Raw genomic sequence first — 56,318 nt, forward strand, 5'->3', positions numbered from 1 at the left:
GCCGGGGTCGATGACGGTCCAGCCGAGGCGCAGGCCCGTGCCCGCGGCGACGAAGACAGCGGTCAGTTCGAGGAGGCCGTGCGGGAGGACCAGGCCGAGGAAGGTGTCGAGGCGGCCGGCGGAGGACATGAGGCCGAAGCCGATGCCCAGGTTGAGCATGTTCTGGAAGAGGATCCAGAGGACCGGCAGTCCCAGGAAGATGCCCAGGACCAGGCACATCGCGGCGGCCTGGGCGTTGTTCGTCCACACCTGGGCGGCGAAGGAGGCCGCCGGGTGGCTGGAGTAGTAGGTCTCGTACTCGCCGCCGGGGCGGGTGAGTTCGCGCAGCTGGCTGGGGGCGGCGATGCTCGACCGCACCTCCGGGTGGGTGCCGATCCACCAGCCGAGGAGGGCTCCCACTGCCGTCGACAGGAGTGCCGTCGGGACCCACCAGTGGCGCGCGCGGTAGACGGCGGCCGGGAACCCCTGGGTGAGGAAGCGGGTGACGTCCCTCCAGGAGGCGCGGCGGGTACCTGTCACGGCACTGCGCGCGCGGGCGACGAGTTGGCTGAGCCGTCCGGTGAGTTGCGGGTCGGGGGCGGTCGACTGGATCAGGGAGAGGTGGGTGGCCGTGCGCTGGTAGAGGGCGACGAGTTCGTCGGCCTCCGCTCCGGTGAGGCGGCGTCGGCTGAGAAGGGCGTCGAGGCGGTCCCACTCCGCGCGGTGGGCGGAGACGAAGACGTCGAGGTCCATCGGTGTGCGTGCTCCTCGGCTGTTCGTCGGCGACCGGTCGGTGCGGTCGGCTTGTCGTACTGGGGCGCGAAGTACCTTCAGCTTGGCAGACTTGCTGTTCACCGGGCAGACCAGGGAAGGGGCGCGAGCGTGAGCGAGCTGGTGACGGGCGAGGCTGTGGCGTTGGAGCTACGGCCCGCGAGGCTGCCCAGCAGGGCGCTGGCCGTCCTCCTGGACCTCGTCGTGGCCTTTGTGCTCTACATCGTCGTGTCCGTCGTCCTGATCGCGACCACGGCCTCCCTGGACGAGGCCGCGCAGACGGCGCTGTCGATCGCGTCGTTCCTGCTGGTGCTGGTAGGGGGGCCGATCGCGGTCGAGACGCTGAGCCATGGGCGGTCGCTGGGGAAGCTGGCGTTCGGGCTGCGGGTGGTGCGGGACGACGGGGGGCCGATCCGGTTCCGGCACGCGCTCGTGCGCGGGGCGATCGGGGTGGTCGAGATTCTCGCGACGGGTGGGACGGTGGCCGTCATCGCCTCGCTGGTGTCCGCGCGCGGGCGGCGGCTCGGGGACGTGTTCGCGGGAACCCTGGTGGTACGGGAGCGGATACCCGTCGCGCGGGGCGGCTTCCTCGCGCCTCCCTCGCCCGCGCTGGCGGGCCGTTTCGCCGAGCTGGACCTGTCCGCCGTACCCGACGCGCTATGGCTGGCGATACGGCAGTACCTCGGGCGCGCGCACCAGTTGGACCCCCGGGTCGGCTGGGAGATGGCGGAGCGCCTCGCGAACGATCTGGTCGCGCGTACGGGCGCGCCCGCGCCGGAGGGGATGACGCCGGGGGCGTACCTGGCGGCGGTGGCACAGGAGCGCCAGGCACGGGAGGCCCGGCGGGCGTTCCCGGGGGGTGCGGCGGGTTCGCCGTACGACGTGTACGGGGGTGCTGGAGGGGTTTCTTACGGGGGGCAGGTGCCTCGGGCGTACCAGGAGCCGCGTGGGGCTCAGCCGGCTCAGCTGCCGCAGGTTTCTCAGGAACAGCAGGCGTCCGGCGAGCGGCCGTCGACCGGGTTCGTGCCGCCTGCCTGAGTGCTGTCTGCCTGAGTGCTGTCCACCTGGCGGTTCAGGTGAACGTCGACGGGGGTGAGGCGAGGTCCTCCAGTTCGATGCCGGGGGCCGCGAGGACGACGTCGCCGGCGATGTGGACGGTGTGGCGTTCGCCGGTGTCCAGGGCTGTGACCTGGTATTCGTCCACGGTCAGGGGGGCGTTGTCAGTGGCGTGTGCTTCGCTGTTCACCAAGGCCCAGGACTGGTCGGTCGTGCGGGGGGCGAGGACCGGGTCGGTGAAGGAGACGAGGCGGACGCGGGTCGCGGAAGGGGAGGGCGTGAGGCGCAGGAGGCGGGCGGTGGCGACGAGGAAGGCCGGGGAGGTACCGGTGAAGGCGTGGGCGGGGGCGTTGCCTTCGGTGGCCTCGGCGCCGGTGGGGTCGGTGCGGACCCAGGTGACGCCGTCCAGGGCGGCGGCGCGGACCTGCCAGCCGGCCGCGTGGAGTTCGAGGCGGATGGGACGGCCGAGGTCGTCGAGGGCGAGGTCGACGGAGCCGCTGTGGTCGCCGGCGGGGGTGGTCCGCTGGGCGACGTACCGCCAGCCGGAGGGGCCGGGGGCGCATTGGAAGTGCTCCTCGCCGAGGGGGGTGTGGTCGTGCGGGTCGTGGAGCGAGTAGCGGCCTCGGGGCATGGGGGTCCTGGGTCGTGACAGAGCTGGTCGGGTCGTCGGGGGGCGGTCCCGGCCGGACGAAAGGGGCAGGCCCCCGGCACGGGGGTGCGGGGGCCTGCCTCTGAAGTACCGCCGGTTCAGCGCGGGTCGGGGACCCGGTGCTGACGGGTCAGTAGCGGTAGTGGTCCGGCTTGTACGGGCCCTCGACCTCTACGCCGATGTACGAGGCCTGCTCGGGGCGCAGGGTCGTCAGCTTGACGCCGAGGGCGTCGAGGTGGAGGCGGGCGACCTTCTCGTCGAGGTGCTTGGGCAGCGTGTAGACGCCGACCGGGTACTGCTCCTGCTTGGCGAACAGCTCGATCTGGGCCAGGGTCTGGTCCGCGAAGGAGTTGGACATCACGAAGGACGGGTGGCCGGTGGCGTTGCCGAGGTTCAGCAGGCGGCCCTCGGAGAGGACGATGAGGACCTTGCCGTCCTCGAAGGTCCAGGTGTGGACCTGCGGCTTGACCTCGTCCTTGACGATGCCGGGGATCTTCGCGAGGCCGGCCATGTCGATCTCGTTGTCGAAGTGGCCGATGTTCCCGATGATGGCCTGGTGCTTCATCTTGGCCATGTCGGCGGCCATGATGATGTCCTTGTTGCCGGTCGTGGTGATGAAGATGTCGGCCTTGTCGACGACCTCGTCGAGGGTCGTGACCTGGTAGCCGTCCATCGCGGCCTGGAGCGCGCAGATGGGGTCGATCTCGGTGACGATGACGCGGGCGCCCTGGCCGCGCAGGGACTCGGCACAGCCCTTGCCGACGTCGCCGTAGCCGCAGACGACGGCGGTCTTGCCGCCGATGAGGACGTCGGTGGCGCGGTTGATGCCGTCGATCAGGGAGTGGCGGCAGCCGTACTTGTTGTCGAACTTCGACTTGGTGACGGCGTCGTTGACGTTGATCGCCGGGAAGAGGAGGACGCCGTCGCGCTGCATCTCGTACAGGCGGTGGACGCCGGTGGTGGTCTCCTCGGTGACGCCGCGGATCTCCGAGGCGAGCTGGGTCCACTTCTGGGAGCCGTCGGAGATCGTGCGGTGCAGGAGTTCGAGGATGACGCGGTGCTCGTCGGACTCGGCGGTGTCGACGGCAGGGACCTTGCCGTCCTTCTCGTACTCGACGCCCTTGTGGACGAGGAGGGTGGCGTCACCGCCGTCGTCGAGGATCATGTTCGGGCCGCCGGTGGGGCTGTCCGACCAGGTCAGGGCCTGCTCGGTGCACCACCAGTACTCCTCCAGCGTCTCGCCCTTCCAGGCGAAGACGGGGACGCCCTGGGGGTTGTCGACCGTGCCGTTCGGGCCGACGGCGATGGCCGCGGCGGCGTGGTCCTGGGTGGAGAAGATGTTGCAGGAGGCCCAGCGGACGCGGGCGCCGAGGGCGACCAGCGTCTCGATCAGGACGGCGGTCTGCACGGTCATGTGCAGGGAGCCGGTGACGCGGGCGCCGGCGAGGGGCTGGGACTCGGCGTACTCCTTGCGGATCGCCATCAGGCCCGGCATCTCGTGCTCGGCGAGGGTGATCTCCTTGCGGCCGAAGACGGCCAGGGAGAGGTCGGCGACCTTGAAGTCCTGGGTCATGGAACTGCTGCTCCTCGATGTCGGGGTCGAGAGGTGGACACGGCTGGTCTGCGCGGCGGCGGACACAGGGGTGCGCCCGCGGGACACGTGGTCCTACGGGGGCACGGGCGAGCCCGCGTACGCGTAGCACAGTCCGTCGGAGGCCCTCTCTCCCTCGGCCGGTCCGCAGGGGACCGCCCGACCGCCATCAGCAGCGACGTCTGACTCCGCCCCAAGCTACACCGGCCATCCCGGACGGCCCAGCCCGCGTCCGGCTGGTTCGAGCCGCTCTCGAGGGGCGCACGGGGGTGAAGGCGGGGGCGGGTTCGCGGCTTCACCTGGGGTGATGCGGGCGGGGGCGGGCTGTTGCGGTGTGCCGGAAAAGGTCGTCCCGGAGGTCGGACCGGATGGCATCGCGCCAGGGGCTGCGCTGTGAATCGCCGTGCGGCGGGCCGGGGTGGGGGGTGCCGCCCGTCGGGGCGCTGTAGGGCGCATCTCTACGTCTCTACGGCGGAGGCGAGACCGGGCACAGGTCCGCACGCCGGGCCGAGCGGAGGACGGCAGGACCGCTCGGCCGGGCCCGTCGCCCTGTCCGCCGCGCGAGCCTGCCGGGCTTCTGGGCGCGAGCCCCGTCAGTGGTCCGTCGGTGTAAGCGTCGGGCCTCCGGGAGCCGCCTCCGGGTCCGGGCCCTTGGCTGCCTCCTTCTCGCTGTAGACGTCCGGCTCCAGGTAGATGACGCGGGCGATCGGGACGGCCTCTCGGATGCGGGACTCGGCGGCGTTGATGGCTGTCGCGACCTCGGTGGCGGTGTCGTCGTGCTGGACGGCGATCTTGGCTGCGACGAGGAGTTCTTCGGGGCCGAGGTGGAGGGTGCGCATGTGGATGACGCGGGTCACCGTGTCGCCGTCGACGATCGCGGCCTCGATCTTCTTGACCTCGTCCAGGCCCGCGGACTCGCCGAGGAGGAGGGACTTGGTCTCGGCGGCGAGGACGAGGGCGATGAGGACGAGGAGGATACCGATGCAGAGCGTGCCGATGCCGTCCCAGACGCCGTCGCCCGTGGCGAGCGCGAGGCCGACGCCGCCGAGGGCGAGGACCAGGCCGACGAGGGCGCCGAGGTCCTCCAGGAGGACGACGGGCAGCTCGGGCGCCTTGGCGCGGCGGACGAACTCCTTCCAGGAGAGCCGGCCGCGCAGTTCGTTGGACTCCTTGATGGCCGTCCGGAAGGAGAAGCCCTCGGCGATGATCGCGAACACGAGGACGCCCACCGGCCAGTACCAGTGCTCCAGTTCGTGCGGGTGCCTGATCTTCTCGTAGCCCTCGTAGATCGCGAACATGCCACCGACGGAGAAGAGCACGATGGAGACGAGGAAGGCGTAGATGTACCGCTCGCGGCCGTACCCGAAGGGGTGCTGCGGGGTCGCCTCGCGCTGTGCCTTCTTGCCGCCGACGAGGAGCAGCGCCTGGTTCCCGGAGTCGGCGAGGGAGTGCACGCCTTCGGCGAGCATGGACGAGGAGCCGCTGAAGGCGAACGCCACGAACTTCGATACCGCGATCGCGAGGTTGGCGCCGAGTGCCGCCACGATCGCCTTGGTGCCGCCTGACGCGCTCATGTGCTCGTCCGATCCCTTCGTCTCCGTACAGCGCTTTGCCGGACCTTTGCCGGTGGGCCATTTTTACAGCATCCCGGGGCCGTGGTGCGGGAGTTGTCCACAGGCCCGGTACGACGATCGGATCAGACGACGACCGTGGCCCTGAACAGCGTTCCCACGCCGCTCACCTCGGTCTTTTCGCCGGCCGCGACGAACACGGACTGCCCCGGCGCGAGGTCGTGCTCCCCGGCGCGGACCGTTCCGGCCGTGCACAGCAGGATCTGCGGGGCCTCCAGGGTGAGGTCGTGGACGGACGTGCCCTCGGGCAGGACGTACCGGGAGAGGCGGAACTCGTCGATCGGGGTGTCGTAGACCTCCTCGCCGTCCGGTGCCGCCTCGGGGCGCAGGACGCCGGGGCCGGTCGCCTCGAAGCGGACGACGCGCAGGAGTTCGGGGACGTCGACGTGCTTGGGGGTGAGGCCGCAGCGCAGGACGTTGTCCGAGTTGGCCATGATCTCGACGCCCAGGCCGCTGAGGTACGCGTGCGGGATGCCCGCGCCGAGGAACAGGGCCTCGCCGGGCTGGAGCCGTACGTGGTTGAGGAGCATCGCGGCGATGACGCCGGGGTCGCCGGGGTAGTGGCGGGCGATCTGCGCGTACGGCGTGTAGGCGCCGCCGAGGCGTTCGCAGGCGGCGGTCGCCTCGGTGACCGTGCGGGCCATCTCCGCGCGGTCGGCTCTCAGGACGGCCGTGAGGACCTCGCGCAGGGCCGCGTCCTCGGGGTGCGCGCGCAGGAGGTCGGCGTACGGCTTGAGGGAGTCGACGCCGAGGCCCTCCAGGAGGGCGGCGGACTCCTCGGGGGCGCGGAAGCCGCACAGGCCGTCGAACTCGGTGAGCGCGCAGATGAGTTCGGGCTTGTGGTTGGCGTCCTTGTAGTTGCGGTGCGGGGCGTCGACGGGGACGCCGCGGGTCTCCTCTTCGTCGTAACCCTCCTTCGCCTGCTGGAGGTTCGGGTGCACCTGGAGGGAGAGGGGGGCGCCCGCCGCGAGGAGTTTGAGGAGGAACGGCAGGCGGGGGCCGAACTTGGTGACGGCCGCCTCGCCGAGTTCCTCGCGCGGGTGCGCGTCGATGACCTCGACGAGGGTCCCGCGCGCGGTGCGCGAGGGGGCGCCGGGGTGGGCGCCCAGCCACATCTCCGCCTGGGGTTCGCCGGTCGGCTCCACGCCGAGGAGGTGCGGGATCGCGGTGGTGGAGCCCCAGGCGTAGGGGCGGACGGTGTTGTCGAGGCGGTCCATACGGTTCTCTCTTGCGTGAGGTTCAGGCGGGGGCCGGGAACAGGATCAGGCCCCGGAGGCGAGCGAGAGGTAAACGGCGGCGAAATCCGTGACGGCGATCAACTCGGCCAGGGTCTCCAGCTCGGTGCCCTCTTCCGGGTCGAGTTCGCTGATCGGCGTGTCGTGGCCGAGGGCCAGGTCACGGGCTGCGGGGGCGGCGCTGAGGCCGCCGCTGGGGCGGTCCCGCAGGAGCACCACGCGCGCGTGCAACGCGGGCGGGTCGTCGATGCGGTCGCGGAAGAAGTCGTCCGGGTCGGCGCCGGCGGCCAGCGGGCCCGCGAGGAGGGCGCTGTGGGAGGCGAGGGCCTCCGGGAGTTCCGCGACCAGGGCGGGGCGGCCGGCGAGTTCGGCCAGGGCCGCGGCGAAGCGGCGGCCCGCCGGGCCCGCGGAGACGCCCTCCGTCCAGATCACCGGGAGCGCGTCCGCGAGTTCGCCCGCGAGGGTCTTCGCCGGGTTGCTGTACGTCGCGACCGCCGGGCCGCAGCGTTCCGCGACGTGGTCCAGGCGGTCGGCGATCTGCTCCAGGGTCTCCGGCGGGGCCGTGACCAGGCCGATGCGGTCCAGGAGGGCCAGGAGAGGGGTCAGGAGCGCCCACAGGACGCCGGGGGCCGACGCCGTGAGCGGCCTCGCCTCCGCGTCGTACGGGGCCGTCGCCAGGGGCAGGAACAGGCTGTGCGAGGCGCCCGCCGCCTCCGCGAGGGGGGTGCGGGCGGGGGCGACCGCGACGACCGTGCAGCCGCGCCGGTACGCCTGTTCCGCGAGGAGCGCCAGGCCCGGTTCCGTGCCGTCCGGGGTCGCGATCAGGAGGAGGTCCACCGAGCCCGCCCAGCCCGGGAGGTCCCAGCGGAGGGCTCCGGCGGCGGAGGCCACGCCGGTGGGGGCGAGGCGGGTGACCGGGCAGGCCGCGCCCGCGAGGGTGGCGAGGAGGTCGGCCACGCAGGTCGCCGCGGCGCCCGGGCCGGCGATCAGGATGCCTCGGGGGCGGCCGTCCGGTTTCAGTTCCTGTACGCCGGCTTCTGTCGCGATCCTCGCGGCCGTGCGGACTCGCGCGCCTGCCTCCGCCGCGCCGCGCAGGAGGGCTCGGCGGTCGGCCTCGGCGAGGGCCTCCGGCGTGTCGAGGAGTGATTCGTCGAGCATGGCGGGGTCTCCGATCGCCGGGGTTGTCGACGCGTGCGGGTGGGTTCGGGCCGGGGGTGCGGTGCGGGTGGGGGGTGGCTGGGGTAGGGGCGTTGGCACTTGCCCGCGTTGGCGGGGTGCCGCTGCGCCCACCCGTGCCGCCCCTAGCGGCACGACTGCCCGCAGTTGGGTGAAGGGCGGAGAAATCGTCGTCCCGCGCGGGAGCGTGATCACGACACCCCGCTCCCGGTTACTCCGGCTTCCGTGCCTCGTCCACCAGCAGGACCGGGATGCCGTCGCGGACCGGGTACGCCAGGCCGCAGTCGGGGCTCGTGCAGACCAGGTCCGTGTCCTGTTCCTGGAGGGGCGCGTGGCAGGACGGGCAGGCGAGGATGTCCAGGAGGCCGGGGTCGACGAGGGGCATGGGGTGTCCTTCACAGGTCAGGCGGCGTAGAAAGACCAGCCTATCGCCGGGGGACTGTCAGGGTTCCGGCGAGCGCAGGACGCGGAGGTGGCCCCGGCGGGCGACCTCCATGGGGTCGGCGGCGCGGCCTGAAGCGCCTCCCGCGGCGCGTTCCTGGGGGCGCGCGGCTTCGCGGACCGCGTTGGCGAGGGCTTCGAGGTCGTCACCGCTGGGGCGCGCGGGCGCGGACGCGTCGAGGAGGCGTACGACTTCCCAGCCGCGCGGGGCGGTGAGGCGCTCGGAGTGCTCGGCGCACAGGTCGTAGCAGTGGGGTTCGGCGTAGGTCGCGAGCGGTCCGAGGACGGCCGTCGAGTCGGCGTAGACGTACGTCAGCGTCGCGACGGCGGGTCGGCCGCAGGCGGTGCGCGAACAGCGACGTACAGGGCTCACGACGTTGGACGGTACCGCACTCTTGAGCGGGCCGCGACGACTCTCCACCAGGTCACTCCACCGTGTCGTGCTGTGAAACCCCCCACAGACACCTCCTGTCATACCCCGCTGACCTGCGTGAACACCAGTTTTCGGCCGGTGGTCGAGGAAGCGAACCGGTCAACAGCCGGTACAAAGCAGAGCAATTGCCATGAGATCGGCGGTCTCGGAGAGATGCCGAATCGAGCCCAACCTTGGCCGGAATGGTCATCCTGCGACATGACGGCGGGCGCGGTACGGCGGCCTGAGCGGGGACTACGCTTCAGTAGTGATGGAGAGCTCCGTACCGCCCCGTGCCGCAGGCCCCGGGCCCCGCCGCCGCGACCGCCACGGCCGGGGCATGCGCGGCCCGATCGCGCCGCCCCAGGTGCCGCTCGCCGCGAGCCGGGCCGAGGTGTTCGCCGACCTCGTGCAGGACTCGGTGGAGCGGCTGGAGCGGCGCTGGCCGCAGCTCGCGGACGTCGACTTCATGGTCCTGGAGGTCCCCCGGCTCGACGGCCCCGGCGGCCCCTGGAACGACGAGGCGGTCCCGCTCGGCGGCATCGTCCCCGCGGCCGGCGACCGCCAGGCGCGGGTCGTCGTCTACCGGCGCCCGGTGGAGATCCGTACGAAGGGCCGCGACGAGCGTGCGGCCCTGGTCCACGAGATCGTCGTCGAACAGGTGGCGGAGCTGCTGGGGTTGACGCCGGAGACGGTGGACCCCCGGTACGGCGAGGACTGAGCCGTCACCGTACGTCGAGCGGTGCCAGCAGCGAGGGGGCCGGGCGGTCGAGGTCGTCGCCCAGGATCGTGCCGATGACGTCGACGGTCTGCTCCCAGCCGGTGACAGCGACGCAGGGGACGCCCATCGCGCGTACGGGGTAGTCGTTGCCGCCCTCGTCGAGGCGGTCGCCGACGAACAGGACGTCCTCCTTGACGAGGCCGAGGTGGTCGAGGAGGCGCTGCATGCCGTACGCCTTGTCGATGCCCTTCTTGGTGACGTCGATGGACGTCGAGCCGCCGCTGCGGACCTCCAGGCCGGGGAGGCGCTCGGAGGCGTACTCCCACAGGGCGCGGCGGCGGGCGCCGGTCGGGTCCCAGGCGGCCTTCTCCTGGTGCGGGGCCTGCTGGCCGAGCGCGGAGAAGGTGATCTGGCTGTCGCGGTCCTCGATGATGTCGCCCCAGGTGTTCTCGGCCCACAGGCCGAGGGACTTGGCGCCTTCGGTGAGGACGCGCACGATGAGCGCCTTCTCGTCCTCGGTCAGGTTCTCGGCGTAGACGTTGCGCCACTGGCCCGACTCCCAGCGCAGGTAGCGCGTGCCGCAGGTCGGCATGAGGTGGAGGCGCTCGGCGAGTTCCGGGGTGAGCGGCAGTTCGTCCAGGACCTGGGTGCGGAACTGCTCGTACCGGCCGCCGGAGATGATGCAGACGGGCTTCTCGGCGAGCAGCCGGGTCAGGCACCGCGCCATCGTCGGCGTGATCTTCGCCTTGGAGAGGGCGAGCGTGTCGTCCAGGTCGAACACCACGATGCGAGTCGACGGTACCAATGCGGTTCCTTTTCCTTGTGCTCTCGTCGGCCGGAGGCCGGGCACCCCCCGGGGGCACGGAGCCCTCATCCTCTGTAAATCTGAACAATGCGTCAAGACAGGTCAGACACACCCTTCAGGGGTGATCAACACCCGAATCGCCATGCGGAGTTCAGCCCCCGTTCAAGATCGACAGGTCCTGCGTGCTGTCCGGGACGGCGACCGTGCCCCGGTCGTCGGGGAGGGTCTGCGTGGTGAAGCCGGGGGCGTCGTCGTCGGTGGAGACCAGCGTGCGGGAGGCGTACACGGGCCCGCCGGAGACGGTCTCGACGGTCAGCGCGTACGTCCCCTTCAGCCCGGCGGGCACGGGCAGGGCGACGTCCTGGGTGGTGCCCGCCTTGACGGTGTACGTCTTCGAGGCGGCCGTCCCCGCTTCGGTGCCGGCGGACGCGGTGACCTTGACCTGGGCGGTCGCCGTGGGCGCGGTGATCGACAGGGTGGTGCCCTTGGCGGTGTTGCCGAGGACGGACGCGCGCGTGCCGACGGGCGCGGTGGCCGGGATGAACGAGGTCTCCTGGTCGTTGCCCTTGCCCCGGGTGACGCGGACCGCCGCGACGAACGGCGTGGTGACGTCGCCCGGGGACAGGACCAGAGAACCGGCCTCCCCGCGCGTGATGTCGCCGAGGTCGACGGAGGTGGTGCTGCCCGCCTTGATGTGGAGGGTCTCGTGGCCGGCCGGGGTGATGAGGCCGTTGGCGGAGGCGAGCTGGATCTTCAGGTCGGCGTCGGTGTCGTCGGGGGTGAAGGCGACCAGGCGCACGGCGGTGGCGTCCTTGGGGATGCCGGGGATGACCAGGGTGTTCGCCGGGTCCGTGGAGGCGGTCAGCCAGTCGCCGCCGAGCTTGTCGTCGAGGGCCTGGACGGCGGCGCCGACGCGCCCGCTGCGGACGTTCACGTGGACGGTGACGTCGTCGAGCTTGTCGGTGCTGAGGGTGGACAGCAGGATCGGCTCGCTGGAGTGCGCGGGGACGGTGATGCCGTCGCCCACGGAGGAGTCGAGGGCGCCCTCGGGGCCGTACAGCTCGACGTCGACGACGGCCGCCGAGTCGTCCGGGTTGGTGAGGTGGAGGTAGTCGGTGCGGTCGGCCGCCGTGCTCGCGCCGGGGAACCAGAACTCGGTGTCGGGGGCGCCGCAGGCGAGGCCGAGCAGGCCCCGGCCGGTGCCGGCGGCGACGCCGGTGGTGGCCTGGAGGGTCCAGCCGGGCGCGTACCTGCCCTCGGCGGTGCCGACCAGCGCGGGCGCACTGCCGCCGCTGACGTCGCCGGTGACGGGCTTGCCGGGGGCGCCGGGGATGACGGCGGACTTGCCCGCGGGCTTCGTCCTCCCGCCCTGCGCGCTCTCCGCGACCCCGGTGAGGGTCGCCCTGCCCTTGTCGCCGGTGCCCTCGGTGACCGGCGTGAAGGACGTGTACTGGGTGTCGGCGAGGTCGGAGGTGCTGGGCGCCGGGCAGACCAGGCCGGTGCGCTCGACGGGCAGCCGGGAGGCCGCCCCGGGCGTGGCGGTGCCGGCCTGCGCCGGTTCCTGGACGACGGCGAAGGCGGTGACGGCGGCGAGCGCGGCCGTCCCGGCGATCAGGGACACGGTGGTGCGGTTCACTGCTGGCTCCCGTCGGGGCGCTGGTACGGCTGCGCCGGGTCGTAGCCCTGCTGGTACGAGGGGTCGTAGGGCTGCTGGTCGCCGTAGCCCTGCTGGTCGTACGGCGGCTGCTGCGGCTGCTGGGGCTGTCCGTCGTAGCCGTACGGGTCGTACTGGCCCGCCTGGTACGGGTCGTACTGGGCGCCGTTCTGGTCGTAGCCGCCGGGCTGGTACGGGTACTGCTCGGCGCCCGCGTACTCGGCGGCGTCCCACTCGCCGTAGGGCTGCTGCTGCGGGACGGCGGCCGGGGGGTCCTCGGCGGGGTGCTCGGCCGGTACGGCGGTCTCCTCGGCCTCCGCGCGGTCGCGCAGGCGGCGGGCGCGGCGGCCCTCGCCGGCGGCCTGGACGGGGATGAGCTGTTCCTCGGCCTCGGGGAGGTCGTCGTCGACGTCCCGGCGGCGGCCGGGCAGGGCGAGGACGACGAGCACGAGGGCGAGGGCGCCCTGGGTCCACAGCCACAGGGTGTGGGTGAAGGGGTCCTCGTAGGTGACGTCGAGTGTCCCGCCCGTGGACGGGAGCTCGAAGCCCTGCGCCCAGCCGTCGACGGTGACGGCCTTGAGGGGCTTGCCGTCGAGGGTGGCGGACCAGCCGTCGGCGACGGCGTCGGCGAGGCGCAGGACGCGTCCCTCGGGGCCGTCCTCGACGGTGGTGTGGATCTCGACGGGCCCGGCGCCGACCGCGACGGGCGTGCCGGAGCCGTCCGCGGCGACGATCGACGCGCGCGAGACCTCGCGGCCCACGCGCCACAGGGCGCTGCCGTTCTGCTGGCTGAGGCGGCTGAGTCCGGGCGTGGCGTCCAGGACGCGGGCGACCTCGCGCGGGGCGCCCTTGTGGACGAGGACGTAGCGCACCGCGAACTTGCCGAGCTCGCTGGTCTGGTCGGCGCCGGAGCCCGCGACCAGGTTGGCGACGACCTTGTCGAGCTGCTTGTTCTCGCCGTCGGCCGAGGCGGTCTCGGCGTCCCCCATGCGGGTGCCGGAGCCCCGGACCAGCATGTACGAGACGTGGGCGGCGGAGTCGCTGTCCAGGACCAGCGTGCGGGCCTGGTCGCGGGTGCCGGCCTCCTCGGCGACGAACGCGGGCACCTGCACGGGGTCGCGGCGCTCCAGGGGGCCGTCGGCGCCCCGGATCATCCAGCCGGCCGCGATGAGCAGCGGGCCCGCGGCGGCGGCGAAGGCGATGAGGGCGGCGACGGGCTGGCGCCAGCCGAAGCTCTGCTCGGCGACCCGGGAGCGGGCGCCGTCGGCGCCGATCATCGCGGCGCACAGCAGGGCGAGGCCGTAGACGAGGGTGGCGGGGCCCGCCCACGCGTCGCCGTTGGACAGGACGGCGAAGACCAGGCCGACCAGGGCGACCGCCCAGGCCGCCCACACGCCGGTGTGCCGCTCGGAGCGCAGCAGGGCGGCGAGCGCGGCGAGGACGACGCCGGCGAGCATCAGGCCGCTGACCGTGCCGGGGCCGCCGGGGCTCGCGCCGAGCAGGTCGAGGGCGGTCGCGGCGGAGGCGCCGAAGTCGAGGCCGGCCTCCTGGAAGAAGCCGGTCGGCAGGAGGGACAGCGACCAGGGGGCCAGGATCAGCAGGGGGGTGCCGAGCTGGGCGAGGAAGCGCGGCCCGTAGGCGACGAGTTCGGTGCGGCGCACGGCGAGGACGGCGAGGCCGAGGACCAGCGCGATGGGCCACACGATCGGCGTGAACGCGGTGGTGACGGTCAGCAGCAGGGCGTACGCCCAGGTGGCCCGCCAGCTGCCGCGCGCGCCCGAGGAGTGCGCGAGGCCGCTGGCGGCGATGCCCGCGCGGGCGATCAGCGGGAGCAGGATCGCGAGGACGGCGGTGCCGAGGCGGCCTCCCGCGAGCGCGCCGGTGACGGCGGGCAGGAAGGCGTAGACGACGGCCGCCCACGCGCGCAGGAGGCGTGAGGTGACCAGCGGCCGGGAGGCGAAGTAGGCGGTGAACCCGGCGAGCGGGACCGAGCAGACCAGCAGGAGCGTGACGGCGAGGCCGGTCGAGCCGAACAGGACGGCGGCGAGCGCGGCGACGATCGCCAGGTAGGGCGGCGCGGCGGGGGTGCCGCCCGCGCCGACGGGGTGCCAGGCGTCGGTGTAGCGGTTCCACAGCTCGGAGGCGTCACCGGGGGCGGGCAGCAGGGCGCCGCCCGCGAGCGCGCCGGTGCCGAGCAGGGCGCGGCAGGCGGCGAGGGAGATCAGCAGCAGGGCGACGAAGAGCACCGGGCCGGGTTTGCGGGCGATGCGCTTGAGGCGGGCGAACTGCTCGATCTCCAGGAAGTCCGCGTCGTCCCCGCCGGGTCCCGACTCGATGCCGCCGCCGTGCCGCCCGGGGGCGGTGTCGGCGTCGGAGGAGTCCAGGAAGCTCCCGGCGGCCTGTTCGACGGTGGCCCGCAGGGTCGCGCCGGGCGGCGGGAACAGGGCGCGCAGTTCGCCCTTGTCGATGACGGACTTCCCGCGCGCGCGGCGGCCGGCGATGATCCGCTCGGGCCGCAGCAGGGTGCCGAACAGGCCCCGGATCTCGTCGACGGCCTGTCCGGGGACCTTGCCCACGAGGTAGGCGAACGTCCTGAGGACCGTCCCGATGACGATCCGGAAGAGCACCCAGGGGAGCGCCGCCGTACGGCTGTTGACGAGGAGGGTGTGGACGGCGCCGGCCTTGTCGACCTTGTGCGGGGAGGCGGTGGTACGGCCCGCGCAGTCGACGGTGCGGCGCTCGCGGGAGGCCGCCTCGGCGTGCCGGACGACGGCCTCGGGGGCGACCAGGACGCGGTGGCCCAGGGAGGTCGCGCGCCAGCAGAGGTCGACGTCGTCGCGCATGAGGGGCAGGCGGCGGTCGAAGCCGCCGAGGTCCTCGAAGACGTCCCTGCGCACGAGCATGCCGGCGGTGGAGACGGCGAGGACCGGGCGGACGTGGTCGTGCTGGCCCTGGTCCTGTTCGCGGCGGTCCAGCCCCGTCCAGCGGCGGCCGGAGGGGGCGATGGTGACGCCGACTTCGAGGAGCTGGCGCCTGTCGTACCAGCCGCGGAGTTTGGGGCCGACGACCGCCACGTCGTCGCGGCCCAGCTCCAGTTCGTTGTCCACGACGCGGAGCAGCTCGGCGAGCGCGTCGGGTTCGGGGGCGCTGTCGTCGTGCAGCAGCCACAGCCACTGGACCGGTTCGCCGTACGGGAGTTCGGGCATGTCGTACGCGTCGTCGCGCCAGGTGCGCGTGACGGGGTCCCAGCCGCTCGGGCGCTTGAGGTAGGGCAGTTCCTCCGGGGTGAGGCGCGGTGCGGTGCGGGTGGCCTCCTCGACGGCCTGGCCGAAGCCGGTGCGCCGGGCGAGGTGCAGGACGCGGCCTTCGCCGAGGGCCTCGGTGAGCAGCTGGGCGGAGTCGTCCGCGCTGCCGGTGTCGGCGGCCACGACGGACTGGACCGGGCGCTCCTGGCCGAGCAGTCCGGCGAGCGCGTCGGGCAGCCAGCGGGCGCCGTCGTGGGCGACGAGGACCGCGGTCACCACGTGACGCGGGAACTCTGGCGTGGCAGCGTCGCGGGCTGCCGTATGGCTGTGCACGGACATCGAGGTACGGGCCCCGGTTCGATGGACTGCGGTGAACGCCCCTGCCGCATGAGGACGGTGGGGTGTCTCGGACGAGCGACCACACTATCGGCTGGGCAAGACCACGGCCCGCCGCCTGTGGATAACCCACCGGCGACGGGCCGTCGTCCTCGTTCCGTGCCAGGCCAGAGGCCCTTCCTACAGTCGTACCGGGTCAGACCGCCGCCTTCTTCAGGCGGCGGCGCTCCCGTTCGGAGAGGCCGCCCCAGATGCCGAAGCGCTCGTCGTTGGCGAGGGCGTATTCGAGGCATTCGGAGCGGACCTCGCAGGCGAGGCAGACCTTCTTGGCCTCGCGCGTGGAGCCGCCCTTCTCGGGGAAGAAGGACTCGGGATCGGTCTGGGCGCACAGCGCGCGCTCCTGCCAGCCGAGTTCCTCGTCCGCGTCGTCGACCAGCAGTTGCTGCACCAGCTCGGTCATGTGCGCCCCTCGTCTGTCTTTCGCGTCCCCGTGCCGGGCCGTCAACCGTCAAGCGGTGACGGCCGAACGACACGAGTGAAATTACAAGTGTGCTGCTCCGGGCGAGTCAAGCCGAGATCTGCTATTGGGCCCCTTATTCACTCTGCGGAACCAAGGAGGCGCGGAAAGTGTTCAAATCGCCATAAACCTTGACATGCAGACGAGGCCTGACGGCCTGTACGGGAAAGGACGCCATCAACTGCGTTCTCGTTCCGACACGCGGGTCACGCGCCCGGTTGTGCGCCATGTGTCCCGGTGAGCGCGTGAACAAACCTTTCGTCTCACAGACGTACCGGATGGGGTGAATCGCGTCCCACCCTTCGGGGGTCGAGTTGACACCGGGAGTGTGAGCCGCTGTCCTAGTGGGCATGCTCGCGAACTTGGCCACCACCTCGACCCGCACCGCCGGGTCCCTCGGTGCTGCCCGTGCTCGCCGTGGCTGTTGTTGCTGTCCCAGCTGTTGAGCCCCACCGCGCTCCGGCTGTCCCCCTGAGTCCACCGCGACTCGGCTGTCTGTTCCCCCGCCCGCACCAGGGCACCTGCGCCACCCGTGACCCGGGCGGCCGGTACGCGACACCCAGCCCCCCGCACCGCAACTCCCGCCGAGGAACCACCGCACCCATGAACAGCGACAACGACCTCCAGATCGCCGGCGACATCCTCGAAGTCCCGCATCTGCTCCAGCCCCCGCGCGAGCACCCCGCCACCGTCGCCGAGTTCGTCGGCCTCGCGCGGGGCATCGCCCAAGGCCGCTCCGAGTGGGAGCACCTCGTCCGGTACGACGCCACCAGCCGCTGGTACCACCGGCTGCGCACGGGCCCGGGGTACGAGGTGTGGCTGCTGTCCTGGCTCCCCGGGCAGGGCACCGGGCTGCACGACCACGGGCCTTCGTCCGGGGTGATGACGGTGCTCGACGGGACACTCACCGAACACACAGCGCGCACCGAGCGGGGGGCGCGGAAGCTTTCCGGGGGCGCGCAGCGGGTGTTCGCGCCGGGGTACGCGCACGACGTGGTGAACGACACTCTGGAGCCCGCGATCAGCCTGCACATCTATTACCCGGGTCTCACCGAGATGCCGATGCACACCCCCGCGCAGGCGTGCGCCGGGCGCGAGGAGAGCCGCGCGGCGGGCGTCTGAGACGGCGGGGGCCACCGCGTTGTCGGAGGGGCCTGCGAGACTTCTCCCATGCGCATTGTGGTTCTGGCAGGCGGTATCGGCGGGGCACGCTTCCTGCGCGGTCTGAAGAAGGCCGTGCCGGACGCGGACATCACCGTGATCGGCAACACGGGGGACGACATTCACCTGTTCGGGCTGAAGATCTGTCCGGACCTCGACACGGTGATGTACACGCTCGGCGAGGGCATCGACGAGGAGCGGGGCTGGGGGCGGGCCGACGAGTCCTTCCGGGTCAAGGAGGAGCTCGCCGCGTACGGCGTCGGGCCGGAGTGGTTCGGGCTCGGGGACCGGGACTTCGCGACGCACATCGTGCGGACGCAGATGATCGGCGCCGGGTATCCGCTCAGCGCCGTCACGGAGGCGCTGTGCGACCGGTGGAAGCCGGGGGTGCGGCTGCTGCCGATGACCGACGACCGGGTCGAGACGCACGTCGCCGTCGAGGTGGACGGGGAGCGCAAGGCGATCCACTTCCAGGAGTACTGGGTGCGGCTGCGGGCGTCCGTGCCCGCGCAGGCCGTCGTCCCCGTCGGCGCGGAGCAGGCGAAGCCGGCGCCGGGGGTGCTGGAGGCGATCGCCTCGGCCGACGTGATCCTCTTCCCGCCGTCCAATCCCGTCGTCTCGATCGGGACGATCCTCTCCGTGCCGGGCATCCGTGAGGCCGTCGCCGAGGCGGGCGTTCCCGTCGTCGGGCTCTCCCCCATCGTCGGGGACGCGCCCGTGCGCGGGATGGCCGACAAGGTGCTCGCGGCCGTGGGGGTCGAGTCGAGTGCCGCCGCTGTCGCCGAGCACTACGGGTCCGGGCTGCTCGACGGGTGGCTCGTCGACAAGGCCGATACGGACGCCGTCGCGCGCGTGGAGGGCGCCGGGATCCGGTGCCGGGCCGTGCCGCTGATGATGACCGACGACGAGGCGACCGCCGTGATGGCGGGCGAGGCGCTGAAGATGGCGGAGGAGGTGCGGGGGCGGTGAGCGAAGAAGAGGAAAGCGGGTGTGACGTGGGCGGGTATCGCGTGTGGGCCGTTGCCGGGCTGCCCGAGGTTCAGGACGGGGACGATCTCGCCAAGTTGATCGCCGGGGCCGAACCCGGGCTGGTCGACGGGGACGTCGTCGTCGTGACGTCCAAGATCGTGTCCAAGGCCGAGGGGCGGGTCGTCGCGGCGGACGACCGGGAGGCCGCCATCGACGCGGAGACCGTGCGGGTCGTCGCTCGGCGGGGGACCCTCAGGATCGTCGAGAACCGGCAGGGGCTCGTCATGGCCGCCGCCGGGGTCGACGCGTCCAACACGCCCGCCGGGACCGTACTGCTGCTGCCCGAGGACCCCGACGCGTCCGCGCGCGCGATCCGTGACGGGCTGCGCGGCGCCCTCGGGGTCGACGTCGGGGTCGTCGTCAGCGACACCTTCGGGCGGCCCTGGCGGGCCGGGCTGACCGACGTCGCCATCGGGGCGGCGGGGGTGCGCGTGCTCGACGATCTGCGGGGTGGGATCGACGCGTACGGGAATCCGCTCGTCGCGACCGTCGTCGCCACCGCCGATGAGCTCGCCGCCGCCGGGGATCTCGTCAAGGGGAAGGCTTCCGGGCTGCCTGTCGCCGTCGTGCGGGGACTTGCGCATGTCGTCGGCGCGGCGGAGGCCGGGGAAGGGGCCCGGCGCATGGTTCGCGGGGCCGACGACGACATGTTCCGGCTCGGGACGTCCGAGGCCGTGCGGCTTGCCGTCACCCAGCGGCGGACCGTGCGGGCCTTCACCGATGAACCCGTCGATCCCGGTGCCGTGCGGCGGGCCGTCGCCGCTGCCGTCACCGCGCCCGCGCCCCATCACACCACCCCCTGGCGGTTCGTCCTGCTGGAGTCCGAGGCGTCCCGGGTGCGGCTCCTCGACGCCATGCGCGATGCCTGGATCGCCGATCTTCGGCGGGACGGGAAGTCCGAGGAGTCCATCGCCAAGCGGGTGCGGCGCGGGGATGTGCTGCGGCGGGCTCCGTATCTCGTCGTGCCCTGTCTCGTGATGGACGGGGCCCACTTCTACGGCGATCCCCGGCGGGATGCCGCCGAGCGGGAGATGTTCGTCGTCGCCGCCGGGGCCGGGGTGCAGAACTTTCTCGTCGCGCTCGCCGGGGAGCGGCTCGGGTCCGCGTGGGTTTCCTCCACGATGTTCTGCCGGGATGTGGTGCGGAAGGTGCTGGAGCTGCCCTCCGGGTGGGATCCGATGGGGGCGGTTGCTGTGGGGCGGGCCGCGGAGGCGCCTGCGGACCGGGCCGAGCGAGGGGTGGAGGGGTTCGTCGAGGTGCGGTGAGGGAGGTGGTCGGGAGCCGGGGGAAGGGGCTGCCGTGAGGAGGGCGCTCGCCTGGCTTCGGTTCCCGTCCCCGCTTCGGTTTCCGTTCGGTCCGGTTCGTTTCGGTTCGGCTCGTGAGGGTGGTTCATGGCAGGGCGGTTCGCTCCTCGGTCCAACCCGGTGAGTCGTACGACCGTGCGGGGTGGGGATGCGCGGGTGCCTGGGGCCCGTGGGGGTGGTGGGGGGCCGGGTGGGCGGGTACGGACGTACGCGCCCCGTGGGCCCGTTGATCTCGGGCTTGTGCTGGGGCCCTTGCGGCGGGGGCCCGGGGATCCCACGTTTCGGGTCACTCCCGACGGGGCCGTGTGGCGGGGGAGTCTGACTCCCTGTGGGCCCGGGGCGTTGCGGGTTTCGCTTGAGGGGGGTGTGGTGCGGGGGGAGGCATGGGGGGCCGGGGCCGAGTGGCTGCTCGATCAGCTGCCCGCGCTGGTGGGGGAGTTCGATGATCCGTCCGGGTTTCTGCCTCGGCATCGGGTTGTCGCTGATGCCTGGCGGCGGCGGAAGGGGTTGCGGTTGGGGCGTACCGGGCTGGTTCTCGAGTCGTTGATTCCGTCTGTGCTGGAGCAGAAGGTGACCACCGATGAGGCTTATCGGGCCTGGGGGGTGCTGGTGCGGAAGTTCGGGGAAGTCGCGCCGGGGCCTGCGGCCGGGGGGCGGTTGTGGGTGATGCCCTCGCCTCGGGTGTGGGGCGGTGTTCCCTCCTGGGAGTGGCATCTCGCGGGGGTGGATGACAAGCGGGCCTCCACTGTGGTGCGGGCTGTTCGGGTTGCCGCGCGGTTGGAGGAGGGGGTGGGGGTGTCCGCCGAGGTGGCTCGGGGGCGGTTGGAGGTGGTGCCGGGGGTGGGGCCCTGGACCTCCGCGGAAGTTGTGCAGCGTAGTCATGGGGCGGTGGATGTCGTCACCGTGGGGGATCTGCATCTGCCGGGGATCGTGGGGTGGGTGCTCGGTGGGGAGCGGGATGCCGATGACGGGCGGATGTTGGAGTTGCTGGAGCCGTATGCGGGGCAGCGGCATCGGGCGGTTCGGTTGGTGTTGTTGAGCGGGGTGGGGCGTGAGCGGAGGGGTCCGCGGATGCCTGTCGGCGACATTCGGGGGATTTGATCTCGCCCCCGCCGCCCCTACCCGTCCCATCCCCAAGGGGCTCCGCCCCTTCGACCCCGGCCGGTTCGTTGTCGGGTGCGGGTTCGTCGTGGCTTGTCGCGCAGTTCCCCGCGCCCCTGAAAAGCGGCGGACGGGGGGCGTGGCTTTTGCAGGGCCCGCGTTCCAGTGGCCGTTCGCCTGTCGGTACGTCGTTGCTGGTCGCGTCCGCGCGGCGGAGCCGCATGTTGATACAGCCCCGCGCCCCTAAAAGACGCGGCAGATGGGGGGCGTGGCTTTTGCAGGGCCCGCGTCCCAGTGGCCGTTCGCCCGCCGGTACGTCGTTGCCGGTCGCGACCGCGCGGCGGAGCCGCATGTTGATACAGCCCCGCGCCCCCAAAAGCCGCAGACGGGGGGCGTGACATTCACAAGTCCCGCGTCCCAGTCCCCTATCAACCGCCGGTACCTCGTCGCCGTGGCGGAGCCGTTCCCCGTGCGGCCCCGCCCTCCCCTCGCTCCCCCTACTGGTCCGACGAGAATCTCACCGCGCCCGCCGGGATTCTTGCGTCGCACCAGATCCTTGCTCCGTCTCGGAGTTCGTTGTCGGGGCCGATGATTGCGCCGTCGCCGATGACTGTGCCGGTGAGGATGGAGCGGGTGCCGATTCGGGCTCGGGTGCCGATCAGGGAGTCGGTGATGATCGCGCCGGGTTCGATCACCGCGCCGGGGAGGATGGTGGAGCCGGAGACTCGGGCTCCTTCTGAGATCAGGGCGCCTTCGCCCACCACCGTGCCGCCCGTCAGCTTCGCGTCGGGGGCCACCCGTGCCGTGGGGAGGATCAGGCGGTCGCCGCAGCGGCCGGGGACCGCGGGGGACGGGGCCCGGCCCAGGACCAGGTCCGCTGAGCCCCGGACGAAGGCGGCGGGGGTGCCGAGGTCGAGCCAGTACGTGGAGTCGACCATGCCCTGGAGGTGGGCCCCGGCCGTCAACAGCCCCGGAAAGGTCTCCCGTTCCACCGAGACCGGGCGGCCCGTCGGGATCGTGTCGATGACCGAGCGGCGGAAGACGTACGCGCCCGCGTTGATCTGGTCGGTGACGATCTCCTCCGGCGTGGTCGGCTTCTCCAGGAACGCCAGGACCCTGCCCGTGTCGTCCGTGGGGACCAGCCCGTACGCGCGCGGGTCGGTGACCTTCGTGAGGTGGAGGGAGACGTCCGCGCCGGTCGTCTCGTGGGTCGTGACCAGGCGGCGGATGTCGAGGCCCGTGAGGATGTCGCCGTTGAAGACCAGGACCGGGTCGTCGGGGCCGGCGTGGAGGCGCGAGGCGACGTTGCGGATGGCGCCGCCGGTGCCGAGGGGCTCGTCCTCGGTGACGTACTCGATGTGGAGGCCGAGGGCGGAGCCGTCGCCGAAGTGGGGCTCGAAGACCTCCGCCAGGTACGAGGTCGCGAGGACGATGTGGTCCACGCCGGCCGCCCTGGCCCGCGCCAGCTGGTGGGTGAGGAACGGCACGCCGGCCGCCCGCACCATCGGCTTGGGGGTGTGCACCGTGAGCGGGCGCAGCCGGGTTCCCTTGCCGCCGACCAGGAGGATCGCTTCTGTCACCTGTCGTCTCTGCTTCCTGCCGGGACCGGCCGAACTGGATTTCGGCCGGTCGGGGTTATGCGGGCTGCGGTAGCTGATCGCCGGGGGGTCGGACGCGGTACGCCGGCTCCGCTCGCGGCATCCGGTCCGGACGCCCCGTCGGGCTCCCGTCGGCACCCGTACGGCACCGCCATCTGGTCCTCCCCCACCGGTCCCGTCACGCCCTGCGGTCAGCGGCCCTGGTAGTGCGCGGCCGACGAGCGGGCCGTGCCGAGCCTGCTGTAGAGCTGGCGCCCCGGACAGTCCGTGGCGAAGCCGTCGCGGTGACCGGAGATGACGTTCAGTCGTACGTTCTTACCTTTTCGGTAGAGATTGCCACCCGCCGACTTGAGATATGTCGTTCCTCGGGGATTGACCCCGTAGATGCCGAGTTTCCAGGCCGTGATCCGGGCGACCGCCTTCACCGCGGCGGTGGACGGCCGGGTGGCGCCGTACGTGCCGATCACCGCGATGCCCACGCTGTTCGCGTTGAAACCGAGGGTGTGGGCGCCGAGGACCGGCTTGGTCACTCCCCCGGCGCGGCCCTCGTAGATGGTGCCGCACTTGTCGACGAGGAAGTTGTAACCAATGTCTTTCCAGCCCATGCTCTTGACGTGGTAGCGGTAGATACCGCGGATGACTGACGCCACTTGAGAGCATCGGTACCGATTCCCGGTGGCCGTGTGGTGAACGAAGGCCGCCTTGACGCTCTTCGTATAGGAAAACTTCTTCTCCCGGAGCTTCTCGTCGGCCCCCCACCCCTTGCGCGTGACGATGCGGGGCCGGGGGGCGCCGTGCGGGAGGGTGCGCGGGAGTTCGGGTACGTAGGTCCCGGCGGCCGGGGTGCCGACGCGCGCGCGGGCGCGCGGTGGGCCGACGACGGGGGTGTCCTGCGTGCCGGGGTCGACCAGTTCCGCCCGAAGTCCTGCCGGAAGGGCGCGCGTTCCGGTCGTATCCGGTCGGACCCTCAGTTCGATTCCGTCCGAATCGCCGACCCACAGCGGCGCCGTCCCCCCGCGCAGGCGCGTGGAGTCGTGTTCCGGGGTGCCGGGGTCCGCGCCGTGGTCGTCGGCGTGGGTCTCCAGGTCCTGCCAGTCGGACCAGCCGTCGGTGCCGGTGGGGCGGGTGCGGACCTGTACGGCGCCGTCGAGGTGCGCGGCGGGGTCGTCCCAGACGACGCCGAGCAGCGAGAAGGGGTGGACGTCGCGACGCGGTACGCCGGGGGCGGCGCCGAACGCGCGGGTGAGGGGGGCGAGGGGGAGCGACTGGGTGCTGCCCGCGAGTGCGGGCGCCGGCTGGACGGTCGGCGCCGCTGCGGCGGGCGGGAGGAGGGAGAAGGAGAGGGTGACGCCGATCGAGACAGCTAGCAATCCACGCATACCGACGATAGTGAACATAGTCATACATATCTGTCCATCGGGGAACTGACGGCCCGTCGGATCGGTTCGGCCGAACCGGTGAGCCGCCGGGCCGTCGCGCCCGCCCGCTGCCCCGATACGCTTGCGCGGGTGAACGCCACCGATCGCACCCCCGCCGACCTGCTGCGTTCCGCGCTCGCCGCGGACCCGGCCCGCCCCCTGGTGACCTTCTACGACGACGCCACCGGCGAACGCGTCGAACTCTCCGTCGCCACCTTCGCCAATTGGGTGGCCAAGACCGCCAACCTCCTCCAGGACGGCCTCTCCGTCGAACCCGGCGACCGCGTCGCCCTCCTCCTCCCCGCGCACTGGCAGACCGCCGTCTGGCTGCTGGCGTGTTCCTCCGTGGGCGCGGTCGCGGATGTGTACGGCGATCCCTCGCGCGCGGACGCCGTCGTCGCCGGGCCGGACGATCTGGATGCCGGGCGCGCGTGCCGGGGTGAGCGTTACGCCCTCTCCCTCGCGCCCCTGGGGCGGCGCTTCCTCCCCGCGCCGCCCGACGGCTACACCGACTACGCCGTGGAGGTCCCGACGTACGGCGACCGCTTCGCGCCGTACGCGCCGGTCGATCCCGAGGAGCCCGCGCTGGTCGTCGCGGGGGCGGAGCTGAGCGGCGCCGAGGTCGTGGAGCGGGCCCGCGCGGACGCCGGCCGGCTGGGACTGCTCGGCCCCGGCGGACGGCTCCTGAGCGGCCTCCCGTACGACACCTGGGACGGCCTCAGCGCCGGTCTGTACGCGCCTCTCGCGAGCGGCGGCTCGGTGGTGCTGTGCCGGAACCTCGGGGAGGCGAGCGAGGAGGCGGTGGCCAAGCGGGTGGAGAGCGAGAAGGTGACGGCTACGGCGCGCTGAGGCGGGCGGGTGGTGATCGGCCCTGAAAGGGCCTTGTCCTCACACGCCGGACAGGCTGGATGTGGTTGAGGCGAGTGGGAGGGGACTGCGGGTGGGGCGTGTCGACACGGGTACGTGGCTGGCGCCGGGTAGACGCGAATACACGGGTGGGGCCAGGTGAGCCCGCTCGACGCTCCGCCACCGCATCCAGCCGTCCCGGTCGGCGCTCCGCCGCCGCACCCCGCCCCGAGGCCCGCATCCCCGTCGCCGTTCCCCGCCGTCCCGGCCCGCCCTCCAACACCGCACCCCAGCACCTCGGCCTGCCCGCCACCCCGGCTCTCTGAGGCGGGGGAGGTTTCGGCGGGTGGGTGGTGGTCGGCCCTGAAAGGGCCTTGTCCTCAAGCGCCGGACAGGCTGGATGTGGTTGAGGCGGGTGGGAGGGAACTGCGGGTGAGGGCAGGGCAGCACGGGCGCGTGGCCGGCGCCAGGTAGACGCGAACGCGCGGGTGGGCCAGGTGCGCCCCGCCGCCGCATCCAGCCGTCCCGGCCCACTCCCCGCCGTCCCAGCCCACTCCCCGTCACCACACCCCACCACCCCGGCCCGGATTCCGACGCCGTATCCCGCCGTCCTGCCCGCGGCTCGACGCCCTCGCCTCCGCCCCCTCCCCCGTTCGGTCTATCCCCGGGCCGCATCCCGGCGTCTGGCGCGCCATCGTCGTAGGGACAGGGAATCTGCACGCGAGGGGGAGCACTCGGCATGCGCAGGGCGCGATGGTGGTGGGTCGGGGGTGGCGGGGTGGTGGGGGTGGCTGCTGTCCTGGGGATCACCGGAAGTGTGCTGTATGCGCGGCTCGACGGGAACATCACAGCTGATGAGGCCGCTGCCCGGGAGTTGGCCCGGTATGAGAGGGAGCGGCCTTCCTCGCTTGTCGAGGGGGCGCAGAATGTTTTGCTCATCGGGTCCGACTCGCGGGCCGGGGGCGGGAACGGGGCGTACGGGCGGGACACCGGGAGTGAGCGGGCCGACAGCATGATCCTGTTGCATCTGGCGGCGGGGCGGAAGAGCGCTACGGCTGTTTCGCTGCCCCGGGATCTGATGGTCCAGGTGCCGGAGTGTCCGGGGGCCGATGGGACGCGGAGCTCGCCCTCGTTCTCGATGCTCAACCATGCTTTTCAGGTGGGGGGTTCGGCTTGTGCGATCCGGACCGTCGAGGAGTTGACCGGGATTCGGGTCGATCATCATGTCGTCGTCGACTTCCAGGGGTTCAAGGAGATGGTCGACGCGGTGGACGGGGTCGAGGTCTGTCTCGCCGAGCCCGTCGACGACCGGGCGGCGAAGCTGCGGCTGCCCGCCGGGAAGGTCACGCTCAACGGGGAGCAGGCGCTCGGGTTCGTGCGCGCGCGCAAATCCCTCGGCGACGGCAGCGACACCGACCGCATGGACCGCCAGCAGCGTTTTCTCGCGGCGCTGGTGGACAAGGTGTGGAGCAATGGTGTGCTGCTGAATCCGGTGAAGCTCTATCCCGTGCTGGACGCGGCGACTTCCTCGGTGACGGCCGATCCGGAACTCGCGGGGTTGCGGGGGATGTACGAACTCGTCCGGGGTCTGCGCGAGATTCCCACCGATCGGGTGCAATTCCTGACGGTACCGAGAGAGTCGTACGTCTATAACACCAATCGCGACCAGCTCGTGCAGCCCGCCGCCGGAAAACTCTTCGGACGGCTCCGCGCCGATCTCCCCGTCTCCGTCGGCTCCGCCCCGCAGTCGTACGGACACGGTGTGCGCACGCCCGCCGTCCCGCTCTACCGGGGCGGCACAGCGGCCACACAGCGGTGTGAGTAAAGCAACCGCCAAGTACCCAAGATTTAACGAACTCCCGTTCCAGGAATTGCGCCGGATTGCCCGATGTAGGCACGTGGAATTTGTCACCACCGTCGCTTGACACCCGGACGGGCGGATAGTGTGAGCGACCCAGTGCACCCGGCCGCGAGCTCCTTCCCCGGGGCCGTGCACCGTAGACCGAAGACCTGAGCGCCTTTACGGGGGAAAAGGGCGCCGCGTGGCCCCGACGGAGGATTCGGACAACCGTGGACGCGCAAGGCCGTGGGCGGGCGGACAACATCGATCCCGCAGACCAGTGGGTGCTCAATCCGAACACCGGCGAATACGAACTGCGACTGGCTCCTTCCGCAGCGCAGTCGACCTCACCGGTGCCGTCGTCCGTGCCCGGACCCCGGAGGGCCGCGTCACGCGCGGCCACCGAGGCTCCCGCGCCGGACCGCGGCGCACTGCCCGGCGGGCCCGGGCGCGATGTGCCCGGACCCCGGCGCCGCAGGGGCGGTGCCGCTCCCGAGGAGCCGCTGCCCGGGCGCCGGGGGCGCAAGCCCGTCAAGAAGAAGGCCAAGGGGAAGAAGATCCTCGTGTGGACCGGCGGGACCATGGCGTTCCTGATGGTCGGCACGGCCGCCGCCGCGTACCTCTACATCGAGCACCTCAACGGCAACATCTCCTCCTCGTCCACCGACGGCGCCGGGACCGGTGGGTTCAGCAAGGACAAGGCCATCAACCTCCTGCTGATCGGCACCGACAAGCGGACCGGGTCCGGCAACGCGGGGTACGGGGACGCCGAGAGCGTCGGGCACGCCGATACGACGATCCTGCTGCACGTCTCCAAGGACCGGACCAACGCGACCGCGCTGTCCATCCCGCGTGACCTCATCGTCGACATCCCCGACTGTCCCACCGAGCAGGCCGACGGGACCTCCAAGGTCATCCCCGGTGAGGACGGGGTGCGCTTCAACACGAGCCTCGGGCAGCGGGACCGGACGCCGAGCTGCACCATGCGGACCGTCACCGAGCTGACCGGGATCACGCCGGACAACTTCATGGTCGCCGACTTCAACGCGGTGAAGACCCTCACGTCCGCCGTCGGCGGGGTCGAGGTGTGTCTCGCCAAGGACATCGACGACAAGGACTCCCACCTCAAGCTGTCCAAGGGGACGCATCTCATCGAGGGGGAGCAGGCACTCGCCTTCGTCCGTACCCGGCACTCCGTGGGGTTCGGGGGGGACCTGAGCCGGATCCAGATCCAGCAGCAGTTCCTCAGCGCGCTCATGCGGAAGCTCAAGTCCAACGACACGCTCAGCGATCCGACGAAGATGATAAAGCTGGCCGAGGCGGGGACGAAGGCGCTCACCGTCGACAGTCAGCTCGACAGCATCGGGAAGCTGAAGGATCTCGGACTCGAACTCGGGAAGCTCAACGTCAAGAACCTCACCTTCACGACCATTCCCGTCGTCGACAACCCGGCCGAGAAGGTCAAGGCGACCGTCGTGCTCAATCAGTCGACCGCTCCTACCGTGTTCCAGATGATCAAGGACGATGTGTCCTTCACGGAGGTCGCGCAGCAGGCCAAGGAGTCCAAGTCGGCCGCCGCCGCCGAGGCTGCCGCTCGGCTCAAGGGGACTCAGTCCGCCGCCTCCGCCGTGCGGGTTCAGGTCATGAACGGCGGGGCCGTTGCCGGTAGCGCTCAGGAGACGCTCAGCTGGTTGCAGAACGACGAAGGGGTGACCAAGTCCGAGAACGCGGGGAACGCGCCTGCGGAGTTGGCCAACACGACGCTTGAGTACGGGCCCGAGCAGGCCGATCAGGCTCGGAAGCTGGCCGCGATCATGGGGTTGCCGGGGACCGCTCTGAAGCCGGGGAAGAGTGTCGTCAACTCTCAGGGGTTGCCGACGATGACCCTGACGCTGGGGAAGGACTTCAAGGGGGCGGGGGTTTCGTTGACCGCGCCTACCAAGGTGCCGGAGTCGGTTGATAAGTCGACTGCGGACAAGGTGCAGTGTGCGAAGTAGGTAGCGCCGGGTTTTTCTCGCCCCCGCCGCCCCTACCCGTCCCTCCCCCAAGCTCTTCGAGCAGGGGGGACCCCCAGAAGGGGCTCCGCCCCTTCCACCCCAGCCAGGGGGCTCCGCCCCCTGGACCCCCGTCGGCCCTGAGGGCCTCGTCCTCAAACGCCGGACGGGCTGGAAGGAGATGGGCCGGGGTGGGTGGTTCGGTTGTGGGGGCGTTCTTCCTTCTCGCCGGTTCATGAGAAAACGGTAAGAGCGTGGCCGGGTCGGTCCGTTGGGGAACCCTGGGCGCTCTTCAGCGTCTTGTACAACGCGCGGGCGCTCCCGTGTGTCTCAGAAGGTGACGCGGGCGACGCACCGGGTCGGGTCGGCCCGGGGTGGTCCTGGGCCGGGGAGGGCAGGGGATGGCGCAGAGCGGTGCGGTGAAGGGGGAGGCGGCCGTGGGGGGCACGTCTGCGGACGTGACGTCCGAGGGCGGGGTGCCTGTCGGTGAGGCGTCTGCTGCGGGGGTGGCTTCCGAGAAGGGGGCCGCTGAGAACGGGGCCTCCGAAGGAGCGTCTGCTGCGGAGGAGCCTGTCAACGGGGCTTCCCCTGGGGGGAGTTCCTCCGAAGAGGCGCCCTCCGACGAGGTGTCTTCCACGGAGACGCCCGCCGAAGAAACGTCCTCCGAGAAGGTGCCCGCCAAGGGGGCGTCCTCCGGCGTGACGCCCTCCGGAGATGTGCCCGTCAAAAGGGCGTCCTCCGGCGTGACGCCCTCCGAGAAGGTGCCCACCACGGGGGCGCCCTCCAACAAGGTGCCGTCCACCGGTACTTCCTCCACCGAGACGCCCTCCGAAGATGCGCCCGGCAGGAAGGCGTCCGGCGAAGTGGCCCCCGGAACCGTCGTCCCCGAAGAGGCGGCGACGGGAGCCTCGGCCCCTGTAGCCGCGAGCAGTCCGGCCACGTCCGTCAAGGGCGCTCCCGGCGACAAGGTCCCCGCCCCACCCCGCCGTACCCGCCGGCGCCGTATCCTCCGCTGGTCCGCCAGCGTTCTCGCCGTCGTCATACTCGGGACCGCCGGCGCGGGATATCTGTACTACCAGCACCTCAACGCGAACATCCGCAGCGACGACCTGAACCTGGGGGACGCGAAGGACCGGGCGGCCACCACCCAGGTGAACTCCGCCGGGCAGCGCGCGTTGAACATCCTGCTCATCGGGTCGGACGCGCGGGACACCGAGGAGAACCAGAAGCTCGGCGGGGCGAAGGACACCTTCGGGGGGCCGCCCCTGGCCGATGTGCAGATGTTGCTGCACGTGTCGGCGGACCGCAGCAACATGTCCGTCGTCAGCATGCCCCGGGACACGCTCCTCGGGATTCCCAAGTGCACCGACCCCGACACCAGGAAGACGTACGAGGCCAGCACCCGCGCCATGACCAACGAGTCCCTCGGGCGGGGCGGGCCGGGGTGCACGGTGGCGACCTGGGAGAAGCTCACCGACATCCACATCGACCACTTCATGATGATCGACTTCTCGGGGGTCGTGTCGATGGCGGACGCCGTCGGCGGCGTACCCGTCTGTGTGGACGCGAACGTCTACTCGCACACGTCGACCGGCAAGGGCTCGGGGCTGAAGCTCCCGAAGGGGACCCACTCGGTCAAGGGGCAGCAGGCGTTGCAGTGGCTGCGGACGCGGTACGGGTTCGAGGACGGCAGCGACCTCGGCCGGGCCAAGGCGCAGCACATGTACATGAACTCGATGGTCAGGGAGCTGCGTTCGAACGCGAAGCTGACCAGCCCCAACAAGCTGCGCAGGCTCGCGGAGGCGGCGACGAGCGCGATCACCGTCGACGACGGCCTGGACAGCATCACGAAGATGTACGACCTGGCGAACGAACTCCAGAAGGTCCCGACGGACCGGATCACGATGACGACGATGCCGAACCGGTACGTCGGCGCCCGCGTCGAGCCGACCGAGGATGCGGACAAGCTGTTCCGCCTGGTCCGCGAGGACATCGCGCTGGACGGCAAGGACGAGAAGAAGGCGACGCCGTCCCCGTCACCGGCCGTCGCCCCCGTGGCCTCGCCGGACGGCCAGATCGCCGTACAGGTCCACAACGGCACCCGTACCGACGAGCGGGGCTTCGCGCCGGGCCGTGCGACGACGGTCGCCGGTGCCCTCACCGCCAAGGGCTTCACGCAGGCCGTGGCGGACCCGTCCGCCGCGACGTCGGAGGCGACGACCCTCGTCCAGTACCCGAGCGCCGACCTGGAGGGCAACGCGCTGCGGGTCGCGAAGGTGCTGGGGATTCCCGCCGGTGCCGTACGGAAGTCGACGGACGTGTCCGGTGTGACGCTGGTCGTCGGGGCGGACTGGCGCAGCGGTACGACGTACCACGCGCCGAAGGCCGTACCCGAGGACGACACCGCCCCGGACACGGCTCAGGCGATCAACGCCTCGGACACGAGCCAGTGCATGCACGTGGACCCGTCGTTCAGCTGGTGAGGACCGCCGGTCGGCGGGACGCGATGACCTTCCTGGCCAGCGACTTGGGGCTGGTCAGGAAGCCGAGGCCCCAGCACATGTGCATGGTGGCGAGGGCGACGGGGATCTGCGCGCGGGCCTTGAGACCGAGGCCCTTCCCGGCGGGGAGCGACCCGGCGATTATCGCGGCGAGGTAGGCGGCCGGGACCGCGAGGGCGTACGGGGTGACGAGGGCGCCCAGCACGACGCCGAGGGCGATCGCGACGACGGCCGTAGGGGGCGCCAGGTAGCGGAGGTTGATCGAACCCGCGTGGTAGCGGGCGACGACGTGCCGCCAGCGGCCGTAGTCCTTGTACTGCTTGGCCAGCGCCTTCACCGACGGGCGGGGGCGGTACGAGACCTTCAGCTCCGGCGAGAACCAGATCAGGCCGCCCGCCTCGCGGATGCGGAAGTTCAGCTCCCAGTCCTGGGCGCGGATGAACTCCTCGTTGTAGCCGCCCTGTTGCTCCAGCGCCTCGCGGCGGAAGACACCGAGGTAGACCGTCTCCGCCGGGCCCGCCCGGCCGCCCGTGTGGAACGCCGCGTTGCCCACGCCGATCTTCGACGTCATCGCGGCGGCGACCGCGCGCTCCCAGTCGTTCTCGCCCTCGGCGTGCATGATCCCGCCGACGTTCTGCGCGCCGGTCTCCTCCAGGAGGCGTACGGCGGTGGCGATGTAGTTCGGCGAGAGGATGCCGTGGCCGTCGACGCGGACGACGATCGGGTGGCGGGACGCCTTGATCGCGGCGTTCAGCGCGGCGGGGGTGCGGCCGGTGGGGTTCGGCACCGTGTGCACACGGGGGTCTTCGGACACGAGCTGGGCCGCGATCTCGTCCGTACGGTCCTGGGAGGGGCCGAGGGCGATCACGACCTCCATCTCACCGTCGTAGGCCTGCGCGAGGATCGCCTGGACGGCGCCGCGCAGGTGCCTCTCCTCGTTCAGGACCGGCATGATCACGGACACGGCGGGGGGCTTGGCGTTCATAGGGGGTTCACGTTACCGCGAACGGGGGACAGCGATGCGCGCCGCCGTCGTCCGAAGATCGTATGGACTTACGGTGCTCACGGCTCCCCCACGTACGGCCGCCGCCGGAGGTCTCGTCCACATGCCCCGTACCCGCCATCCGCGCACCCGTCCGCCGCGCCGCCGTACGCGTCCGCGCTGGGCGCTGCGGCTCACCACCACCCTCTCCGTGGTCGTCCTCGCGTCCGCCGGGATCGGGCACTCCGTCATCACCACGCTCGACGCGGACATCGCGCGCGTGGACCCCTTCAAGGACATGAAGAACCGGCCGCGCGCGGGGCACGGCATGAACGTCCTGCTCGTCGGGACCGACGGGCGCGACAAGATCGGCGAAGCGGAGCGGAAGCGGTACCGGCTCGGCGGGGCGCCCTGCCACTGCACCGACACGATCATGATCGTGCACATCTCGGAGGACCGGGAGCGGGCCAGCGTCGTCAGCCTGCCGCGCGACAGTTACGCCGACACTCCCCCGCACACCGACGACACGACCGGGCAGCACCATCGCGGGCATCCGATCCGGATCAACGCCGCGTACGCCGAGGGCGGGCCGCAGCTCACCGTGCGGACCGTCGAGTACATGACCCGCGTCAAGATCGACCACTATCTCGAGGTCGACTTCACGAGCTTCATGAAGACCGTGGACGTGCTGGGCGGGGTGAAGATCTGTACGGCCACTCCGCTGCGCGACACGTATACGGGGCTGGACCTCTCCCCCGGCACCCACACCCTCCTCGGTGGCGAGGCGCTTCAGTACGTGCGGTCCCGGCATGCCGACGCGTCCTCCGACCTCGGGCGGATGAAGCGGCAGCAGCGGTTCCTCGCCGCCCTGGTGGACCGTACGACGTCCTCCGGGATCCTCTTCAATCCGCTGCGGTTCCGGGATGTGACGCGGGCCGTGCTGGGGTCGGTGCGGGCGGACCGGGGGTTCGGGACCGACGAGTTGATCGATCTCGGGCGGGCCATGCGGAACTTCTCGCCGTCGTCCTCCGAGTTCATGACCGTTCCCATCGGGGAGATGGGGTACGCGGTGAAGGGGATCGGGTCGACGCTGAAGTGGGACCCGGTGCGCTCTGCCCGTGTCTTCCAGGCCCTCCGCGACGACAAGCCGCTCGCGGGGGCCCGGCCCAAGGCCGCCGCCGTGCCTGTCGTCGAGGTGTCCCCCTCTCTCATCCATGTGCAGGTCGAGAACGGGTCCGGGACGGACGGGTTGGGGCGGAAGGCGGACTCCTCGCTGTCCCGCGCGGGGTTCCGCACGTCCGGCAAGCCGGTGACCTCCGCGTCGCGGGTGTCCCGGACGGTGGTCATGTACGACCCCCGGTGGGATCGGTCGGCTCGGTCGCTGGGGGCGGCGCTTCCTGGGAGCGAGCTGCGGGCGGTCAAGGGGTTGGGGGCTGTGCTCAAGGTGGTTGTGGGGGCGGGGTTCGGGGAGGTGCGGAAGGTTCGGGGGCGGGATTCCGGGGGCGGGGCCGGGTCCGGGGACTCCGGGGTTCTTCGGGGGGACGAGGTGGGGTGTGAGAACTGACGGGGCTTGGTCAGGTCGGCTGGGCGGTCGCGTAGCGGTGCCGGTGAGCGGGGTGTGGTGCGTGCGGCGGTGACGCGGTGGGAGCAGCTTCCGGCCGAAGGCCGGGGGCGTCGGCGACCTTGAGGGAGCGTGTGCCGGGCCCCGCGACCGCGGCCTGATCCGCCGGACAGTCCCTACGCGTCCGTCGGGGCCACCCGGATCAGGTTGCCGTCGGGGTCCGCCACCACGAAGGTGCGGCCGAAGACCGCGTCCATCGGTTCGGTGATCACTCGGGCGCCCTTCGCCGTCCAGCTCTCGAAGCGGCGGTCGATCTCCTCCGGGCCCTCCTGCACCGTGAGGCAGACCTCGCTGGTGCGGGGGGTCTGGGGGGTGGTGTCGGCGTGGCCGCTCCAGAGGGCGAGGGATGCCTTGTCGCCCAGCTCGAAGGCGATGTAGCCGGGGGTTTCGAAGGTGGGGGTGAGGTCGAGGAGGTCGGCGTAGAAGAGGGCTGCTTTGGGGGCGTCGGTTACGTAGACGATGAAGGTGATCGACGTTGACATGGGGTGCTCCCTGGTTGGTGGGTGTGGAGGGGAGCTTGCCTGGGATACCTGACAGGGGGCGTCATATTTAGTTGGGGCGTTGTGAGGTGGCCTCCCTGTGCGCCGTCCACGACCGGCACGCCTCGACCATCGCCTTCAGCCACTGCGCGTCCGGCTTCCGGGCGGCGAAGGCTTCGTGCATACGGAGGTTGGCGGCGGCGAAGGCGGTGACCGCGTGCCGGTCGGCTGTGCGCCAGGCGGGGGTTCGGGACGCCCACTGCTCCGCGCTCGGCGGGGTGTGGCCGGCCGCGATGAGCTGGACGACCAGGAGGGCGGGGTCGATGAACGCCGCGCCCCTCGTCGGCCACGCCCAGTCGACGGGCCACACGCGGGGGCCTGCTACGAGGAGGTTGTGCGGGTTGAGGTCCGTGTGGAGGAGCGCGTCGCCTCGGAGGAGGTCGGCGTCCGGGGTGAAGCGGTTCCAGCGGGTTTCGGTCCAGGGGTGGGCGTACGCGGGGAGGGGTACGCGGCCGATCCTCGCGACCGTGTCGAGCACCAGGGGGAGGTCCGGTGAGCCGGGGTGAGGTCGGCGTGGCGGGCGTCGACGGCTTCGTACCCCAGGACCAGCCAACCGTCCGCTTCCACGTCCCACAGCAGGGGTGGGGACAGGTCGAGCAGGGCGGGGGCGATCTGCCGTTCCCGGAGGAGGGAGTCGCGTCGGCCGCCGGGGTGGTCGCGGACGGCCTTGACGAAGAAGGGGCCCTTCTCGCACTCGACGATGGCGGTCAGGTCGGAGGTGTTGCCGTGGAGGGTGGGCCGGATATCGGTGATCGGGCCTGTGTGGTGGTGGATGAGGGGGCGGATCGCGGATGCGGGGAGGTCGGGGTCCATGTGCCTTCAGTTCCTCGGGGAGCATGAACTACCGGGGTAGCCCGGAGAGCACTCACTTTCGTCGCCGCCGCCACCGCTGTCGGGACCACAAGGGCTGTTGGGGCCACAGCTGTACGAGACGCTGCCATCGTGCCTTTGCTGGATGATCGCGTTGGCCTGTGTCATCCCGGGGCCGTTGAGGATGGCGCCGAGCGACGCGTCCTGAACGTTCTCCACGTCCATCCAGGTCGAGAACACACAGGGCGACACCTTGCCGTCCGGAGCAACGGACGCCCGCCCGTCGCCACACCGTGCTTCACCGCCCTCACGATGTTCGATCGGGTGCGAGGGTGACTGGGACGACCCGTGACCGCGTCGTGTCGACCTTGCGAGCCGTAGTACGACGTGGCCAGGCTGACACCCTCCCGTCGAAGCAGCTTCCACCAGTCCTCGTTCACATGGGCGAGGTTGCTGTAGATCTCGGTCTTCAGGCCGAGCGCCAACGCGTGCTCGACCAGGGTCGGCGCGTCCGGGTTCATGGTGACCTCACCTCCGGTGAACTGCACATGGGGAATGCCGACGGAGGCGATCTCGCTGAGGACACGCGTCCAGTCCTCGCCGGTCATGGTGTCGTGCGTCCCCTCCGGCCCGGATTGGACATCAGTGCGCCTCCGACAGATGCCTGCGCAGCAGCACGTTCGCGTCGGTCACCGCGCTGTGGTCATGGACCGAGCGGTCATTGCGTCTCGCCGTCGCGAGGGACAGGCACGCGGAACAGCCGGGTACAGGGGACGGCTCGGGCAAGGGGAAATATTGCGCGGCAGCAGTTTTCGCGTTGCTTTTCATGACGCCATCCTCGATGGGACGCCAGGGGAGAGCTACTCGGTTTTCTGTTCTCGCAAGAATTCGTCACGGATGGTCTCCAGCGAACCTCTCATGGGGTCTCCGGAAACAGCCACTCGCTCGAATCCGTCAAACTTCTCGATGTAAAGCGCCACGTCACGGGGATCGGTGACGGACAGCTCCGCATGGACAGTCTCCACCGTCACCATGCGATCGCCCTTGATGGAAAAGGAGTGACTCGGAAAGTCGGTCTGCCGCGCCGAGAGCGGAACCAATCGGAGATCGACGCTCGGAAGGCGCGAGACCAGAGGCGACACGATTCTCCATCTCAGGACTGATTCCGTGACGATGAAGCGGAGTTGCCGTCCCGGCTCGTAGAGAATTCCCTGTCTGGCCAGTCTGACTGCCACGGAACGCGCCAACTTTTCTTCGCCCGGATCTCGGCGTGAAAGGACTGCCCGCACGTATTCCGGTGTCTGCAGAAGGCCGGGCACGAGGGCGGGCTGAAAGAGCCGAAGCACCTTCGTCCGGGCCTCGATCTCCTGGATCTGCCGCTGTTTCCGGTGATGCCCGAGTCGCCGGTACAGCCGCCATGCCGTCGCCTCGGTCGCAGCAGCCCTGGCCACGGACATGTACTCGGCCTTGGCCTCCTTGCCGGATGCCTGCCGCAGCGCCCGCAGCGCGGACCCCAGTTCGGCTCTGTTCACTCCCCGTGCCGTGTCCACCAATCGGCGAACGGCACGGCGTGGGTGAGCGCCGTGTCCCGGTATTCCCGGAACGTCGCCAGCCGGTCTTCTTCCTCCACGATTTCGCTGCCGAGGTACTTTCCGGCCTCGTTGTACGTCATCACGCCGACCGCCTGATTGTCGAACAGCCAGAAGTCGGGGGCGTCCGGGATCGGGTTCTCGCTCTCGGTGGTGTCGAGGATGAAGAACTCCTCACCGGCGGTCATGTTCCTCTGGTATCCCCAGGACAGTTCGAACCTGAGATAGTCCGTCAGAGGGCGGGACAGAACATGTACGCGGTAAACGCGTTTACCAGCGCGGGTCGCGTTCTCGACTGTCGTCAACCAGTCGGCCGTCCGATACGATTCGGGCTGTTCCTCGCCCGCCAGAAACGCCTGATAAGCCTCGACCCCGCCGGACTGGCTGTAGTCGTCCAGCGTCTCCAAACGGAATGCTTCCCGCTCGAAAGAGGTGAAGAAGTCCCCGAGGGTACGGCTAGACGAGGTTGTCACGGACGGCCTTCCGGATCAGCTCCACGGGAATCTCGACGAGGGCTTCGTGCTCCGGAACCTTCCCGTCGTGGTCCGTCAGAATTCCTCCCTGCACAGCGAGAGTCCCACGGTCGGTGGCGTACAACGTCGGACACTCGCCCTCGTCGCACTCACCTACCAGCCGTGTCAATTTCACCACTGAAGCACTCCTTCCGTCGGCCGACAGCGTCTTTCTCGATCGTCCCGATACTCCGAGGCGCCCCACAAGAGGTTTCGGTTTCCGTTACGGGAAACCGCGTGGCTCCTCAGCCTTCGGCGTCCGCCGTGTGGGAGACGAAGTCGCCCCAGGCTGTGGGGGACACGGTGAGGTGGGGGCGGGAGGGGGACTTCGAGTCGCGGATGCTGACGGTCGACGGCTCGGTGGCTATCTCGACGCAGGCGGAGCCTTGTTCGCTGTAGGTCGACTTCTGCCAGGTCGGTTCGGTCATGGTCGGTGTCTCTCAGATGTCTCGGGCGATGCGGTGGATGAGGTCGAGCGAGGGGGCGGGCTTCAGGGCAACGGCCTCCATACGGTCCAGGGTGATCCGGTACACCTCCAACCGACCTACCGCATCGACGAGTTCGCTCCCATGCGCAGTGTCCACCTCGACGGTGTCGAGGGCGGGCACCGGGCCATGGAAGTAGTCAACGGCATGGCCTGTGGTGGGAAACGAGGTGCCGTCGAAGGGGATCACACGGAGGTTGACGGCGGGGTGCCCACTCATCTCGGCGAGGTGGCGCAGTTGCGTCCTGGCCACCTCTCGACCGCCGAACTGCATACGCAGAGCCGCCTCGTGGACGATGGCTGTGTACGGCGGTGGCTGTTCGCGATGGAGGATGGCCTGGCGCTTGATGCGGTGGGAGATGCGGTACTCGATCTCGTGAGGCCGCAGAGTGGGTACCGCTTCACGGAAGAGCGCGCGAGCGTGTTCCGGCGTCTGGAGCAGGCCGGGAATATTGATGACCTGGGTCACACGCAGCGCCGTGGCGTGGTGCTCCAATTCGGCCAGGTCGAGGAGACGGGGAGGCAAGGTGTCGCGGTACTCCGCCCACCAGCCACGCGTACGGTCGGCGGCCATGGTCGCGAGCGCATCGACCAAGGGCTGGTCCGTGCAGCCGTAGATATGGGCGAGCGTGTGGACGCGGTCCGCGCTGACACCGAAGCGGTTGGCCTCGATGTTGCTGATCTGTGCCTGCGTCGTACCCAGGGATCTGGCGGCCTCGACGGCCGGCATACCGGCACGTTCCCGCAGTCGGCGCAGTTCCGTACCGATGCGGAGACGTCGCGCCGTGGGGGCGGGCCTCGGTGTCATGCCCTCGCTCCTCATTCCGTACGCCTGACGTAGTGGTCACCCACACGAAGGAAACTACTGAAGGTTTTGCTGAACTCTGCAAAACCTTCAGCTCCTGGAGTCTACGGTGAGACTCACACCGTCCAACTCGCCCCAGCCATAAGCCGGAAGCGCACCCACCCCAGGCAAAGCCACCGCCGGGTACGGCAGTTGATCACTCACCCCTCTCCCGAAAGGTCCCCGAATGAGCACCGTATCCCCGCCCGACAGCTGGACCTACTCCCTCCGCCTCCCCCGTAGCCTCACACGTCGCACGTATGACCGTACGAGCCGCCCTCACCGCCCACGGCATGCGCGACCTGATCCACCCCGTGGAGTTGCTGACCTCCGAGATGGTCACGAACACCTACCGCCACACCACCGGTCCCGCCTCCATGCGGCTCACCGCTCCCGGCAACGACCGTCTGCGGGTCGGCGTCTGGGACACGCATCCGCACATCCCCGCCGCCTTCGCCCGCCCCGTCGGCCACCGGGTCCCTTTCCCCCCCGCCCGACGCCGAGGGTGGGCGGGGGCTCCCCGCCCGACGCCGAGGGTGGGCGGGGGCTGTGTCTCGTGCAGGCGTACGCGCACGCGTGGGGCGGCCTGGAGACCCTCACGGGGAAACTTCTGTGGTTCGAGATCAAATCCTGCCGATCATCCTGAATGTCTTGTCCACCGCATTTCCCCCTGTATGCGGATCGAGACTTTGTGTCGGCTTGGCAACAGGGGGGGTCTGATTTTCCGACGGGGGTTGTATGGGGTACAGGCCGGAGCGGCACACTGTGGCCATGAACGATTGGCCCGAGGGATGGTCCGGTGACAACCGGGGCGGACGTGGCAGCGCCGGTGGCGGTCACGGGTACGGCAGCGCGAGCGCACAGCCCGAGGGTGCTCGGGTGATGCGGCAGGTGCAGAGGGGCGGCCCGACGTCTCCGCCCGGGTACGTGCCGGGGCAGCAGCAGGGCCAGCAGTCCCATCAGGGCCAGCCCCAGTACCTGGACCAGGGCGGCGGCCCGCAGAGCAGCGGGTACGACGGGTACAACACCGGCCAGGTCTACGGCGGTGGCGGCGGCCAGGGCGCCGGTCACGCCGGCGGCGGGCGCCCCGCGCCGAACTGGCGCAAGCGGATCAAGTGGGGCGCGATCACCCTCGCCGGCGTACTGGTCGTCACGACCGTCGGGACGTACTTCTGGGCGGACGGCAAGCTGCGCCGCGAGGTCGACCTCTCGAAGGTCATCGACCGGCCCAGCGGCGGCGACGGGACGAACTACCTGATCGTCGGCTCGGACAGCCGCGAGGGCATGTCCGCCGAGGAGAAGAAGAAGCTGCACACCGGCTCCGCCGAGGGCAAGCGCACGGACTCGATGATGATCCTGCACGTCGGCGGCAACGGCGACACGCTGATCTCGCTGCCGCGCGACTCGGACGTGGAGCTGCCGTCCTTCGTCGGCTCGGAGTCCGGCAAGACCTTCCAGGGCACCGGCAGGCACATCAAGCTGAACGCCGCGTACGCCACGGACGGCCCCGAACTCCTCGTCCGTACCGTCGAGTTCAACACGGGCCTGCGCATCGACCACTACGTCGAGATCGGGTTCGCGGGGTTCGCGAACATCGTCGACGCGGTCGGCGGTGTGGAGATCACCATCGACAAGGCGTTCAAGGACAAGTACTCCGGCGCCGACTTCCAGGCCGGCAAGCAGGAGCTGAACGGCGAGCAGGCGCTCGCGTTCGTCCGTACCCGGCACGCGTTCGCCGCGTCCGACCTCCAGCGGACGAAGAACCAGCAGAAGTTCCTGGCCGCGCTGGCGCACGAGGTCGCGACGCCGGCCACGGTCCTGAACCCCTTCGCGCTGTACCCGACCCTGGGCGCGGGCCTCGACTCGCTGATCGTCGACAAGGACATGGGCCTGTGGGACCTGGGCTCGATGTTCTTCGCGATGAAGGGCGTCAACGGCGGCGACGGCACGTCGATGAACATGCCGATCTCCGGCTCCAGCGGCGGCAACCTCGTCTGGGACAAGACGAAGGTCAAGCAGCTCGTCAAGGAGCTGAACAACGACGAGAAGGTCACCGTCACCAGTGAGTGAGCCCCTACCCGGCAGGCCCTTCGACGCGGTCCTGTGTGACGTCGACAACGTCATCCGGCACTTCGACAGCTCCGGCGTGCACGCGCTGGAGCGCGCGGCGGGGGTGGCGGAGGGGACGACGTTCAAGGTCGCGTTCGCCCCGGAGAACGACCTTCCGCTGCTGCTCGGCCGGATCACCGGCCAGGAGTGGGTCGCCGCCATCGCCTCGGGCCTGGCCGGTCTCGTCGACGAGTCCACGGCCTGGGATCTCGGCCGCGCCCTCCTGGAGTCCCCCTTCCGCGCGGACGACGCCGTCGTCACCCTCCTGCGCCGCGCCCGCGTCCACGTCCCGCTGGTCCTGGTCACCAACGCGACGCTGGAGCTGGAGGCGGATCTCGCGGAGATGAAGCTCACCGACCTCGCCGACCACGTCGTCAGCAGCGCCCGCGTCGGCCTCGCGAAGCCCGACCCGCGGATCTACCGCCTCGCCGTCGAGCTGGCCGGAGTCCCGCCGGAGCGCTGCCTGTTCGTGGACGACACGCTGGAGAACGTCGAGGCGGCGCAGGCCCTCGGCATGTCGACGGTGCACTTCCGCGAGGCGGCGGACCTGGAGCGGGCGCTGGAGCCGCTGCTGCGGTGAACCTCCGGCCGCTACCCCCTGGCAGAGAAGAACAACCGGCGAAGTCCGTGAAACTGCTGTGAATTTCTTGAGACTTCAAGCTGGCACATCTTCCCCACCAGCCCCACGCGTAACAAGATGACGGTCATCTCGGGGGACTCGACCACTCCACTTGCGACCGTCATGCGCATGCCCCCTCCCCGTGGACCGGCATGCGCGGGGGAAGGCCCACCTTGTCCCAGCACCACCCCAGCCCGCGCCGCAGAGCGGCCCTGCTGGCTCCCGCCGTCGTCGGCGCCCTCGTCCTGGCGTCCGGCACGCCCGCGCTCGCCGCGACCCCGCAGCCGACGCAGGCTCAGCCCGCGACCGGCGCCAAGCAGAAGACGTACTCGGCCGGCATCTACTTCATCCAGCTCGCCGACCAGCCCGTCGCCACCGACCCGGCGACCGCGCCGAAGCTCGGCACCCGGCTGAACACCGCGACCGACGCCGTCCGCGACCTCGTACGCCACCTCAAGCAGGAGCGCGACAAGGTCCTCGACTCGGTCGACGGCGTCAAGCCGCTCTACAGCTACCAGCTCCTCCTCAACGGCTTCGCCGCGAAGCTGACGGCGGCCCAGGCGAGCGAACTGGCCCGCACGCCGGGCGTCCTGACGCTGACCCGGAACGTGATGAGCCACCCGCTGGCCACCACCACGGCGAAGACGACCGGCACCCTGCCCGCCGCCGACACCGCCGACTTCCTCGGCCTGAAGAAGCCCGGCGGCCTGTACTCGAAGGTCCCCGGCGGCCGGCTCAACGCGGGCGCCGGCATGATCCTCGGCGACCTCGACACCGGCATCGACACCGCCAACCCGTCCTTCGCGGCCTTCCCCGGGGCCGCCCCCGGCCAGGCGGCCGTCAACGCGAAGTGGAAGGGCACCTGCGACCCGGGCCAGGACCCGGCGCACCGCGTCACCTGCAACAACAAGGTGATCGGCGCCCAGTACTTCAACAAGAGCATCACCGACCCGAAGCCGGACGACTGGCCCTCGCCCCTCGACGGCGAGTCCCACGGCACGCACACCGCGAGCACCGCGGCGGGCAACGCGAACATAGCCGCGAGCGTCCCCGACAGCGGGATATCCGGGACGGAGATATCCGGCATGGCCCCGGCGGCCCGGATCGCCGCCTACCGCGTCTGCTACACGGACGGCTGCGGGACCGTCGACATCGTCGCCGCGATGGAGAAGGCCGTCGCCGACGGTGTGGACGTCATCAACTACTCGCTCGGCGGCGCCAACACCGACCAGGCGAACCGCCCCGAGTACCTGGCGATGCTGAACGCGGCCCGCGCCGGCGTCTTCGTCTCCGCCTCGGCCGGCAACTCCGGCCCAGGCACCGCCTCCAACGGCGTCCCGTGGGTGACGACCGTCGCCGCCTCCAGCCACGACATCGGCTACCAGGGCACGGTGACCCTCGGCAACGGCACGTCCTACCACGGCGTCAGCATCGCCGGCTCCGGTGTGCCGTCCGCCCCGCTCGTCGACGGCGCCAAGGCCGCCAGGAGCGGCGCCGACGCGGCGAACGCGGCGCTGTGCATGCCCGACACCCTCGACCCGGCCAAGGTCAAGGGCGCGATCGTGGTCTGCGCGCGCGGCAACAACGCCCGCACCGACAAGAGCGCCCAGGTGAAGGCGGCCGGCGGGCTCGGCATGGTGCTGTACAACACCAACGCGGCCGACGAGGAGATCGCCGACGCGCACACCATCCCCGGCGTCCACCTGAACAAGGCGGACGGCGAGGCCGTGAAGGCGTACGCGGACGGCTCCGGCGCCACCGCCGTCCTGGCCCCGGCCCGCGCCGTACGCCAGGAAGCCCCCGTCGTCGCCGGGTTCTCCTCCTCCGGGCCCGACCTCAACAGCGGCGGCGACCTCCTCAAGCCGGACATCACCGCGCCGGGCGTGGACATCGTCGCGGGCGTCGCCCCCGGCACCCCGGGCTTCTCCGGCCAGCAGGGCATCATGTCGGGTACGTCCATGTCGGCGCCGCACGTCTCCGGGCTCGCCCTGGTGCTGCGCCAGCTGCACCCGAAGTGGACGCCGATGGAGGTCAAGTCGGCGCTGATGACGACCGCGACCACCAAGGACTCCGCGGGCAAGCCGATCCAGCGGGCCGGCGGCACCGTCGCCACCCCGCTCGACTACGGCTCCGGTCACGTCGTCCCCACCAGCGCGGCCGACCCCGGGCTCGTCTACAACTCGACGGCCGTGGACTGGGTCGCCTACCTCTGCGCGATCGGCCAGGCGCCGGCGACCACCGACGGGCGCAACGTCTGCGCGAGCGTGCGGAAGACCGACCCGAGCGACCTGAACACGCCGTCGATCTCCGTCGGCGACCTCGCGGGCGTCCAGACCGTCACCCGGACCGTCACCAACGTCTCCGGCTCGGCCGGCACCTACACCGCGAGCGTCGAGACCCCGGCCGGGTACAAGGCCACCGTCTCCCCGGCCAGGCTGACCGTCCTGCCGGGCCGCTCGGCCACGTACAAGGTGACCTTCACCCGCACCACCGCCGCGTACGGCAAGTGGGCGTTCGGGGCGGTCAGTTGGGCCGACGGGAAGCACAAGGTGCGCTCCGCCGTCGCCCTGCGCGCGGCGCAGGTGCGCGCGGCCTCCTCGGTCACCGGGAAGGGCGCCTCCGGTTCCGTCGCACTCGCGCCCAAGGCCGGGTTCGGCGGGACCTTCACCACCGCCGTGAACGGGCTCTACGCCGGTACGACGAAGAAGGGCACCCTCAAGGGGGCCGGTGACGTCGACCCGGCCAAGCCGGGTCCGAACACCGCCGCGAGCAAGCTCACCGTCCCGGCGGGCACCGCGCTCGCGCGGGTCGCGATCGTGTCGTCCGACTTCAAGGCGGGCAGCGACGTCGACCTGTGGGTCGTCGACAAGGGCGGCAACGTCGTCTCCTCCCCGGGCGCCGGGAACAACGAGCACGCCGACCTCGCGCCGGGCACCTACGACGTCTACGTCAACCAGGCGGTCGCGCCGGCCGGTTCCGGGAGCCAGACCTACACGCTCCACACCTGGCTGATCGGCAAGAACGGCAAGCCCGCGCCGAAGGTGACGGCCACCCCGGCGTCGCAGAAGGTCAAGCAGGGGGCGGTGGCGAAGTCCACGGTGTCCTGGAAGGGCCTCAGGTCCGGCCGCGTCTACCTCGGGCTCGTCTCCTACGGGGACGGCAAGAAGGTCATCGGCACGGCGGCGCTGACGGTCACGCCGTAGCACCGCTGAGAGGGGCGGACGTCCGGTCGGGCACCGGGGGTCCGCCCCTCACCGTTTTCTGGCCACCCCCGCGAAGTGCGTCACCGCCCCGATGTCCGCGCCCGCGCCCTCCGGACGCCACCGCGTGCACGTCACCACGCCCGGGTCCAGCAGCCGCGCCCCCTCGAAGAGGCGGATCACCTCGGCGCGGCTGCGCAGGGTCATCGGGGACGCCCCCTGCGCGTTCCAGTACGACACCGCCTCGCCCATCGCCTCGCCGTCGACCTCCGTCGTCGGGTGGGAGATGACGACGTGGCTCCCGGAGGGGACCGCGGCCAGGAGGCGGCGGACGATCGAGGCGGCCTCGTCCGTGTCGAGGACGAAGTTGAGGACGCCGAGGAGGGTCAGGGCGACCGGGCGGGTGAGGTCCAGCGTCGCCGACGCCTTGCGCAGGATCGTCTCCGGGTCGTGGATGTCGCCCTCCACGAAGACGGCCGCGCCCTCCGGCGTACTCGTCAGCAGCGCGTGCGCGTGCGCGAAGACGAGGGGGTCGTTGTCGACGCACACGACCCGGCAGGCCGGGTTCACCCGCTGCGCGATCTCGTGCGTGTTGTCGGTGATCGGCAGGCCCGTGCCGATGTCCAGAAACTGCCGGATGCCCACCTCGCCCGCGAGGTGCCGGACGGCCCGTGCGAGGAACCTGCGGTCCGCCACCGCCGAGCGGGGCAGGGCCGGGACCAGCGCGACGATGTGGTCACCGACCTCCGCGTCGACCGGATAGTGGCCCATCCCGCCGAGCCAGTAGTTCCATATCCGTGCGGAATGTGACACATCGGACCGGAAGTGAGAAGTCCCGAGCATGGGGACCAAGGTAGATCCGGAACGGGCATTCCGGGGTCAGCTTTCGGACACTTGTTTCCAACTCCAGACCTTCACAACGGACTTCGTTCCCCTACACGCGGGTTCATCCGGTGATCCGGCAGAGACAGAACGGGCGCCCCGCCGGGTCCAGGAGTACGCGCCAGCGGTGCTCGTCGGGGGTGTGGGGCGGGCGGATCGCGCCGAGGGCGAGGAGTGGCCAGGTGGGGGCGCCGAGTTTCATGAGGTCCCCTCGTACGGAGTCCCCGGCATCACCGGTGCCGGGGACTCCGGAGGGGAACCGGGTTACGGGTTACGGGTTACGGCAGGTTGCGGGCCATGACGATCCGCTGGACCTGGTTCGTGCCTTCGTAGATCTGGGTAATCTTCGCGTCCCGCATCATCCGCTCCACCGGGTAGTCCCGCGTGTAGCCGTACCCCCCGAGGAGCTGGACCGCGTCCGTCGTGACCTCCATCGCGGTGTCCGAGGCGAAGCACTTGGCTGCCGCGCCCAGGTACGTCAGGTCCGCGTCGAGGCGTTCCGAGGCCGCCGCCGCCTGGTACGTCAGGGCTCGGGCCGCCGAGATCTTCATCGACATGTCCGCCAGCATGAACTGGATGCCCTGGAAGTCGGCGATGGCCTTGCCGAACTGCTTGCGTTCCTTGACGTAGCCCTTGGCGTAGTCGAAGGCGCCCTGGGCGACGCCGAGGGCCTGGGCGGCGATGGTGATGCGGGTGTGGTCGAGGGTCTTCATCGCCGTGGCGAAACCGGTGCCCTCCTCGCCGATCATGCGGTCGGCGGGGATGCGGACGTTGTCGAAGTAGACCTCGCGGGTCGGGGAGCCCTTGATGCCGAGCTTCTTCTCGGGGGCGCCGAAGGAGACGCCCTCGTCGGACTTCTCGACGACGAACGCCGAGATCCCCTTGGAGCGCTTCTCCGGGTCCGTGACCGCCATGACCGTGTAGTAGTCGGAGACGCCCGCGTTGGTGATCCAGCGCTTGACGCCGTTGAGGATCCAGTGGTCGCCGTCGCGGACCGCGCGGGTCTTCATGCCGGCCGCGTCGGAGCCCGCCTCGGGCTCGGAGAGGCAGTACGAGAACATCGCGTCGCCCTTGGCCAGGGGGGCGAGGTACTTCTTCTTCAGGTCCTCGGAGCCGGAGAGGATCACCGGGAGCGAACCGAGCTTGTTGACCGCCGGGATCAGGGAGGACGACACGCAGGCGCGGGCCACCTCCTCGATGACGATCACCGTCGCCAGGGCGTCGGCTCCCGCACCGCCGTACTCCTCCGGAACGTGCACCGCGTGCAGGTCGCTCGCGACGAGGGCGTCCAGCGCCTCCTGGGGGAAGCGGGCCTCCTCGTCGACCGCCGCCGCGTACGGAGCGATCTTGGCCTCGGAGAGTGCGCGGACCGCGTCGCGGAGCATGTCGTGCTCCTCGGACGGGCGGTACAGGTCGAAATCAGCCGATCCGGCCACGGTCATTCACTCCAGACGACGCTAATTACCGTTAAGTAACTCAAAGTTTAGGGGGCTGTCCCCGGGACGGATACGTGAGCTACGCGACAGGAGGGAATCTGCCCGGTGAGGGGCCTTCGCACGCCCCGACTATGCTCAGGCAGCGCATGTCCGGACGTAACCCTGTGGAGCCCTCATGAGCCTCAAAATCACCGTGATCGGCACCGGCTACCTCGGCGCGACGCACGCGGCGGCCATGGCCGAGCTGGGGTTCGAGGTCCTCGGGCTCGACGTGGTGCCCGAGAAGGTCGAGATGCTCCAGCGGGGTGAGGTCCCGATGTACGAGCCCGGTCTCGAAGAGCTGCTGCGGGCGCATGTCGCCGGGATCGAGGGGTCGTCCGGGCGGCTGCGGTTCACGCTCGACTTCGCGGAGGCCGCCGCCTTCGGGGACGTCCACTTCGTGTGCGTCAACACGCCTCAGCGGCATGGCGAGTACGCCGCCGACATGTCGTACGTCGAGTCCGCCATCGCCTCTCTCGCGCCGCATCTCGACCGGCCGACGCTGGTCGTCGGGAAGTCGACGGTTCCCGTGGGGTCCGCGGAGCGGCTCGCCGCGTACCTCGCCGACCACGCTCCGGCCGGCGCCGACGCCGAGCTCGCCTGGAATCCCGAGTTCCTCCGGGAGGGGTTCGCCGTCCAGGACACGCTGCGGCCCGATCGGCTCGTCGTCGGGGTGCGCAGTGAGCGGGCCGAGCGGGTGCTCCGCGAGGTGTACGCGGCGCCGGTTGCCGCCGGGACGCCGTTCGTCGTGACCGATTTCCCCACCGCCGAGCTGGTGAAGACCTCCGCGAACTCGTTCCTCGCGACCAAGATCTCGTTCATCAACGCCATGGCCGAGGTGTGTGAGGCCGCGGGTGGGGACGTCGTTCGGCTGGCCGAGGCCATCGGGTACGACGATCGGATCGGGCACAAGTTCCTTCGGGCCGGGATCGGGTTCGGGGGTGGGTGCCTGCCCAAGGACATCCGCGCGTTCATGGCGCGGGCCGGGGAGTTGGGGGCCGATCAGGCGCTCACCTTCCTCCGTGAGATCGACTCCATCAACATGCGGCGGCGGGGGCAGATGGTGGAGATGGCTCGGGAGGCGTTGGGGGGTGGGGCGTTCCTCGGGAAGCGGGTGGCTGTGCTGGGGGCGGCGTTCAAGCCGGACTCCGACGATGTCCGCGACTCCCCCGCTCTGAACGTCGCCGGTCAGATCCATCTCCAGGGGGGTCAGGTGACTGTGTACGACCCCAAGGGGATGGGTAATGCCCGGCGGCTCTTTCCTACGCTGGGGTACGCGGAGTCGGCGGTGGATGCCGTGCGGGGGGCCGATGTCGTCCTGCACCTCACGGAGTGGCGGGAGTTCCGGGAGCTGGATCCGGCGGCGTTGGGGGAGGTCGTCCGGGGGCGGGTGATCCTGGATGGGCGGAACGCACTGGATCCGGGGGTGTGGCGGAAGGCGGGGTGGGTTTATCGGGGGATGGGGCGGCCTACGGCTTGAGGGGTGGGGGGTGGGGCGGGGGTTCTGGTGCGGGTTTTTCTTGCGGGGGGGGCTCTTCGTCGTCGGCTTGCGGTGGGGGGTGGGGGCGGTTGTGGGGGGGGTTCCGTTGTGTGGCGGGTGCGGGTAGTACGTGGCTGGTCGCGCCCCGCGGCGGAGCCGCAAATTGATGCAGCCCCGCGCCCCTAGGTGGGCTGAGGTGTGCGTTGGAGTGCGGCGCGGCTGGGCGTAGCTGGGTGAGCGAGGGGGGGTGGAGCGCGGCGCGGCTGGGGGCAGGTGCGCGGGTGGTGGAGCGGGTGCGTGAGGTGGGTGCGGTGTGGCTGGGGGCAGGTGAGACGGGTGCGGGTGGTCAGTACTGCTTCGGTTCGTAGCCCTTGAACATCGTGTACGCCATGTCCGTGATCATGTTTTCGCGGTTGAGGATGCCTCGGGTGGGGTGGGGGTAGTCGGGGGGCAGGCCCTCCTCCACCAGGGAGACCACCTCGCCGAAGGTGAAGGGGATGCCGGTCTGGCTGACGAGGCTGGCGATGCGGATGAGGGCTTCCTTCGTGCGTACGCGCAGGTCCTCTACGAGGGCGTCATGGTCCATCTCGGTCATGGGGACACGCTAGCCAACTGCGGGGCGGCGGGGGGCCGGTGTGGGAAAACGCCGGTCCAAGGGGTGAGCGGGGAGGGGGCGGCGACTGCCGGGTTCCGGCGCCCTCAGCCGCCCAGCTCGGTCACCCACGCCGTCCGATTCCGGCGCCCTCAGCCCTCCAGCTCCGTCACCCACGCCGCCCGACTCCGTCGCCCCCGCCCTGTCCAGCTCCGTCACCGTCAGCCGCCCAGCTCCTTCAGCCCCGCCCCGTCCAGCCCCGGCGCCCTCGCCGTTCAGCTCCTCAAGCCCTGGCACCTTCAGCCGTCCAGCTCCTCCAGCCCCGGCGCCTTCAGCCGCTCAGCCCCGGCACCCTCGCCGTCCAGCCCCGGCACCCTCACCGTTCAGCCCCTCCAGCCCCGCCCCGTCCAGCCCCGGCACCCTCGCCGTCCAGCCCCTCCAGCCCCGCCCCGTCCAGCCCCGGCACCCTCACCGTTCGACTCCCCCAGCCCCGGCCCCTCCAGCCGTCCAACCCCGGCGCCTTCACCCGTCCAGCTCCGCCGCCCTCGCCGGAGGCTGTTCGCGGCGGTGTTGGGTTGTTCGGGAGAGGAAGTCGGCGCTGCGCAGGACCCGTTGGAAGTTGTCCCACGTGAGGAGCGCGATGTCGGTGTCCGGCCAGCCTCGGCGGAGGAGTTCGGCGATGAGGTGGGGGTACGCGGCGGGGTCGGGGAGGGATTCGGGGTGGGCGGACGGGGAGTCGTACGCGCCGGAGAGGGCCACCGAGGCGGGGCCGGCGATCGTGCGGATGTGGTCGAGGTGGTCGGCCACGTCCGTGAGCGTGGGGCCGGTCTGGTCCGCCGTGAGCGGGACCATGCAGACGCCCTTCGCGCGGCCCAGCGCCGAGAGCAGGTCGTCGGAGAGGTTGTCGGGGTGGGGGCGCAGCGCGCGGGCGGCGGAGCGCGTGCACAGGACCGGCGCCTTGGACAGCGCCAGCGCGCGGGCGATCGTCGCGTCGGAGGCGCCGGAGAGGTCGGCGATGACACCGAGCCGGTTCATCTCGCGCACGACCTCGTCCCCGAACCGGCTGAGCCCGGCCTCGCTGGCCCAGCTGGTCCCGGCGAGGGTGAGGACACGCAGCCCGAGGGTGTGCAGGACGCGCAGCACGGCGAGGGAGTCGTCGAGGGCGGGGGCGCCGGCGGGCCCGAGGAGTACGGCGACGCGACCGCAGTTGCGCGCGTCGATGACCTGCCCGGCGGTGCGCGCGGGGCGCAGGCCCTCGGGGTGCGCGGCGACGACCGCACGGACGAGGTCGAGCTGTTCCAGCGTGACGCTCACCGCGCTCCCGGCGCCCTCGGGCAGGTGCAGGGCCCACAGGACCGCGCCGACGTGGCCCTCCCGCAGCCGGGGGACGTCCGTGTCGACGGCGCTCTCGCCGAGTTCGAGGTCGTACCAGGGCAGGCCCCGCAGCGCCCAGGGCAGGGTGCCGTACCCGTCGGCGACGGGGTGCTCCGCGAGGATCTCCCGGGCCCGCTCCAGGGGATCGCAGGCGTAGGGGACCTCCTGGAAGGGTTCCTCCAGCGGCAGCGCGCCGACCTCGGTGGTGGGGTGCAGTTCGTCCTGGAGGTCTGCCATGAGGGGGCTCCGTACGTCTGGATCGGCGTAGTGATCAGCAGTACGGCAACCGTCGCACGGGGTAGGGGAGGTCACCCGGTGGATAGGGCGTTCGGGGGTACGCGACCTGTTTTCGGGCGTACCCCCAGGGTCGTACCCCTCTAACTCCCAGGTACTACGGCGTCCCCGTCCAGCTCCTCGATCCGCGCGGACGACGGACCCCGTACCCCCTGGGTACCCCGCGCCACGTCCTCCGCCGCCCCCAGCACCCGTACCGCGTTCTGCCACGTCAGCTTCGCGAGGTCGGTGCGGGACCAGCCCCGGTCGAGGAGTTCCGTGAGGAGGTTGGGGTAGCCGGAGACGTCGCGCAGGCCCTCGGGGGTGAAGGCCGTGCCGTCGTAGTCGCCGCCGATGCCGAGGTGGTCGACGCCGGCGACCTCGCGCATGTGGTCGAGGTGGTCGGCGACCGTGGAGACCGTCGCGACGGGGCGCGGGTGCTCCTCCTCGAAGGCGTGGTGGACGGCCATCGCCTCGGGCGTGGTGGCGAGGTGGTGGAAGCCGTGCGCGCGCATGTTCTCGTCGGCCGCCGCCGTCCAGTCGACCGCCGCCTGGAGGACGAACTTGGGGACGAACGTCACCATCGCCATGCCGCCGTTCGCGGGGAGGCGTTCGAGGACGTCGTCCGGGACGTTGCGGGGGTGGTCGCAGACCGCGCGGGACGAGGAGTGCGAGAAGATCACCGGCGCGGAGGTCGTGTCGAGCGCCGCCCGCATCGTCGTGGCCGCCACGTGCGACAGGTCGACGAGCATGCCGAGCCGGTTCATCTCGCGCACGACCTCGCGGCCGAACGCCGAGAGCCCGCCGACGTTCGGTACGTCCGTCGCGGAGTCGGCCCACGCGATGTTGTCGTTGTGGGTGAGCGTCATGTAGCGCACGCCCAGCGCGTACAACCCCCGCAGCGTGCCGAGGGAGTTGGCGATGGAGTGGCCGCCCTCCGCACCCATCAGCGACGCGATACGGCCCTCCGCGCGCGCCGCCTCCATGTCGGCGGCGGTGAACGCGGCGCGCAGGGCGTCCGGGTGACGGTCGATCAACTGCCGTACGCAGTCGATCTGTTCGAGCGTCGAGGGCACCGCGTCCGGCAGATCGGACCGCACGTACACGGACCAGTACTGCGCCCCCACCCCGCCTTCGCGCAGGCGCGGCAGGTCGGTGTGCAGGTGGACGTCCTGACGTACGGCGATGTCGCGCGCGGCGAGGTCGTAGTGGACCTGTTCGCGCAGCGCCCAGGGGAGGTCGTTGTGGCCGTCGACGACGGGGAACTCGGCGAGGAGTTCCCGGACCTGGTCCCGCGTCGCGGTGCTCACTTGCCGAACCCGAAGGACCCCTTGGCGCCCTCGACCTTGGCGCGCAGCCGCTTCCCCTTCTCCGTCGCCTGGTCGTTGAGTTCCTGCTGGAACTCCCGCATCCGGCCGAGGAGTTCCTCGTCGTGCGCGGCGAGGATGCGCGCGGCGAGCAGACCGGCGTTGCGGGCGCCGCCCACGGACACGGTCGCCACCGGCACGCCGGCCGGCATCTGCACGATCGACAGCAGGGAGTCCATGCCGTCCAGGTACTTGAGAGGGACGGGTACCCCCACGACCGGCAGCGGCGTCACGGACGCCAGCATCCCCGGCAGGTGCGCCGCTCCCCCGGCCCCGGCGATGATCACCTTCAGCCCGCGCTCGGCCGCCCGCTCGCCGTACGCGATCATCTCGTGCGGCATGCGGTGCGCGGAGACGACGTCCACCTCGTAGGCGACCTCGAACTCGTCGAGCGCCTGGGCTGCGGCCTCCATGACGGGCCAGTCGGAGTCCGACCCCATGACGATGCCTACGACGGGGCCTGCGACGGGGCTCATTCGGTGATCGTGCCTCTCAGGTATCCGGCTGCGTGGTGCGCGCGTTCCAGCACGTCGTCCAGGTCGTCGCCGTAGGTGTTGACGTGGCCGACCTTGCGGCCGGGTTTCACGTCCTTGCCGTACATGTGGATCTTGAGCTGGGGGTCGCGGGCCATGCAGTGCAGGTACGCGGAGTACATGTCGGGGTAGTCGCCGCCGAGGACGTTGACCATCACCGTCCAGGGAGCGCGGGGGCGGGGGTCGCCGAGGGGGAGGTCCAGGACCGCGCGGACGTGGTTGGCGAACTGGGACGTGATCGCGCCGTCCTGGGTCCAGTGGCCGGAGTTGTGGGGGCGCATCGCGAGTTCGTTGACCAGGATCCTCGAAGACCCGTCGTCCTCGCGGGTCTGGAAGAGCTCGACGGCGAGGTGGCCGACGACGCCGAGTTCCTTCGCGATCGTCAGGGCCATCTCCTCGGCCTTGAGGGCGAGGGTCTCGTCCAGGCCGGGAGCGGGGGCGATCACCGTGTCGCAGACGCCGTCGACCTGCCGCGACTCGACCACCGGGTAGGCGACGGCCTGGCCGTGCGGGGAGCGGACGACGTTGGCGGCCAGCTCACGGACGTAATCGACCTTCTCCTCGGCGAGGACCGGGACGCCCGCGCGGAAGGGGTCCGCCGCGTCCTCGGGGCCGTCCACGACCCAGACGCCCTTGCCGTCGTACCCGCCGCGCACGGTCTTGAGGACGACGGGGAAGCCGTCGCCCTCGGCCGCGAACGCCGCCACGTCCGCCGGGTCCGTCACGATGCGGTGGCGGGGGCACGGGACGCCGATCTCCGTCAGCTTCGCGCGCATCACGCCCTTGTCCTGGGCGTGCACCAGCGCGTCCGGGCCGGGGCGGACCGGGATGCCGTCCGCCTCCAGGGCGCGGAGGTGGTCCGTGGGGACGTGTTCGTGATCGAACGTGATCACGTCGCAGCCCCGCGCGAAGGCGCGCAGCGTCTCCAGGTCGCGGTAGTCGCCGATGACGACTTCGCTCACGACCTGTGCCGCCGAGTCCTGGGGGGTGTCACTGAGGAGCTTGAACCTGATGCCCAGCGGGATGCCCGCCTCGTGCGTCATACGCGCGAGCTGGCCGCCGCCGATCATGCCGACTACCGGGAACGTCACACGTCCAGGATATCGGCCGTGCCGGGCGGGCGGACCTGGGCGCCTCTTACTGCCGGTTTCCCCGGCTCATACCCCGTGTTTCCCCATTGCTTCCCGAGCCGTTCCCAACCCGTGAGGTCGACCACAGGAAACCACCATCGAGGGTGGTTAGCATGGCTGGGTTGACGAAACCAACCCGGACGGGGGCTTGTACAAGCATGGAACACGGTTCCACGGGGCATGCCTCCGGATTGCGCCGCGTCGGCCGCGAGGTGGCGAAGTTCGGTGCGGTGGGAGGGGCCGGGCTGCTGGTCAACCTCGCCGTCTTCAACCTCGTACGGCATGTCACCGACCTCCAGGTCGTCCGGGCCAGCGTCATCGCCACGGTCGTCTCCATCGTCTTCAACTACGTCGGGTTCCGGTACTTCACCTACCGTGACCGCGACAAGAGCGGGCGGACGAAGGAGCTGACCCTCTTCCTCCTCTTCTCGGTCATCGGGATGGTCATCGAGAACGGGGTGCTCTACGTCGCGACGTACTCGTTCCACTGGGACAGCCCGTTGCAGAGCAACGTCTTCAAGTTCGTCGGCATCGGGATCGCGACGCTGTTCCGGTTCTGGTCGTACCGGACGTGGGTGTTCAAGGCGCTGCCCGCGAAGGAGGCCGTGGCCGGCGCGGAGGCGTTTCTGGAGCAGAGGTCCGCTGCGGCGGCGCGGGTGAGCGAGCGGGCGTAGGGGGCGCCTTCCATGTCGTCCGGGTACGGCTTTCACCCTTTGACCCTCGGCGTGAGGTTCGGGCTGGAGCTGGTGGCTCTGGTGTGCTTCGGGCTCTGGGCGTGGACTGTCGCGCCTCGTCCTCTGCGGTACGTCTGCGTGGTTGCCGTCCCCCTGATCGTGGCCGTGCTGTGGGGAGTCTTCGCCGTCCCGGGCGATGCGTCCCGGTCCGGGGAGACGGTGGTCGCGACACCTGGTCCGCTGCGGTTCCTGCTGGAGCTGGCGGTGTTCTTCGGCGGTGCGGCGGCGTTGTACGCGGCGGGATACCGCCGTCTCGCCGTGCTGCTCGCCGGTGTGCTGGTCGTGTACCACCTGCTGTCGTGGGACCGGGTCCTGTGGCTGGCCAGACACTGAGCCGCCGCAACACGCCCTAGCGCACCGTCGGCTCTTCCGTCTCCGCGGGCTTCTTCAGGGGCGCCGTGCGGGAGAGGAACAGGCCGAAGACCGGGGGCTGGGCCTGGAGCATCTCCAGCCGGCCGCCGTCCGCCTCCGCCAGATCGCGGGCCACCGCCAGGCCGATGCCCGTGGAGTTGCGGCCGCTGATGGCGCGCTCGAAGATGCGGGCGCCCAGGTCGGCGGGGACCCCCGGGCCCTCGTCGGTCACCTCGATCACCGACTGGTTGCCGGTCACCCGGGTACGGAGGGCCACGGTGCCGCCGCCGTGCATCAGGGAGTTCTCGATCAACGCCGCCAGCACCTGGGCCACCGCTCCCGGCGTGCCCACCGCCTGCAAGTGGCGTTTGCCCGAGCTGACGATCGCCCGGCCCGAGGAGCGGTACGCCGGGCGCCACTCCGCCAGTTGCTGCTGGATCACCTCGTCCAGGTCGAACGAGACCGCGTTGCCCGTGCGGGGGTCCCGGGAGTTCGTCAGGAGGCGTTCCACCACGTCCGTCAGGCGCTCCACCTGCGTGAGGGCCACGTTCGCCTCCTCCTTCACCGTCTCCAGGTCGTCGGTGAGGGTGATCTCCTCCAGCCGCATCGAGAGGGCCGTGAGCGGCGTACGGAGCTGGTGGGAGGCGTCGGCGGCCAGGCGGCGTTCGGCGGTGAGCATACGGCCGATACGTTCCGCCGAGGAGTCCAGGACGTCCGCGACCCGGTCCAGCTCCGGGACGCCGTACCGCTTGTGGCGGGGGCGGGGGTCGCCGGAGCCCAGGCGTTCGGCGGTCTCCGCGAGGTCCGTCAGGGGGGACGCCAGTTTGTTGGCCTGGCGTACGGCGAGGAGTACGGCGGCGATGACCGCCAGCATGGCGACGAGGCCGATGATCAGCAGCGTACGGCCGACCTCGCGGGTCACCGCCGACTTGGGCTCCTCGACCCGTACGGTCTCTCCCCGCTCGCCCGACTGCTGCGAGTGGATGACCTCGCCCTCGGGCTTCTCCCCGATCTCGATCGGCGCGCGACCGGGGATGCGGATCACGGCGTACCGGTCCTGCGTCACCTGGTCCCGCAGTATCCCGGCGTTCACGTCCTCCGACCCGAGCAGCCGGCTGTCCACGATCCCCACGAGCCGCACGGCCTCGGAGTCGACACGCTCCTGAGCGGCGTTGCTGATGGTCCGGCTCTCGACGATGACGAGGGAGACCCCGAAGACGGCGATGACGACGAGGACGACAGCGAGGGTGGACTGGATCAGACGACGACGCACAACTTCTCTCCGTACGACTAAGAAGCCGTAGTCCTCAGGTAGGGGCGGGGGGTCCCGCGACACACACCCCTACCTGAGGACTACGGCATTACGCGCGTAGCGCTCAGCTCTTCTCGAACCGGAAGCCGACACCCCGGACGGTGGCGATGTACCGGGGGTTGGCCGCGTCGTCGCCCAGCTTCTTGCGCAGCCACGAGATGTGCATGTCCAGCGTCTTCGTGGACGACCACCACGTCGTGTCCCACACCTCACGCATCAGCTGGTCACGGGTCACCACCCGCCCGGCGTCCCGCACGAGCACCCGCAGCAGGTCGAACTCCTTCGCCGTGAGCTGGAGTTCCTCGTCCCCCATCCACGCCCGGTGCGACTCGACGTCGATGCGCACACCATGCGTGGCCGGCGGCTGCGAGGGCTCGGTGGCGCCACGCCGCAGCAGCGCCCGGACCCGGGCCAGCAACTCCGCGAGACGGAACGGCTTGGTGACGTAGTCATCGGCACCCGCGTCGAGCCCCACGACCGTGTCGACCTCGTCCG

The 56,318-nt window shown here is 71.0% G+C and carries 54 protein-coding genes (2 of these 54 running past the window's edge); 18 read left to right on the forward strand and 36 right to left on the reverse strand.

Features of this window, described 5'->3' with window-relative positions; translation table 11 throughout:
- A protein-coding gene (locus ACQCO7_RS16560; RefSeq protein ID WP_464072554.1) for a stage II sporulation protein M crosses the window boundary here: on the reverse strand, positions 1–732 show its 5' portion. The gene continues 273 nt to the left of window position 1, outside the view; 732 of the gene's 1,005 nt are visible here — the first part of the coding sequence; it begins with the start codon at positions 730–732; its stop codon lies beyond the left edge, outside the window.
- A 129-nt stretch (positions 733–861) separates the two neighbouring features.
- On the opposite strand from ACQCO7_RS16560, the gene ACQCO7_RS16565 reads away from it, so the two are divergent.
- The gene (locus ACQCO7_RS16565) at positions 862–1,788 is read left to right on the forward strand and encodes an RDD family protein (RefSeq protein ID WP_464072555.1); all 927 of its coding nucleotides are present in this window, start codon (positions 862–864) and stop codon (positions 1,786–1,788) included.
- Positions 1,789–1,822: 34 nt separating this feature from the next.
- On the opposite strand, the gene ACQCO7_RS16570 is transcribed toward ACQCO7_RS16565, so the two are convergent.
- A complete protein-coding gene (locus ACQCO7_RS16570; RefSeq protein ID WP_409120304.1) occupies positions 1,823–2,437 on the reverse strand; it encodes a hypothetical protein in 615 nt (204 codons plus the stop codon).
- 148 nt (positions 2,438–2,585) lie between these two features.
- Complete coding sequence (gene ahcY / locus ACQCO7_RS16575) at positions 2,586–4,028, reverse strand: adenosylhomocysteinase (protein ID WP_464072556.1); 1,443 nt, start codon at positions 4,026–4,028, stop codon at positions 2,586–2,588.
- On the opposite strand from ahcY, the gene ACQCO7_RS16580 reads away from it, so the two are divergent.
- Positions 4,027–4,155, forward strand: a complete 129-nt coding sequence (locus ACQCO7_RS16580) for a hypothetical protein (protein WP_464072557.1) — start codon at positions 4,027–4,029, stop codon at positions 4,153–4,155. The two genes, ahcY and ACQCO7_RS16580, sit on opposite strands and share 2 nt — an antisense overlap.
- 484 nt (positions 4,156–4,639) lie before the next feature.
- Here the strand turns inward: ACQCO7_RS16580 and ACQCO7_RS16585 are convergent, their stop codons facing one another.
- From ACQCO7_RS16585 to ACQCO7_RS16605, 5 genes are all read right to left on the reverse strand, one after another.
- On the reverse strand, positions 4,640–5,620 hold the full coding sequence (locus ACQCO7_RS16585; protein WP_464072558.1) for a cation diffusion facilitator family transporter: 981 nt from the start codon (positions 5,618–5,620) through the stop codon (positions 4,640–4,642).
- A 122-nt stretch (positions 5,621–5,742) separates the two neighbouring features.
- Positions 5,743–6,894, reverse strand: coding sequence for a mannose-6-phosphate isomerase, class I (manA, locus tag ACQCO7_RS16590; RefSeq protein ID WP_464072559.1), 1,152 nt, complete (start codon positions 6,892–6,894; stop codon positions 5,743–5,745).
- Positions 6,895–6,939: 45 nt separating this feature from the next.
- Positions 6,940–8,070 carry an SIS domain-containing protein gene (locus tag ACQCO7_RS16595; RefSeq protein WP_464072560.1) on the reverse strand — a complete coding sequence of 377 codons (1,131 nt, stop codon included), beginning with the start codon at positions 8,068–8,070 and terminating at the stop codon, positions 6,940–6,942.
- 229 nt (positions 8,071–8,299) lie between these two features.
- Entirely contained in the window at positions 8,300–8,473 is a 174-nt protein-coding gene (locus tag ACQCO7_RS16600; RefSeq protein WP_409114963.1) for a Trm112 family protein, read from the reverse strand.
- Positions 8,474–8,530: 57 nt separating this feature from the next.
- Positions 8,531–8,950, reverse strand: a complete 420-nt coding sequence (locus tag ACQCO7_RS16605; protein ID WP_010352397.1) for a DUF3499 domain-containing protein — start codon at positions 8,948–8,950, stop codon at positions 8,531–8,533.
- A 262-nt stretch (positions 8,951–9,212) separates the two neighbouring features.
- Between ACQCO7_RS16605 and ACQCO7_RS16610 the strand changes: the two genes are divergently transcribed.
- A complete protein-coding gene (locus tag ACQCO7_RS16610; RefSeq protein ID WP_464072561.1) occupies positions 9,213–9,662 on the forward strand; it encodes a metallopeptidase family protein in 450 nt (149 codons plus the stop codon).
- A gap of 4 nt (positions 9,663–9,666) precedes the next feature.
- On the opposite strand, the gene ACQCO7_RS16615 is transcribed toward ACQCO7_RS16610, so the two are convergent.
- The 4 genes from ACQCO7_RS16615 to ACQCO7_RS16630 all read right to left on the reverse strand — a co-directional run bounded on the left by ACQCO7_RS16615 (position 9,667) and on the right by ACQCO7_RS16630 (position 16,162).
- Positions 9,667–10,467 carry an HAD-IIB family hydrolase gene (locus ACQCO7_RS16615; RefSeq protein ID WP_464072562.1) on the reverse strand — a complete coding sequence of 267 codons (801 nt, stop codon included), beginning with the start codon at positions 10,465–10,467 and terminating at the stop codon, positions 9,667–9,669.
- A gap of 151 nt (positions 10,468–10,618) precedes the next feature.
- Positions 10,619–12,103, reverse strand: coding sequence for a DUF5719 family protein (locus ACQCO7_RS16620; RefSeq protein ID WP_464072563.1), 1,485 nt, complete (start codon positions 12,101–12,103; stop codon positions 10,619–10,621).
- The gene (locus ACQCO7_RS16625; protein WP_464072564.1) at positions 12,100–15,705 is read right to left on the reverse strand and encodes a glycosyltransferase family 2 protein; all 3,606 of its coding nucleotides are present in this window, start codon (positions 15,703–15,705) and stop codon (positions 12,100–12,102) included. The genes ACQCO7_RS16620 and ACQCO7_RS16625 overlap by 4 nt, the downstream gene beginning before the upstream one ends.
- Positions 15,706–15,898: 193 nt before the next feature.
- The gene (locus ACQCO7_RS16630; RefSeq protein WP_003975777.1) at positions 15,899–16,162 is read right to left on the reverse strand and encodes a WhiB family transcriptional regulator; all 264 of its coding nucleotides are present in this window, start codon (positions 16,160–16,162) and stop codon (positions 15,899–15,901) included.
- A 660-nt stretch (positions 16,163–16,822) separates the two neighbouring features.
- Between ACQCO7_RS16630 and ACQCO7_RS16635 the strand changes: the two genes are divergently transcribed.
- From ACQCO7_RS16635 to ACQCO7_RS16650, 4 genes are all read left to right on the forward strand, one after another.
- Positions 16,823–17,341 (forward strand): cysteine dioxygenase, encoded by a 519-nt coding sequence (locus ACQCO7_RS16635; RefSeq protein WP_464072565.1) that lies wholly within the window; start codon positions 16,823–16,825, stop codon positions 17,339–17,341.
- 48 nt (positions 17,342–17,389) lie between these two features.
- On the forward strand, positions 17,390–18,349 hold the full coding sequence (gene cofD / locus ACQCO7_RS16640; protein WP_464072566.1) for a 2-phospho-L-lactate transferase: 960 nt from the start codon (positions 17,390–17,392) through the stop codon (positions 18,347–18,349).
- Positions 18,346–19,674, forward strand: coding sequence for a coenzyme F420-0:L-glutamate ligase (locus ACQCO7_RS16645; protein ID WP_464072567.1), 1,329 nt, complete (start codon positions 18,346–18,348; stop codon positions 19,672–19,674). The genes cofD and ACQCO7_RS16645 overlap by 4 nt, the downstream gene beginning before the upstream one ends.
- A gap of 126 nt (positions 19,675–19,800) precedes the next feature.
- Positions 19,801–20,814, forward strand: a complete 1,014-nt coding sequence (locus ACQCO7_RS16650) for a DNA-3-methyladenine glycosylase family protein (protein ID WP_464072568.1) — start codon at positions 19,801–19,803, stop codon at positions 20,812–20,814.
- A gap of 497 nt (positions 20,815–21,311) precedes the next feature.
- Here the strand turns inward: ACQCO7_RS16650 and manB are convergent, their stop codons facing one another.
- Both manB and ACQCO7_RS16660 read right to left on the reverse strand, forming a co-directional pair.
- A complete protein-coding gene (manB, locus tag ACQCO7_RS16655; RefSeq protein WP_464072569.1) occupies positions 21,312–22,394 on the reverse strand; it encodes a mannose-1-phosphate guanylyltransferase in 1,083 nt (360 codons plus the stop codon).
- Positions 22,395–22,603: 209 nt separating this feature from the next.
- Positions 22,604–23,791, reverse strand: a complete 1,188-nt coding sequence (locus tag ACQCO7_RS16660) for an N-acetylmuramoyl-L-alanine amidase (protein ID WP_464072570.1) — start codon at positions 23,789–23,791, stop codon at positions 22,604–22,606.
- A 129-nt stretch (positions 23,792–23,920) separates the two neighbouring features.
- Here ACQCO7_RS16660 and ACQCO7_RS16665 point away from each other — a divergent pair, with 129 nt between their 5' ends.
- The 4 genes from ACQCO7_RS16665 (at position 23,921) to ACQCO7_RS16680 (ending at position 30,993) form a co-directional block, all read left to right on the forward strand.
- Positions 23,921–24,679, forward strand: coding sequence for a TIGR03089 family protein (locus tag ACQCO7_RS16665; RefSeq protein ID WP_464072571.1), 759 nt, complete (start codon positions 23,921–23,923; stop codon positions 24,677–24,679).
- A 736-nt stretch (positions 24,680–25,415) separates the two neighbouring features.
- Complete coding sequence (locus ACQCO7_RS16670; protein WP_464072572.1) at positions 25,416–26,501, forward strand: LCP family protein; 1,086 nt, start codon at positions 25,416–25,418, stop codon at positions 26,499–26,501.
- 245 nt (positions 26,502–26,746) lie between these two features.
- Complete coding sequence (locus ACQCO7_RS16675; RefSeq protein WP_464072573.1) at positions 26,747–28,513, forward strand: LCP family protein; 1,767 nt, start codon at positions 26,747–26,749, stop codon at positions 28,511–28,513.
- Between the two features lie 860 nt (positions 28,514–29,373).
- Positions 29,374–30,993, forward strand: coding sequence for an LCP family protein (locus ACQCO7_RS16680; RefSeq protein ID WP_464077218.1), 1,620 nt, complete (start codon positions 29,374–29,376; stop codon positions 30,991–30,993).
- Here the strand turns inward: ACQCO7_RS16680 and ACQCO7_RS16685 are convergent.
- The gene (locus ACQCO7_RS16685; protein WP_464072574.1) at positions 30,983–31,996 is read right to left on the reverse strand and encodes a glycosyltransferase family 2 protein; all 1,014 of its coding nucleotides are present in this window, start codon (positions 31,994–31,996) and stop codon (positions 30,983–30,985) included. The two genes, ACQCO7_RS16680 and ACQCO7_RS16685, sit on opposite strands and share 11 nt — an antisense overlap.
- A gap of 121 nt (positions 31,997–32,117) precedes the next feature.
- Between ACQCO7_RS16685 and ACQCO7_RS16690 the strand changes: the two genes are divergently transcribed.
- Positions 32,118–33,557, forward strand: coding sequence for an LCP family protein (locus ACQCO7_RS16690; protein ID WP_464072575.1), 1,440 nt, complete (start codon positions 32,118–32,120; stop codon positions 33,555–33,557).
- Between the two features lie 173 nt (positions 33,558–33,730).
- Here ACQCO7_RS16690 and ACQCO7_RS16695 read toward each other — a convergent pair whose 3' ends face one another.
- The 11 genes from ACQCO7_RS16695 to ACQCO7_RS16745 form a co-directional block, all read right to left on the reverse strand.
- Positions 33,731–34,096 (reverse strand): VOC family protein, encoded by a 366-nt coding sequence (locus ACQCO7_RS16695; RefSeq protein WP_464072576.1) that lies wholly within the window; start codon positions 34,094–34,096, stop codon positions 33,731–33,733.
- A 67-nt stretch (positions 34,097–34,163) separates the two neighbouring features.
- Positions 34,164–34,463 (reverse strand): hypothetical protein, encoded by a 300-nt coding sequence (locus ACQCO7_RS16700; protein WP_464072577.1) that lies wholly within the window; start codon positions 34,461–34,463, stop codon positions 34,164–34,166.
- A gap of 11 nt (positions 34,464–34,474) precedes the next feature.
- The gene (locus ACQCO7_RS16705; RefSeq protein ID WP_464072578.1) at positions 34,475–34,966 is read right to left on the reverse strand and encodes a hypothetical protein; all 492 of its coding nucleotides are present in this window, start codon (positions 34,964–34,966) and stop codon (positions 34,475–34,477) included.
- 6 nt (positions 34,967–34,972) lie between these two features.
- Positions 34,973–35,215 (reverse strand): hypothetical protein, encoded by a 243-nt coding sequence (locus ACQCO7_RS16710; protein WP_464072579.1) that lies wholly within the window; start codon positions 35,213–35,215, stop codon positions 34,973–34,975.
- Complete coding sequence (locus tag ACQCO7_RS16715) at positions 35,128–35,571, reverse strand: radical SAM protein (protein ID WP_464072580.1); 444 nt, start codon at positions 35,569–35,571, stop codon at positions 35,128–35,130. Before ACQCO7_RS16715 ends, ACQCO7_RS16710 begins: the two co-directional genes overlap by 88 nt.
- Positions 35,572–35,605: 34 nt before the next feature.
- Complete coding sequence (locus tag ACQCO7_RS16720; protein WP_464072581.1) at positions 35,606–35,791, reverse strand: hypothetical protein; 186 nt, start codon at positions 35,789–35,791, stop codon at positions 35,606–35,608.
- Positions 35,792–35,823: 32 nt separating this feature from the next.
- Positions 35,824–36,495 (reverse strand): DUF5753 domain-containing protein, encoded by a 672-nt coding sequence (locus ACQCO7_RS16725; protein ID WP_464072582.1) that lies wholly within the window; start codon positions 36,493–36,495, stop codon positions 35,824–35,826.
- Positions 36,492–36,959, reverse strand: coding sequence for a DUF6879 family protein (locus ACQCO7_RS16730; RefSeq protein WP_464072583.1), 468 nt, complete (start codon positions 36,957–36,959; stop codon positions 36,492–36,494). The genes ACQCO7_RS16725 and ACQCO7_RS16730 overlap by 4 nt, the downstream gene beginning before the upstream one ends.
- A gap of 49 nt (positions 36,960–37,008) precedes the next feature.
- On the reverse strand, positions 37,009–37,200 hold the full coding sequence (locus ACQCO7_RS16735; RefSeq protein ID WP_464077219.1) for a hypothetical protein: 192 nt from the start codon (positions 37,198–37,200) through the stop codon (positions 37,009–37,011).
- 109 nt (positions 37,201–37,309) lie between these two features.
- A complete protein-coding gene (locus tag ACQCO7_RS16740; RefSeq protein WP_464072584.1) occupies positions 37,310–37,492 on the reverse strand; it encodes a DUF397 domain-containing protein in 183 nt (60 codons plus the stop codon).
- 12 nt (positions 37,493–37,504) lie between these two features.
- Complete coding sequence (locus ACQCO7_RS16745; protein ID WP_464072585.1) at positions 37,505–38,356, reverse strand: helix-turn-helix domain-containing protein; 852 nt, start codon at positions 38,354–38,356, stop codon at positions 37,505–37,507.
- 807 nt (positions 38,357–39,163) lie between these two features.
- Here ACQCO7_RS16745 and ACQCO7_RS16750 point away from each other — a divergent pair.
- The 3 genes from ACQCO7_RS16750 to ACQCO7_RS16760 all read left to right on the forward strand — a co-directional run bounded on the left by ACQCO7_RS16750 (position 39,164) and on the right by ACQCO7_RS16760 (position 44,323).
- Positions 39,164–40,462: an LCP family protein gene (locus ACQCO7_RS16750; RefSeq protein ID WP_464072586.1), complete on the forward strand. Its 1,299-nt coding sequence runs from the start codon at positions 39,164–39,166 to the stop codon at positions 40,460–40,462.
- Positions 40,455–41,081, forward strand: coding sequence for an HAD family hydrolase (locus ACQCO7_RS16755; RefSeq protein WP_464072587.1), 627 nt, complete (start codon positions 40,455–40,457; stop codon positions 41,079–41,081). Before ACQCO7_RS16750 ends, ACQCO7_RS16755 begins: the two co-directional genes overlap by 8 nt.
- Positions 41,082–41,293: 212 nt before the next feature.
- A complete protein-coding gene (locus ACQCO7_RS16760) occupies positions 41,294–44,323 on the forward strand; it encodes a S8 family serine peptidase (RefSeq protein ID WP_464072588.1) in 3,030 nt (1,009 codons plus the stop codon).
- 48 nt (positions 44,324–44,371) lie between these two features.
- Here the strand turns inward: ACQCO7_RS16760 and ACQCO7_RS16765 are convergent, their stop codons facing one another.
- The 3 genes from ACQCO7_RS16765 to ACQCO7_RS16775 all read right to left on the reverse strand — a co-directional run bounded on the left by ACQCO7_RS16765 (position 44,372) and on the right by ACQCO7_RS16775 (position 46,644).
- Positions 44,372–45,163 carry an SAM-dependent methyltransferase gene (locus tag ACQCO7_RS16765; protein WP_464072589.1) on the reverse strand — a complete coding sequence of 264 codons (792 nt, stop codon included), beginning with the start codon at positions 45,161–45,163 and terminating at the stop codon, positions 44,372–44,374.
- Between the two features lie 103 nt (positions 45,164–45,266).
- On the reverse strand, positions 45,267–45,404 hold the full coding sequence (locus ACQCO7_RS16770; protein ID WP_464072590.1) for a VOC family protein: 138 nt from the start codon (positions 45,402–45,404) through the stop codon (positions 45,267–45,269).
- Between the two features lie 76 nt (positions 45,405–45,480).
- Positions 45,481–46,644 (reverse strand): acyl-CoA dehydrogenase family protein, encoded by a 1,164-nt coding sequence (locus ACQCO7_RS16775; protein ID WP_010352361.1) that lies wholly within the window; start codon positions 46,642–46,644, stop codon positions 45,481–45,483.
- Between the two features lie 169 nt (positions 46,645–46,813).
- Here ACQCO7_RS16775 and ACQCO7_RS16780 point away from each other — a divergent pair, with 169 nt between their 5' ends.
- The gene (locus ACQCO7_RS16780; RefSeq protein ID WP_464072591.1) at positions 46,814–48,157 is read left to right on the forward strand and encodes a UDP-glucose dehydrogenase family protein; all 1,344 of its coding nucleotides are present in this window, start codon (positions 46,814–46,816) and stop codon (positions 48,155–48,157) included.
- A 346-nt stretch (positions 48,158–48,503) separates the two neighbouring features.
- Here ACQCO7_RS16780 and ACQCO7_RS16785 read toward each other — a convergent pair whose 3' ends face one another.
- The 5 genes from ACQCO7_RS16785 to ACQCO7_RS16805 all read right to left on the reverse strand — a co-directional run bounded on the left by ACQCO7_RS16785 (position 48,504) and on the right by ACQCO7_RS16805 (position 53,387).
- Positions 48,504–48,752, reverse strand: a complete 249-nt coding sequence (locus ACQCO7_RS16785; RefSeq protein ID WP_040835909.1) for a hypothetical protein — start codon at positions 48,750–48,752, stop codon at positions 48,504–48,506.
- Positions 48,753–49,271: 519 nt separating this feature from the next.
- A complete protein-coding gene (locus tag ACQCO7_RS16790; RefSeq protein WP_464072592.1) occupies positions 49,272–50,360 on the reverse strand; it encodes a dipeptidase in 1,089 nt (362 codons plus the stop codon).
- Positions 50,361–50,500: 140 nt separating this feature from the next.
- Positions 50,501–51,706 carry a dipeptidase gene (locus ACQCO7_RS16795; RefSeq protein ID WP_464072593.1) on the reverse strand — a complete coding sequence of 402 codons (1,206 nt, stop codon included), beginning with the start codon at positions 51,704–51,706 and terminating at the stop codon, positions 50,501–50,503.
- Positions 51,703–52,239: a 5-(carboxyamino)imidazole ribonucleotide mutase gene (gene purE, locus ACQCO7_RS16800; RefSeq protein WP_010352356.1), complete on the reverse strand. Its 537-nt coding sequence runs from the start codon at positions 52,237–52,239 to the stop codon at positions 51,703–51,705. The genes ACQCO7_RS16795 and purE overlap by 4 nt, the downstream gene beginning before the upstream one ends.
- The gene (locus tag ACQCO7_RS16805) at positions 52,236–53,387 is read right to left on the reverse strand and encodes a 5-(carboxyamino)imidazole ribonucleotide synthase (protein ID WP_464072594.1); all 1,152 of its coding nucleotides are present in this window, start codon (positions 53,385–53,387) and stop codon (positions 52,236–52,238) included. The genes purE and ACQCO7_RS16805 overlap by 4 nt, the downstream gene beginning before the upstream one ends.
- Positions 53,388–53,584: 197 nt before the next feature.
- Between ACQCO7_RS16805 and ACQCO7_RS16810 the strand changes: the two genes are divergently transcribed.
- Both ACQCO7_RS16810 and ACQCO7_RS16815 read left to right on the forward strand, forming a co-directional pair.
- Entirely contained in the window at positions 53,585–54,100 is a 516-nt protein-coding gene (locus tag ACQCO7_RS16810) for a GtrA family protein (RefSeq protein ID WP_464072595.1), read from the forward strand.
- 51 nt (positions 54,101–54,151) lie between these two features.
- Entirely contained in the window at positions 54,152–54,493 is a 342-nt protein-coding gene (locus ACQCO7_RS16815; RefSeq protein WP_464072596.1) for a YrdB family protein, read from the forward strand.
- A 16-nt stretch (positions 54,494–54,509) separates the two neighbouring features.
- On the opposite strand, the gene ACQCO7_RS16820 is transcribed toward ACQCO7_RS16815, so the two are convergent.
- Both ACQCO7_RS16820 and ACQCO7_RS16825 read right to left on the reverse strand, forming a co-directional pair.
- Complete coding sequence (locus ACQCO7_RS16820) at positions 54,510–55,784, reverse strand: ATP-binding protein (protein WP_464072597.1); 1,275 nt, start codon at positions 55,782–55,784, stop codon at positions 54,510–54,512.
- Between the two features lie 103 nt (positions 55,785–55,887).
- On the reverse strand, positions 55,888–56,318 hold the 3' portion of the coding sequence (locus tag ACQCO7_RS16825; protein WP_075824826.1) for a response regulator transcription factor. Its footprint extends 247 nt past the window's final position; the window shows 431 of its 678 coding nt (coding positions 248–678); its start codon lies off the right edge, out of view; it ends in the stop codon at positions 55,888–55,890.

This window comes from Streptomyces saintjeani (assembly GCF_055409605.1).

Coding starts and splice junctions, on each gene's coding strand:
- ACQCO7_RS16720 (WP_464072581.1), bottom strand. CDS start 35,791: ATGAAAAGCAACGCGAAAACTGCTGCCGCGCAATATTTCCCCTTGCCC.
- ACQCO7_RS16660 (WP_464072570.1), bottom strand. CDS start 23,791: ATGCGTGGATTGCTAGCTGTCTCGATCGGCGTCACCCTCTCCTTCTCC.
- ACQCO7_RS16625 (WP_464072564.1), bottom strand. CDS start 15,705: ATGTCCGTGCACAGCCATACGGCAGCCCGCGACGCTGCCACGCCAGAG.
- ACQCO7_RS16740 (WP_464072584.1), bottom strand. CDS start 37,492: ATGACCGAACCGACCTGGCAGAAGTCGACCTACAGCGAACAAGGCTCC.
- ACQCO7_RS16610 (WP_464072561.1), top strand. CDS start 9,213: ATGGAGAGCTCCGTACCGCCCCGTGCCGCAGGCCCCGGGCCCCGCCGC.
- ACQCO7_RS16570 (WP_409120304.1), bottom strand. CDS start 2,437: ATGCCCCGAGGCCGCTACTCGCTCCACGACCCGCACGACCACACCCCC.
- ACQCO7_RS16635 (WP_464072565.1), top strand. CDS start 16,823: ATGAACAGCGACAACGACCTCCAGATCGCCGGCGACATCCTCGAAGTC.
- ACQCO7_RS16790 (WP_464072592.1), bottom strand. CDS start 50,360: ATGGCAGACCTCCAGGACGAACTGCACCCCACCACCGAGGTCGGCGCG.
- ACQCO7_RS16745 (WP_464072585.1), bottom strand. CDS start 38,356: ATGACACCGAGGCCCGCCCCCACGGCGCGACGTCTCCGCATCGGTACG.
- purE (WP_010352356.1), bottom strand. CDS start 52,239: ATGAGCCCCGTCGCAGGCCCCGTCGTAGGCATCGTCATGGGGTCGGAC.
- ahcY (WP_464072556.1), bottom strand. CDS start 4,028: ATGACCCAGGACTTCAAGGTCGCCGACCTCTCCCTGGCCGTCTTCGGC.
- manA (WP_464072559.1), bottom strand. CDS start 6,894: ATGGACCGCCTCGACAACACCGTCCGCCCCTACGCCTGGGGCTCCACC.
- ACQCO7_RS16670 (WP_464072572.1), top strand. CDS start 25,416: ATGCGCAGGGCGCGATGGTGGTGGGTCGGGGGTGGCGGGGTGGTGGGG.
- ACQCO7_RS16585 (WP_464072558.1), bottom strand. CDS start 5,620: ATGAGCGCGTCAGGCGGCACCAAGGCGATCGTGGCGGCACTCGGCGCC.
- ACQCO7_RS16630 (WP_003975777.1), bottom strand. CDS start 16,162: ATGACCGAGCTGGTGCAGCAACTGCTGGTCGACGACGCGGACGAGGAA.
- ACQCO7_RS16650 (WP_464072568.1), top strand. CDS start 19,801: ATGGCAGGGCGGTTCGCTCCTCGGTCCAACCCGGTGAGTCGTACGACC.
- ACQCO7_RS16695 (WP_464072576.1), bottom strand. CDS start 34,096: ATGTCAACGTCGATCACCTTCATCGTCTACGTAACCGACGCCCCCAAA.
- ACQCO7_RS16715 (WP_464072580.1), bottom strand. CDS start 35,571: ATGACCGGCGAGGACTGGACGCGTGTCCTCAGCGAGATCGCCTCCGTC.
- ACQCO7_RS16765 (WP_464072589.1), bottom strand. CDS start 45,163: ATGCTCGGGACTTCTCACTTCCGGTCCGATGTGTCACATTCCGCACGG.
- ACQCO7_RS16750 (WP_464072586.1), top strand. CDS start 39,164: ATGAACGATTGGCCCGAGGGATGGTCCGGTGACAACCGGGGCGGACGT.
- ACQCO7_RS16595 (WP_464072560.1), bottom strand. CDS start 8,070: ATGCTCGACGAATCACTCCTCGACACGCCGGAGGCCCTCGCCGAGGCC.
- ACQCO7_RS16600 (WP_409114963.1), bottom strand. CDS start 8,473: ATGCCCCTCGTCGACCCCGGCCTCCTGGACATCCTCGCCTGCCCGTCC.
- ACQCO7_RS16770 (WP_464072590.1), bottom strand. CDS start 45,404: ATGAAACTCGGCGCCCCCACCTGGCCACTCCTCGCCCTCGGCGCGATC.
- ACQCO7_RS16580 (WP_464072557.1), top strand. CDS start 4,027: ATGGAACTGCTGCTCCTCGATGTCGGGGTCGAGAGGTGGACACGGCTG.
- cofD (WP_464072566.1), top strand. CDS start 17,390: ATGCGCATTGTGGTTCTGGCAGGCGGTATCGGCGGGGCACGCTTCCTG.
- ACQCO7_RS16810 (WP_464072595.1), top strand. CDS start 53,585: ATGGAACACGGTTCCACGGGGCATGCCTCCGGATTGCGCCGCGTCGGC.
- ACQCO7_RS16780 (WP_464072591.1), top strand. CDS start 46,814: ATGAGCCTCAAAATCACCGTGATCGGCACCGGCTACCTCGGCGCGACG.
- ACQCO7_RS16705 (WP_464072578.1), bottom strand. CDS start 34,966: ATGGACCCCGACCTCCCCGCATCCGCGATCCGCCCCCTCATCCACCAC.
- ACQCO7_RS16785 (WP_040835909.1), bottom strand. CDS start 48,752: ATGACCGAGATGGACCATGACGCCCTCGTAGAGGACCTGCGCGTACGC.
- ACQCO7_RS16775 (WP_010352361.1), bottom strand. CDS start 46,644: ATGACCGTGGCCGGATCGGCTGATTTCGACCTGTACCGCCCGTCCGAG.
- ACQCO7_RS16685 (WP_464072574.1), bottom strand. CDS start 31,996: ATGAACGCCAAGCCCCCCGCCGTGTCCGTGATCATGCCGGTCCTGAAC.
- ACQCO7_RS16690 (WP_464072575.1), top strand. CDS start 32,118: ATGCCCCGTACCCGCCATCCGCGCACCCGTCCGCCGCGCCGCCGTACG.